Source organism: Listeria grandensis FSL F6-0971 (genome assembly GCF_000525835.1).
Taxonomy (GTDB): domain Bacteria; phylum Bacillota; class Bacilli; order Lactobacillales; family Listeriaceae; genus Listeria_A; species Listeria_A grandensis.
This window is the reverse complement of record NZ_AODD01000019.1, coordinates 1-57,671: the sequence shown is the minus strand read 5'-3', so window position 1 is coordinate 57,671 and position 57,671 is coordinate 1. Positions and strand designations below refer to the sequence as shown.

48 protein-coding genes and 6 pseudogenes (1 of these 54 running past the window's edge) are annotated in these 57,671 nt (G+C 41.1%); 10 read left to right on the top strand and 44 right to left on the bottom strand.

Annotated elements, in window-relative coordinates:
- The 5 genes from PGRAN_RS11405 to PGRAN_RS11385 form a co-directional block, all read right to left on the bottom strand.
- Positions 1-299 carry the beginning of a glucosaminidase domain-containing protein gene (locus PGRAN_RS11405; RefSeq protein ID WP_036067227.1) on the bottom strand. Its footprint begins 769 nt before the window's first position, so only the first 299 of its 1,068 coding nucleotides appear in the window; it begins with the start codon at positions 297-299; its stop codon lies off the left edge, out of view.
- Positions 300-520: 221 nt separating this feature from the next.
- Entirely contained in the window at positions 521-1,372 is an 852-nt protein-coding gene (locus tag PGRAN_RS11400; RefSeq protein ID WP_036067226.1) for a glucosaminidase domain-containing protein, read from the bottom strand.
- A gap of 114 nt (positions 1,373-1,486) precedes the next feature.
- Entirely contained in the window at positions 1,487-1,975 is a 489-nt protein-coding gene (locus PGRAN_RS11395) for a DUF3267 domain-containing protein (RefSeq protein ID WP_206537368.1), read from the bottom strand.
- A gap of 253 nt (positions 1,976-2,228) precedes the next feature.
- Entirely contained in the window at positions 2,229-2,843 is a 615-nt protein-coding gene (locus PGRAN_RS11390) for a GyrI-like domain-containing protein (RefSeq protein WP_036067224.1), read from the bottom strand.
- Positions 2,844-3,089: 246 nt separating this feature from the next.
- Positions 3,090-3,284 (bottom strand): hypothetical protein, encoded by a 195-nt coding sequence (locus tag PGRAN_RS11385; protein ID WP_036067222.1) that lies wholly within the window; start codon positions 3,282-3,284, stop codon positions 3,090-3,092.
- Between the two features lie 70 nt (positions 3,285-3,354).
- Between PGRAN_RS11385 and PGRAN_RS11380 the strand changes: the two genes are divergently transcribed.
- The 3 genes from PGRAN_RS11380 to PGRAN_RS11370 are packed head-to-tail and all read left to right on the top strand — an operon-like array spanning position 3,355 to position 4,986.
- A complete protein-coding gene (locus tag PGRAN_RS11380; RefSeq protein WP_036067220.1) occupies positions 3,355-3,996 on the top strand; it encodes a uracil-DNA glycosylase in 642 nt (213 codons plus the stop codon).
- A gap of 60 nt (positions 3,997-4,056) precedes the next feature.
- Entirely contained in the window at positions 4,057-4,506 is a 450-nt protein-coding gene (locus PGRAN_RS11375) for a DMT family transporter (protein ID WP_036067218.1), read from the top strand.
- Positions 4,507-4,518: 12 nt separating this feature from the next.
- A complete protein-coding gene (locus tag PGRAN_RS11370; RefSeq protein ID WP_036067216.1) occupies positions 4,519-4,986 on the top strand; it encodes a DMT family transporter in 468 nt (155 codons plus the stop codon).
- A gap of 119 nt (positions 4,987-5,105) precedes the next feature.
- Here the strand turns inward: PGRAN_RS11370 and PGRAN_RS11365 are convergent.
- A pseudogene (locus PGRAN_RS11365) lies at positions 5,106-5,706 on the bottom strand (YdeI/OmpD-associated family protein).
- Positions 5,707-5,907: 201 nt separating this feature from the next.
- Here PGRAN_RS11365 and PGRAN_RS11360 point away from each other — a divergent pair.
- Positions 5,908-6,816 (top strand): magnesium transporter CorA family protein, encoded by a 909-nt coding sequence (locus PGRAN_RS11360; protein ID WP_036067215.1) that lies wholly within the window; start codon positions 5,908-5,910, stop codon positions 6,814-6,816.
- A gap of 51 nt (positions 6,817-6,867) precedes the next feature.
- Here the strand turns inward: PGRAN_RS11360 and PGRAN_RS11355 are convergent, their stop codons facing one another.
- From PGRAN_RS11355 to PGRAN_RS11285, 16 genes and pseudogenes are all read right to left on the bottom strand, one after another.
- The gene (locus PGRAN_RS11355) at positions 6,868-8,196 is read right to left on the bottom strand and encodes a TerB N-terminal domain-containing protein (RefSeq protein WP_036067213.1); all 1,329 of its coding nucleotides are present in this window, start codon (positions 8,194-8,196) and stop codon (positions 6,868-6,870) included.
- A gap of 46 nt (positions 8,197-8,242) precedes the next feature.
- Positions 8,243-8,797, bottom strand: a complete 555-nt coding sequence (locus PGRAN_RS17040; protein ID WP_206537367.1) for a hypothetical protein — start codon at positions 8,795-8,797, stop codon at positions 8,243-8,245.
- Between the two features lie 34 nt (positions 8,798-8,831).
- Positions 8,832-9,173, bottom strand: coding sequence for a hypothetical protein (locus PGRAN_RS17035; protein ID WP_206537366.1), 342 nt, complete (start codon positions 9,171-9,173; stop codon positions 8,832-8,834).
- A gap of 387 nt (positions 9,174-9,560) precedes the next feature.
- Positions 9,561-11,105 (bottom strand): glutamine-hydrolyzing GMP synthase, encoded by a 1,545-nt coding sequence (guaA, locus tag PGRAN_RS11345; RefSeq protein ID WP_036067212.1) that lies wholly within the window; start codon positions 11,103-11,105, stop codon positions 9,561-9,563.
- A 402-nt stretch (positions 11,106-11,507) separates the two neighbouring features.
- Positions 11,508-11,816, bottom strand: a complete 309-nt coding sequence (locus tag PGRAN_RS11340; RefSeq protein ID WP_036067210.1) for a putative quinol monooxygenase — start codon at positions 11,814-11,816, stop codon at positions 11,508-11,510.
- Between the two features lie 18 nt (positions 11,817-11,834).
- The gene (gene nadE, locus PGRAN_RS11335) at positions 11,835-12,662 is read right to left on the bottom strand and encodes an ammonia-dependent NAD(+) synthetase (RefSeq protein ID WP_036067209.1); all 828 of its coding nucleotides are present in this window, start codon (positions 12,660-12,662) and stop codon (positions 11,835-11,837) included.
- 21 nt (positions 12,663-12,683) lie between these two features.
- Positions 12,684-14,170: pseudogene (locus tag PGRAN_RS11330) on the bottom strand (nicotinate phosphoribosyltransferase).
- 193 nt (positions 14,171-14,363) lie between these two features.
- Positions 14,364-15,056: a response regulator transcription factor gene (locus PGRAN_RS11325; protein WP_036067208.1), complete on the bottom strand. Its 693-nt coding sequence runs from the start codon at positions 15,054-15,056 to the stop codon at positions 14,364-14,366.
- The gene (locus tag PGRAN_RS11320; RefSeq protein WP_036067207.1) at positions 15,053-16,504 is read right to left on the bottom strand and encodes a sensor histidine kinase; all 1,452 of its coding nucleotides are present in this window, start codon (positions 16,502-16,504) and stop codon (positions 15,053-15,055) included. The genes PGRAN_RS11325 and PGRAN_RS11320 overlap by 4 nt, the downstream gene beginning before the upstream one ends.
- A gap of 164 nt (positions 16,505-16,668) precedes the next feature.
- Complete coding sequence (gene tagD, locus PGRAN_RS11315; protein WP_036067206.1) at positions 16,669-17,052, bottom strand: glycerol-3-phosphate cytidylyltransferase; 384 nt, start codon at positions 17,050-17,052, stop codon at positions 16,669-16,671.
- Between the two features lie 56 nt (positions 17,053-17,108).
- Positions 17,109-18,263: a CDP-glycerol glycerophosphotransferase family protein gene (locus tag PGRAN_RS11310; protein ID WP_036067205.1), complete on the bottom strand. Its 1,155-nt coding sequence runs from the start codon at positions 18,261-18,263 to the stop codon at positions 17,109-17,111.
- 8 nt (positions 18,264-18,271) lie between these two features.
- Positions 18,272-19,427: pseudogene (locus PGRAN_RS11305) on the bottom strand (CDP-glycerol glycerophosphotransferase family protein).
- Between the two features lie 18 nt (positions 19,428-19,445).
- Positions 19,446-20,825, bottom strand: coding sequence for a glycosyltransferase family A protein (locus tag PGRAN_RS11300; RefSeq protein ID WP_036067204.1), 1,380 nt, complete (start codon positions 20,823-20,825; stop codon positions 19,446-19,448).
- A gap of 351 nt (positions 20,826-21,176) precedes the next feature.
- Positions 21,177-22,202, bottom strand: a complete 1,026-nt coding sequence (locus PGRAN_RS11295; protein ID WP_036067203.1) for a ribitol-5-phosphate dehydrogenase — start codon at positions 22,200-22,202, stop codon at positions 21,177-21,179.
- Entirely contained in the window at positions 22,195-22,908 is a 714-nt protein-coding gene (locus tag PGRAN_RS11290; RefSeq protein ID WP_036067202.1) for an IspD/TarI family cytidylyltransferase, read from the bottom strand. The genes PGRAN_RS11295 and PGRAN_RS11290 overlap by 8 nt, the downstream gene beginning before the upstream one ends.
- A 126-nt stretch (positions 22,909-23,034) precedes the next feature.
- The gene (locus PGRAN_RS11285) at positions 23,035-25,386 is read right to left on the bottom strand and encodes a bifunctional glycosyltransferase/CDP-glycerol:glycerophosphate glycerophosphotransferase (RefSeq protein WP_036067200.1); all 2,352 of its coding nucleotides are present in this window, start codon (positions 25,384-25,386) and stop codon (positions 23,035-23,037) included.
- A 208-nt stretch (positions 25,387-25,594) separates the two neighbouring features.
- Here PGRAN_RS11285 and galU point away from each other — a divergent pair, with 208 nt between their 5' ends.
- Entirely contained in the window at positions 25,595-26,551 is a 957-nt protein-coding gene (galU, locus tag PGRAN_RS11280) for a UTP--glucose-1-phosphate uridylyltransferase GalU (RefSeq protein ID WP_077914672.1), read from the top strand.
- Here galU and PGRAN_RS15795 read toward each other — a convergent pair.
- The 16 genes and pseudogenes from PGRAN_RS15795 to PGRAN_RS11205 form a co-directional block, all read right to left on the bottom strand.
- Positions 26,545-29,754 carry a PA14 domain-containing protein gene (locus PGRAN_RS15795; RefSeq protein WP_051998606.1) on the bottom strand — a complete coding sequence of 1,070 codons (3,210 nt, stop codon included), beginning with the start codon at positions 29,752-29,754 and terminating at the stop codon, positions 26,545-26,547. The two genes, galU and PGRAN_RS15795, sit on opposite strands and share 7 nt — an antisense overlap.
- 140 nt (positions 29,755-29,894) lie before the next feature.
- On the bottom strand, positions 29,895-31,385 hold the full coding sequence (locus PGRAN_RS11270) for a DUF6056 family protein (RefSeq protein WP_036067198.1): 1,491 nt from the start codon (positions 31,383-31,385) through the stop codon (positions 29,895-29,897).
- A 16-nt stretch (positions 31,386-31,401) separates the two neighbouring features.
- Positions 31,402-31,839 (bottom strand): GtrA family protein, encoded by a 438-nt coding sequence (locus PGRAN_RS11265; RefSeq protein WP_036067197.1) that lies wholly within the window; start codon positions 31,837-31,839, stop codon positions 31,402-31,404.
- Positions 31,836-32,783, bottom strand: a complete 948-nt coding sequence (locus tag PGRAN_RS11260) for a glycosyltransferase family 2 protein (RefSeq protein WP_036067195.1) — start codon at positions 32,781-32,783, stop codon at positions 31,836-31,838. The genes PGRAN_RS11265 and PGRAN_RS11260 overlap by 4 nt, the downstream gene beginning before the upstream one ends.
- Before the next feature lie 191 nt (positions 32,784-32,974).
- Positions 32,975-33,130, bottom strand: a complete 156-nt coding sequence (locus PGRAN_RS16840) for a hypothetical protein (RefSeq protein WP_159101142.1) — start codon at positions 33,128-33,130, stop codon at positions 32,975-32,977.
- 435 nt (positions 33,131-33,565) lie between these two features.
- Positions 33,566-34,228, bottom strand: a complete 663-nt coding sequence (locus PGRAN_RS11255) for a DUF6270 domain-containing protein (protein ID WP_051998605.1) — start codon at positions 34,226-34,228, stop codon at positions 33,566-33,568.
- Positions 34,229-34,484: 256 nt separating this feature from the next.
- Positions 34,485-35,504 (bottom strand): teichoic acids export ABC transporter ATP-binding subunit TagH, encoded by a 1,020-nt coding sequence (gene tagH / locus PGRAN_RS11250; RefSeq protein ID WP_036067194.1) that lies wholly within the window; start codon positions 35,502-35,504, stop codon positions 34,485-34,487.
- A gap of 13 nt (positions 35,505-35,517) precedes the next feature.
- Positions 35,518-36,324: an ABC transporter permease gene (locus PGRAN_RS11245; protein WP_036067193.1), complete on the bottom strand. Its 807-nt coding sequence runs from the start codon at positions 36,322-36,324 to the stop codon at positions 35,518-35,520.
- A gap of 294 nt (positions 36,325-36,618) precedes the next feature.
- Positions 36,619-37,492, bottom strand: a pseudogene (locus tag PGRAN_RS11240) (ABC transporter substrate-binding protein).
- Between the two features lie 90 nt (positions 37,493-37,582).
- Positions 37,583-41,025 (bottom strand): annotated as a pseudogene (pyc, locus tag PGRAN_RS11235) (pyruvate carboxylase).
- A gap of 295 nt (positions 41,026-41,320) precedes the next feature.
- Entirely contained in the window at positions 41,321-42,532 is a 1,212-nt protein-coding gene (locus tag PGRAN_RS11230; RefSeq protein ID WP_149024049.1) for an FtsW/RodA/SpoVE family cell cycle protein, read from the bottom strand.
- Positions 42,533-42,663: 131 nt separating this feature from the next.
- On the bottom strand, positions 42,664-44,397 hold the full coding sequence (locus PGRAN_RS11225) for a glycoside hydrolase family 2 protein (protein ID WP_036067192.1): 1,734 nt from the start codon (positions 44,395-44,397) through the stop codon (positions 42,664-42,666).
- Positions 44,394-44,822: a hypothetical protein gene (locus PGRAN_RS11220; RefSeq protein ID WP_036067190.1), complete on the bottom strand. Its 429-nt coding sequence runs from the start codon at positions 44,820-44,822 to the stop codon at positions 44,394-44,396. Before PGRAN_RS11220 ends, PGRAN_RS11225 begins: the two co-directional genes overlap by 4 nt.
- Positions 44,823-44,834: 12 nt before the next feature.
- Complete coding sequence (locus PGRAN_RS11215; protein ID WP_036067189.1) at positions 44,835-45,677, bottom strand: carbohydrate ABC transporter permease; 843 nt, start codon at positions 45,675-45,677, stop codon at positions 44,835-44,837.
- A gap of 22 nt (positions 45,678-45,699) precedes the next feature.
- Positions 45,700-46,602, bottom strand: coding sequence for a carbohydrate ABC transporter permease (locus PGRAN_RS11210; protein ID WP_036067186.1), 903 nt, complete (start codon positions 46,600-46,602; stop codon positions 45,700-45,702).
- 68 nt (positions 46,603-46,670) lie between these two features.
- Positions 46,671-47,933, bottom strand: coding sequence for an extracellular solute-binding protein (locus tag PGRAN_RS11205; protein ID WP_036067185.1), 1,263 nt, complete (start codon positions 47,931-47,933; stop codon positions 46,671-46,673).
- 314 nt (positions 47,934-48,247) lie between these two features.
- On the opposite strand from PGRAN_RS11205, the gene PGRAN_RS11200 reads away from it, so the two are divergent.
- Positions 48,248-49,159: an ArsR/SmtB family transcription factor gene (locus PGRAN_RS11200; RefSeq protein ID WP_036067183.1), complete on the top strand. Its 912-nt coding sequence runs from the start codon at positions 48,248-48,250 to the stop codon at positions 49,157-49,159.
- 194 nt (positions 49,160-49,353) lie between these two features.
- On the opposite strand, the gene PGRAN_RS11195 is transcribed toward PGRAN_RS11200, so the two are convergent.
- A complete protein-coding gene (locus tag PGRAN_RS11195; protein ID WP_036067182.1) occupies positions 49,354-49,632 on the bottom strand; it encodes an Fpa/YlaN family protein in 279 nt (92 codons plus the stop codon).
- A gap of 271 nt (positions 49,633-49,903) precedes the next feature.
- Between PGRAN_RS11195 and PGRAN_RS11190 the strand changes: the two genes are divergently transcribed.
- On the top strand, positions 49,904-50,119 hold the full coding sequence (locus PGRAN_RS11190; protein WP_036067180.1) for a YlaI family protein: 216 nt from the start codon (positions 49,904-49,906) through the stop codon (positions 50,117-50,119).
- A 25-nt stretch (positions 50,120-50,144) separates the two neighbouring features.
- Here the strand turns inward: PGRAN_RS11190 and PGRAN_RS11185 are convergent, their stop codons facing one another.
- The 3 genes from PGRAN_RS11185 to PGRAN_RS11175 form a co-directional block, all read right to left on the bottom strand.
- On the bottom strand, positions 50,145-51,041 hold the full coding sequence (locus tag PGRAN_RS11185; RefSeq protein ID WP_051998603.1) for a DUF5068 domain-containing protein: 897 nt from the start codon (positions 51,039-51,041) through the stop codon (positions 50,145-50,147).
- Positions 51,042-51,192: 151 nt separating this feature from the next.
- Positions 51,193-53,031: a translational GTPase TypA gene (typA, locus tag PGRAN_RS11180; protein ID WP_036067179.1), complete on the bottom strand. Its 1,839-nt coding sequence runs from the start codon at positions 53,029-53,031 to the stop codon at positions 51,193-51,195.
- A 286-nt stretch (positions 53,032-53,317) separates the two neighbouring features.
- Positions 53,318-54,094 carry an inositol monophosphatase family protein gene (locus tag PGRAN_RS11175; protein ID WP_036067178.1) on the bottom strand — a complete coding sequence of 259 codons (777 nt, stop codon included), beginning with the start codon at positions 54,092-54,094 and terminating at the stop codon, positions 53,318-53,320.
- 133 nt (positions 54,095-54,227) lie between these two features.
- Between PGRAN_RS11175 and PGRAN_RS11170 the strand changes: the two genes are divergently transcribed.
- The 3 genes from PGRAN_RS11170 (at position 54,228) to PGRAN_RS15785 (ending at position 56,897) form a co-directional block, all read left to right on the top strand.
- Positions 54,228-54,845: a YktB family protein gene (locus PGRAN_RS11170; protein ID WP_036067177.1), complete on the top strand. Its 618-nt coding sequence runs from the start codon at positions 54,228-54,230 to the stop codon at positions 54,843-54,845.
- A gap of 199 nt (positions 54,846-55,044) precedes the next feature.
- The gene (locus PGRAN_RS11165; protein WP_036067176.1) at positions 55,045-55,989 is read left to right on the top strand and encodes a magnesium transporter CorA family protein; all 945 of its coding nucleotides are present in this window, start codon (positions 55,045-55,047) and stop codon (positions 55,987-55,989) included.
- Between the two features lie 80 nt (positions 55,990-56,069).
- On the top strand, positions 56,070-56,897 hold the full coding sequence (locus PGRAN_RS15785; RefSeq protein WP_051998602.1) for a hypothetical protein: 828 nt from the start codon (positions 56,070-56,072) through the stop codon (positions 56,895-56,897).
- Positions 56,898-56,943: 46 nt separating this feature from the next.
- Here the strand turns inward: PGRAN_RS15785 and PGRAN_RS11155 are convergent, their stop codons facing one another.
- On the bottom strand, positions 56,944-57,477 hold the full coding sequence (locus tag PGRAN_RS11155) for a DsbA family protein (RefSeq protein ID WP_036067174.1): 534 nt from the start codon (positions 57,475-57,477) through the stop codon (positions 56,944-56,946).
- 13 nt (positions 57,478-57,490) lie between these two features.
- Positions 57,491-57,671: pseudogene (locus tag PGRAN_RS16620) on the bottom strand (UPF0223 family protein); the annotation flags it as partial.

Genomic DNA, 57,671 nt, shown 5'->3' with positions numbered 1-57,671 from the left:
TCGTAGCTACCTTTAATTCCAAATAAATTATTGGCTTGCTGCGTTAAACCACTGTTTCCCCATCCTGATTCTAGAATAGCTTGAGCAATAGTAACACTTGTTAAAATCCCCTGCTCGCGTTGTAGTTTCTGGGCATCTGGAACTATTTTATCAAGGAAATTTTGTTGGGAATTTGTGTAGCTTATTTGTGAATTATTTTCTCGTTCTGCCGCATATGTGCTAACAGGAATACCAACTGTGCCCATCATCATTCCAATGGTTCCTAGAATAGCTAAGTTGCGTTTGACTGATTTTTTCATTCGATTTATTCTACACTTCTTTCTGAAATTTTTTATAGTATTTTTGTTTTCATGTATCTTTTCAAATCAACAGGGTTCATTCTAGCAAAATTAGTGTTTCATTTAGGTTACAGGAACGTTTCATTTCTGTTTATAATATTACAACGGCTGTATAGACCGCTTTATAAAGCCAATGCGAACATATGTGTTTTTCTTGAACACATCAAAAAAACGCTCTAATTTCAGAGCGTTTTAATGCGAATCACATCTTTATTTACCCAACCTAGTGTTTTTTGATCCACTTTCAGCTGATACCATATCCTATTTCCAAGCTTCATTTCTTGAACAATTTCTAGCTTTTCATTTCCATATTTAGCTAAATTATTTATTTTTTTTGCGTTTTTTGTTCTCTGTGGGCTAGACCAAATTGCAGTGTCTTTTGTAATGATAGGCACCCCTATTAGATTGACTGCTTTCGTGTACACAATTGGATCATAAATTTTGTCGTATGCTTGCAAATCCTGTTGTTCGATAAGATCAATTAGCTTCGTAGCATATTCTGGATCAGTTGCATATCCTGATTTTTGCAAAGCCTGCGCAGCTGTTTTGTAGTCTTTAGCTTGGATAACTTCACGATATTTATTTTTGTCCCACGAGGTTCCTTTCAGAAAAAGTGCGGCGTGATCGTCAAGTGATTCGAACCAAGTTGGATACTTTCGGAATGCTGCATCAACCGTAACCCACTGATTATTTTCGTACTCCTGGGTTTGCATTGTCACAGAGTCTTGCTGGTACTCGCCCTTGATACCAAATAAATTCCGACCTTTCGTTGCCAGCCCACTGTCCCCCCAGTTAGACTCCAAAATCGCTTGGGCTAGAGTGATACTTGTCAAAATTCCTTCTTGATCTTGTATTTGTTGTGCATGTCCGGCAAGCAGTTCAATAAATTCTTGTTTTGGGTCGACATATGTTATTTCTACGGGGTCATCATCTTTTAAAAACAGCTTGTCAACTGCGATAAAAGCCATTCCGCCGACTAAAACGACTGCAAGTAAAATTCCAATAAGAAGTGGCGCTTTTTTTCGACGTCTCATTCTGTTTAAAAACCTACTTTCTATACCTTGATGCCCTTTTTATCCTATCCTCTCATTGTATACGAAAAGCTACCCCAATAGCAACCAACTTAAGACTGAGAAGCGTAATTTTAGTTATTTTTCTGACACAATCTGGATACCTTCTCTCGTATCTTTTATTTGTGCTTTTTTTGGTGCAGATGATATTAGTTTCATCGTGTATATATCTGCCATACAAAAACCTGAATGTGCAGTGATCAGCAAATAAATAGCCACAAGATCTACCGGAAATTCTAATGCTAAAATGACTAGAATTAGGGTTAAAAGAACACATGGGCCAATCGTAATAATCTGATACTGCCATTTTGAAAAAGATTGATTGGGACAGTTGAAATATAAAAACCCTTTTCGATGGCTCAACTTGATTTTATCATTACTGAATATCCAGAAAAGAAGTCCGTGGATAAGCTCATGGATAGTAAAAATAATATACAGTGCAATGCAAAATAGGATAATACCCCATACTGTAAAATTAATTGGCACTGATTCGCGTAAAGCTAGCACTGCGCCGACAATTAACATTATCACGATGAGAGCAGTGGCCATTAATTTAATGGTTTGCATTCTTTTTTTTGTCGTTAACAATGTTGTATTCTTTAGACAATGCTTGTGTTCTCATAACAAATCTTGACCTCATTTCTCACAATTCTTACTAACATACATGGCATTCCCTATGTCTATTATAGTATGAAAAATAGCTAGAAAACAATTATTATGTAAAAGATAAAAATAAAAAATCCGTCTTTCTTCTATATAGAAGTGGTTTCCCTATATAAAAAACTTTTTGCACCAGTCTCAATTTGGCGCAAAAAGTCGATTATTTATATTTAATCCGAAACCGTAATGTTGTTTTTAATTTTTCTGGGCTTACTTTGCTGGCGTCGGTCAAATAGATTTCTTTATGCGCTTTGCTCAAACGCTCTAAATTATTCGCCTCACAAAATGCCTCCATTTTGGCAAATGAAGCTGGTTCGTCATCGTAACTTCCGAGGTGCAACATTTGTAAGTTTAATCCTTCTGTTATTTCCTCTAATTCCAATTTGTCACGATGTTCAGCTGAAACTTTTTTTATGATGGCTTCTTTAGCAATTTCGAACAACTCTGGTGTCACAAAATCAGGTTGCCGAATCATGAGCTTGTAAATCAGCTTCTCTTTATCAAGCACCAGACTGCCCTTTTCTAAACTCCAAAAACCCTCCAGTGGAAATGCAGTATAATCATAGTATCCATCGGGTGTTATCCCTTTTTTAGGCAGCATTTTAATCGCGTAAGCAGTAGCGTATAGGGCTGTTACTAACTCCGAAAAAGCAGGTGCATTCGGATTTCCTTTGCCACAAATCGTGATGTATTTTACCGGACCTAGTTCGATGATTTCAGGATTTTCTTTTGGTAAATATATTTTCTTGTCATGTTTTCGCCATTCATATTTCATTAGTAGACTCCTTTATCGGGAAACAAGCTTCTGTTACCCAGTTTTCTGGATTTGGTTCGGTTGCAATAGATACGTGATAAATATTAAACATCTTGTTGCCTCCTCTTTACTTTTATACTCTTATCTTAGACCATGACATATGTGGAGAGTCAAGCGTCTTCTTCGTAACGGATGTTCACGCTAGGAAAGCGATTGGTTATTAGCCTAGCAAAAGTGGCCTGCTGAAAATAATAGCAGACCCTTTTTTTATTTGCGTTTTTCGATGATCCAGCTGCCCAACGCCCCTACTAAAAGAATCGCAAGTGACGGTACAGAATGATCTATGAAAAATGTCGTGAATGGGATTCCTGCGAATTGTAGTGCAAGACTCACTAACCTCCCAACTAGCAAAATAAGCCCGATAACCACTAATACATTGAAAAAAATCTTTAAAAAATGCATAGATAATGTCCTCCTTATTCTCCCATGGTATAATTTTATAGAAGAAAGTTCAAGTTTAGGAGTGATTGGCATGACTTATCCAAGAGAATTAATTGATCCTATTATCGCGAAAAATGCTGATTTCGATTTAGAAGGCTTTGTATTTGGGAATGGCGACTTCACGCCTGATATTATGCTTATCGGAGAGGCACCAGGTGAGGTAGAGATTCGAACAGGGATTCCATTTACTGGACGATCTGGGAAAGAGCTGGACAAAACATTGGCAATAGCGGGACTCACGCGGGATCAAATCTATATTACAAGCATTGTTCGTAGCCGCCCTTTTGGCAGAAAAATGATGATCGATAAAACCGGGAAGAAAATCGTCAAGCGTCCGAATCGCATGCCGAAAACGCAAGAAATTTTGCTACATGCTCCATTATTAGACTACGAAATCTCACAAGTAAAACCGAAACTGATCGTGGCACTCGGGGGATGCGCGCTAAAAAGACTAATCGATAATAAGATGACCATTTCAGAATCCCACGGGCGTGTTTGGCATGGCAAGATTAAACAGATTGGGTCTAATTCTAAATATGTAGCTTCTGAGCAAGAATATCATGTATTCCCAACGTTTCACCCTGCCGCTATTTTTTACAATCGAAAAATAGCGACCGATTTAATGACAGATTGGGAGAAGTTAAAAGAAATTTTGGCTAAAAAGACTTTTTAAACGACAGATCCGCACGTTTGTTCTATAATGAGACTACTATGAAAAAGGGGGATTCTTTGAATGACGCTACTTTTGATGCTAGCTGGTCTGATGGCTGGAATGACGATTCCGGTACAAACGGCCGTGAACTCGCGACTTCGCGGTTACACAAAATCACCTTTTATCGCCTCTTGGGTGTCTTTTTTAATTGGAAGCTTGATTTTGATTCTATTAGCACTTACTGTTGAACATGGTTGGACACTCGATTTGCATATGTTTGCGGTGAATCCGTGGTGGATTTGGTTTGGTGGCGGAGCGCTTGGTGTATTCTTCCTAACATCAAATATTTTATTGATGCCAAGACTTGGATCAGCCTTAACTGTTGTCATTACACTTTGCGGGCAAATGGTGATGGCGCTTTTGATCGATCATTTTGGATGGTTTAGTGTGCCGGTGCATGAGCTCAATTTGCCAAGATTAATTGGGATTGCAATGATGTTTTTCGGTGTTATTTTGATGCAACGATATTAAGGAGGGGTTTTAATGACAGCAAAAAGATCCAAATCGATGATCGCGTTTATGTGTATGGGGCTCGTCGCTGGGATGATGTCCCCCATTCAAACCTCGATTAACAGCCGCCTTCGCATTGCGGTAGATTCGCCCATCATTGCCTCGCTGATTTCTTTTTTAGTCGGGATGACTTTATTGCTAATCTTGTCGCTTCTTGTGGAGCGCAGATTAACATTCCAATTACACGGAGTTGGACGAATTCCTTGGTGGATATTTACCGGCGGCGCATTAGGTGTTATTTTTGTGACGTCGAATATATTGCTTTTACCACTCCTCGGATCGGCACTTACCGTGGTTTTAGCACTCTGTGGACAAATGATTATCGCACTGACTATCGATCATTTCGGTTGGTTCGGGATTATTCCACATCCAATTAATCGCTATCGTCTACTTGGCGTACTTTCCATGATTGGCGGCGTCTTATTAATTCAATGGTTTTAAAGCAAACGCTTCGCCCTTCCCAAGACTGGGTTGGGCGTTTTTGTTCTATTTTATTCTTCCGCTAAACGAGCGACAAAAAAAGGATTCCCTCGGCATGCTAGGAAATCCATTTTCTTCATTTAGTATCTGTCGTTCAACCCAATACCATCAAAAATCCGGTCCATATACTTGTCAATTCTTGAATCGCGGGTTTTCGATTGCTTCGGTGCTGAGAAGAATAGTAAATAGGCTCGTTGACGCCCTGGCGTTAGTTTCTCAAAGGCTTCTTTAAAAGCTGGTTGTTCTTCAAAACGATTTTGTAATTCTTCGGGAACCGTGAATTCCGTTTCCTTCTTCATTTCTACTTCCACGCCTGATTTCTCTACTTCGATGGCTTCATGAATATAAGCTTTGATAATCGGTTCCATTTCTGTGATCTCTTCCAAGTTTTTTAAAACGAATTTGGCGCGCTGCTTGCACATTCTCTGTTTGTTGAATTAGAATACCACTCGGATCCTTGAGCAAAACACCTTTCATAAATAAAAGCGCACAATACTCCTTGAAACCGTGGATCAGAACAATATTTCTGCCTTCATGCATAAAACAAATATTTTTCCACTTTATGTCCTCAGATAAGCCGCAATCAAGCGCAATTGCTCTTAATGTTTCGAATTCCGTCTTCCATCTCTTTGCTTTGCCTAAGTATTCATCCACTTTTGGGTTCGTTTCATTTTTTGCCATCAGGAGACACCTCACTTTAATTTGGTGGATTCGTTCGTCATTATGTCAATCCTAGAACTTATTTTCCACTTTCCCTGTTATTTTAACGCAGTTCGCGGGGTCTTGCAACATTTGCCGTAATAAGCTTCGACTTAGACTTTCTTTATTTAAATTTACTGCTATAATAATAGAGGGTTACGTGCGAAAGAGGGAGCTGATTTCATGATTACTACAATACCTTTTAATAATAATACGTGTGATTGGATTAATATAAATGTCGATAGTAGTGTTGAGTTAGAGCAGTTTTATAAGGATTATGATATTGATGATGAAGTGGTCGCTTATTCTTTGGATAGAAATGAACGTGCTCACTTGGAATATGATGCCGCGACGAATACCTTTGTTTTATTTTTCAATGTGCCTAATCCTGGGAAAATTGACAATCATTACGAGACGATTCCGATGACATTTTTAATAAAAGGGCAGCAATTGATTACGGTGACGAATAGCAAAAATCATTACGTAACGGAGAAGTTGAAAAATTATTTGGCTAACAATGATGCGATGAGCACGTTTAAATGCCTGTTTAGTTGCCTATTTTTAATTACTGATTCTTTTTTTCCATATGTAGAGGAAATGGATATTGATCGAAAAATCATCAATGACAAGTTAAAAGAAAAAACAACGAAGCAAAACTTGCTTTCATTATCTGATTTAGAGACAGGCATTGTTTATTTTGTTTCCGCTTCGAAGCAAAATCTTGTTTTACTAGAGCAAGTGAAGACGCATGTGGTTTATCGGACGCTCGATGCGAGTGAGAAGGAGCAGTTTGACGATGCGGTGATTGAGGCGAAGCAGCTAGTTGAGATGATGCAATTATCATCGCAAATTTTGCAACAGCTCTCTGGGACGTATAATAATATTTTGAATAATAATCTGAATGATACAATTAAAATTTTGACTGTATTATCGATTTTGTTAACTGTACCCACGATTGTTACCGGATTTTTCGGGATGAATATGCCTTTGCCGCTGGAGCATAATGCACTCGGTTGGGTGACGACGATCGCGATAAGCTTAGTTTTATGGTTTGTGCTTTCATATATATTGCGCAGATTGTTGAGAAGATGACGTGTGAAAACCTCTGGCGAATTTGTTGGAGGTTTTTATTATGAGATAAAGCTATTTATGGTTCTTATTTTTAAATTTTTGTTTTTCATTTAATTCAATAGCTTTGGCTAAACGTTCATTTAATCTTGGATTGAAAATAACATTTTTTATTCCTATTTTCAAAATTTCTACTTCATCACTAAAACGTTTTTGCTTCCGATACAGGACACCAAGTTTTTCATACAAAGCAGGTGCATCAAAATTGCCTTTTACCGAGCGCAATAGCCACTCTTCCGCCGCTTCATAATCTCTTTGCTTATAGTATTCAAAACCTTTCATTTCCTCTTCAAAACCATCCTTTATAGGCTCCTTGGACAATAAAATTCGTTCTCTTATCGATAAACCATCTTTTGGAATAAATATTGGTGGACTTTGTTTTTTTATTTGTTCAAAAGAAGAACTAGTTTTAATTTTTGCAACTCTACTTTTAGCAATTTCCTTTTTGGTCATATTATGAGCTTCTTTTAGGAGCAAATATATATCAGATTGAATTTTAGAATTCAAAAGAGTATTGGGATATTCAAACTCTCTATTGCTTATCGATACATTAGCCAGTACTAATCTGATTTTGGCCTTCGTATCTAGCGTTAGGGATTTATCCAAAACATAGTACTCTGAACCAAATTTATTTGTCAGTTGATCAGTTAAATTTCGCTGAAAAAGATCTTTATTAGATTTTATATATCTGTCATTAGTATAGCCAACTCCCTTAGCAAATACAATTAAATCTTCTGTGTTAAATTTCCCTATAAAGGATCCTTTCACCAAAAATAATAATTCTGGCCTTAGTGTATCCAAGTTCATTTTCAATAGAATATTAGGATCTTTTTTCTTCATCGCTGCATAAATTAGTGCATTATTAGAGTAAGTTAGGAAAGAAGAATTTTTGTGATGCCTTTGTAATCTCACAATCATTTCTACAGCCTCATACAAATCGTCATCTGAATATATTTTTCTTTCCAATCCATAATAAAAAACAAATACATAGCCAATATCTATATTCCTTTGAATATTAGTTAGAAAGAGTAAGTAGTGATATCTCTGCTCCGAGCTCATTTCATAATATGATGGATAGTAGCCCAAAGGTTCAGCAGAGCTGTTCATTATTGGAAGAGAGGTAATAATTTCAGATGGTTCAAAATTACTACTTGTTTCAATCGAAATGATAAGGTCCTTATGTTGAATTGGATTTTTTCTTATCATACTTCTCTGCTCAGAAATATACAGTAAACGTCGTACATTTAACGGAATAGCATTAACGTAGATATCTAACTTATTTTTATTTACAATTTTTTCTATTTTCATATTATCCTTATTTTTCAAGAAATCAAAAATGCCCATTTGCGTCCTCCTTCTAAAGCTGGTAATAATATTATTCTGATATTAATTATTTCGTAAAAATAACATTGTACACACCAAAACTTGAATCACTATCTGCTAATAGAAATTTCAAAGTTTTTGCATCCGTAATATCGTATTCAAAGTGGTGCGTAGTTATATCAGCACGAATATTTTCTTGATATTTTTTCTCTCCATTCAACTCAATTTTCAGCTTGCCGTCTTCCAGAGAACTGGTAGATTCATCTACCTTTCCAATATCAAATTCTATTTTAGTAAATTGATTATCTGTATTTAAAAGTGCCATGTTATTTAAAAAGCTATAGCCTTTAAAAACAAAACCATCATTTATAAGCTCTCCACCTACATGGTAATCTTCATCTGCATCCTCAAGAGAAGTATAATTCTCACCTCCGTATAGGATACCATATTGTTCCGCTAATGTTTGTTTCGTAATTTTTTGATTACCTCCAGATCCTATGTAGAGCGTTTTAGTATCTTCATTGTAACTTAATTCTTGCTTAATCAGATTTTTCAGTATATCTTCGTTATAGTATAGTGAATCATTGACATTTGCAACTGCAGTATTCCCATCTTCTTTCAATAAACCATTGACAACCAAAGATACTTTATTCACATCAGCGTAGTTTTTTTTGCGCTAAATCTTCATTCTTTTTGGCTAAATTATTTTGTTCTTGTACTTGCCCAGCTACGGTTGATTTCAATTCATTGTTTTCCTTTTTTAACCTTTCAATTTCTGATATTTTATTTTCATATTCAGGGAAGAAAACAGGAACCTTTTCTTGAGGTACCACTAACGGTATCGCAGTGAAGACAATGGCCGCATATGCAATAATAAGAGGAGATGCCTCTTTCGCCAAACCTTGCCCCTGTTTATAGTTAAATCTTAAGAACAAAAATACTGAAACAAATACTGCTAGTAAAATAATCAATATAAAAATAATTACAAATATACTCATTATAAATTTCCCCTTTTCATTGTAAGTAGTATTTCACTGAATCACTCAGACTAGGATTATAGTTACACTAAGCATATTTTCACCCCTTCTTCGCCATAATTATGCAATGCATTCTACAATATGGTAACATGTCCCTAGTTTTTTGTAAATAAGTTTATGATAAAACATCCCTTAGTCACTGTATTCACAAAATAAGTAGCTAAATTATTTATGGTTGAGAAATTACACCATTTTGGAATAGAGTGGCATCTAGGAAAAACTAGATCTTGAAATTTAAAAATCGAGTAGGGTTTGAGCCCTCCTATAAAATGTATTTTCCATTTGAATAATCCAAATAAAAAAGAGCCGAAAACCCTTGATACTAAAGGATTTTCGACTCACCTCTCTCTATTCCCACTCCACCGTCGCTGGTGGCTTACTTGTAATATCATACACGACACGATTCACATGTGCCACTTCGTTCACGATCCGCGTCGAGATCAACTCCAATACTTCCCACGGAATGCGTGCCCAGTCGGCTGTCATGCCATCAATCGAAGTTACCGCGCGGATAACAACGGTGTGATCGTACGTACGACCATCGCCCATCACGCCTACGCTGCGGATGTTTGGTAAGGCTGTGAAGTACTGCCAAATTTCGCGGTCAAGGCCTGCGTTTTTGATTTCTTCACGCAAAATATAATCGGAATCGCGGACGATTTCTAGTTTTTCTTCGGTAATCTCGCCTAATACCCGGATTCCTAGGCCTGGACCTGGGAACGGTTGGCGCCATACGATTGCTTCTGGCATGCCTAGTTCTAGTCCTAATGCGCGAACTTCGTCTTTAAATAGTGTATTTAATGGTTCTATTAGTTGGAACTGCATGTCTTCTGGCAAACCGCCAACGTTATGGTGGGACTTGATCGTTTGTGCTGTCGCTGTTCCGCTTTCAATTATGTCGGTATACAGTGTTCCTTGTGCTAGGAATTCCACGCCGTCAAGCTTCGTTGCTTCGTCATCGAACACGTAAATGAACTCGTTACCGATCGTTTTACGCTTTTGCTCGGGGTCGGAAACGCCAGCAAGCTTCGTCATGAAGCGTTCTTTGGCATCGACTTTAATAATGTTCATATTGAAATCGCCGTATAGTGTTTCCATCACTTGCTCTGCTTCGCCTTTACGCAATAAACCGTGATCAACGAAGATACACGTTAATTGGTCGCCGATCGCTTTGTGAATCAGAACACCAACAACAGAGGAGTCTACGCCACCGGAAAGGGCTAGCAATACTTTTTTGTCGCCAACTTGTTCGCGGATTTTAGCTACTTCCACATCGATGAAATTCTCCATTGTCCAATCGCCTTTGCAACCACAGATGTTTAGCGCAAAGTTCTTCAGCAACTCGTTGCCGTGAACAGAATGCTGTACTTCTGGATGGAACTGCACACCGTACATTTTACGGTCTTCGTTTGTGATTGCTGCAATCGGGCATGATGCGCTAGTAGCGGTGACTTCAAATCCTGCTGGCTCAGCAACAACGAGGTCTCCGTGACTCATCCAGACGATTTGATCGGTTGGTAGCGCTGCGAAAAGACGCGATGGCTTCTCAACGTTGATCGTCGCTTTGCCATACTCACGGTCTTTGGCGGGCTCTACTTTTCCAGCGAAATGATTCGTCATCAGTTGCATACCGTAGCAAATACCAAGAATTGGAACACCCATCTCAAATAGGTCTTCGTCGCAACGGAAAGCTCCTTCATCGTAGACACTATTCGGGCCACCAGAGAAAATAATTCCTGTTGGATTCAGTGCTTTCATCTCTTCCACTGTAATCGTGTGTGGGTGCAACTCGCTGTATACGCCGAATTCGCGGATACGACGCGTAATCAATTGGTTGTACTGGCTACCAAAATCAAGAACGATAATTTTCTCTTGCTCTGTAAAATCTTTCATATTCCTTCACAAAACCCCTTTAAAATTTATTTATGTATGTTGCGCGTGTTTCAAGTCCTTCTCTTTATTGTAACGTTTGCCCTGCATTCTTGCAACCGTAAAACGAGGGTTTCATCAATGTGAGCGTTTGCTTTAAGATAACGTCTCCTCGCATCCTTCCGAACGATAAAGAGTCGATATTGGCACACGGAATTTCGAGTTCTTGTAAAACTGCTTCGGCATTTTTAAACTTGGGGGGAAATAAGGATAGCATCTACTTTTGTATAGGCTTGGAGTCGTATCGTTGTGATCGTGCCGGTTTTTTTCATTTTGGAAGCCTCCTTGGACACAACTTAAATAAATCGAGCGAATGCGAATGCTTTCGCTCGATTTCTGTATATCCGGGATATACGCCCTAAAAATTTATAATCCTTTTCCGCCGATGACATCCATGTTGATGCTTTTCTCAACGGATGCGATAAGTGGTTTAGCACGCTCGATGATAGCTTTTACTTCTTCGTTATCAAGCGATGCTTTGTGATGCCCTGAATCAGTCCAAACTTCGGTCACAATCACGGTTTCTGGATCGTCCTCGTTCACGCTGACCACGTATTGGATGCATGCGTTATATTGTTCAAGCCCCACCGCAACCTCTAGCAAAATATTGACGAGCGCTTTGCGATTTCCTGGATGGGCTTTGAATTTTGTGATTAAACCAAATGCGATTTTCATTGTCCTCTCCTCCTCCAACTATTTCTTCCAAAAGTCATCAAAGATTGTAATTGCCATATGGCGCTTATGTTGTGTTTTTAAATACCAATTCTCGATTTGAATCGCGGTCTCTGTTGGGATTTTTTTGCCTTCTAGGTAGTCATCGATATCCTCGTATGTGACACCAAGCGCGACTTCATCGGGTAGTGCTGGTTTGTTTTCTTCTAGGTCTGCGGTTGGTTTTTTCAAGTAGAGGTGTTCTGGGCAGCCAAGTGTTTTTAAAAGTGCCTTACCCTGGCGTTTGTTCAAGCGAAACAGCGGGTTGATATCCGTGCCGCCATCGCCATATTTGGTGTAAAAACCCGTGACGGCTTCGGCGGAATGATCGGTACCGACGACAGCGCCATGATGCATCGCGGCAATGCTATATTGCGCCTTCATCCGCTCGCGTGCTTTTTCATTGCCTTTTGCAAAATCGGAAAGCTCGATATCTGCAGCGTGTAATGTGGCGACGCTAGCATCAACGGCTTCCTTAATATTAATCGTCACCACGCGGTCAGCCTCAATAAAATGAAGCGCATCTTGGCAATCGGCTTCATCGAATTGTGTCCCGTACGGTAAACGCACAGCAATAAACTGGTAAGACTCATCTCCCGTCGCCTCGCGTAACTCGCTAATCGCCATTTGTGATAATTTCCCGGCAAGCGTCGAATCTTGACCTCCAGAAATGCCCAACACCAATGTTTTAAGGAATGGATACTTCGTCAAGTACGCCTTTAAAAACTCGATACTTTGGCGAATCTCGGCGGTTTCATCGATTTTTGGTAACACGTGCATTTCCGCGATAATTTGCTTTTGTAAACTCATTTTTCTGCCCCCTTCACTTGCTTAAAATGGAATATCAAAATTGACCGGTGAATGTTTTTGCACTGTTTTACGAACATTTTCGATATTTTGCATTTTGTTTTTCCAACATTTCACGCTTAAATCGACCGGGTATTGTTCTGGACGCACCGTTCGTTGATATTCATCCCAAAGCAAGGCTAAATTTTCTTCTTTGTATTTGCGAGTCTGTTCTAAAGATGGTCTTTGATATACTAGTTCCCCTTTTTCGTAAATTGGAACCAATAATTCTTTCGCGGTGAAATTTGTCACTTCTTTTGTAATATAGGTGTGGATTGGATGGAACATGGTTAAGGTCTCCACGCCTTCTAATGACTCTTTTTCCAAGCAGATGTAATCGCCTTCTGCTTTTGGTCCACCTTCGTTTGTAATAATGCGGTACACGTTCTTTTTCGCAGGTGTGGTGACTTTTTCGGTATTGCTGGAGAGTTTGATGGAGTCTTGCAAAACATCCTTCTCATCGGCAATCGCAACGAGTTTGTAAACGGCACCTAGGCTGGTTGGTCGTATGCTGTGATCAGTTTCGTACCAACGCCCCACGCGTCGATTTTTGCTTTTTGTGCTTTCAAATGTAGAATTGTTGTCTCATCCAAATCGCTCGACGCAAAAATTTTCGCATGAGGGAATCCTGCTTCATCCAACATTTGACGGGCTTTTTTCGATAGAAATGCCATATCTCCACTATCCAAACGAATCCCGATAAAGTTGATTGCGTCGCCCATTTCTTGTGCCACTTTGATCGCATTTGGAATCCCGGATTTGAGTGTGTCATACGTATCCACTAGGAAAATAGAATCCTTGTGTGTTTCGGCGTAGCGTTTGAAAGCCTTGTATTCATCACGATATGCTTGCACCATCGAATGCGCCATCGTGCCCGAAATTGGAATGCCGAAAATTTTGCCAGCACGAATATTACTCGTAGAATCGCAGCCGCCAATGTAAGCGGCACGTGTGCCCCAAAGCGCTGCATCCATTTCTTGCGCGCGCCTTGTGCCGAATTCAGCAAGCGGTTCACCTTCTACGACGTTTTTGATTCGTGCTGCTTTTGTCGCGATCAGCGTTTGGAAATTCACAATATTGAGGAGTGCTGTTTCGATTAGCTGAGCCTCTGCCAAATTCGCCTCCACTTGAATAATCGGCTCCGTCTTGAAAACAAACTCACCTTCTACAACCGAGCGAATCGTTCCAGTGAACCGTAAATTTTTGAGATAGTCTAGGAATTCCTCTTCAAAAGCCGTTTCTTCACGCAAATACGCAATGTCTGTATCTGTAAAATGCAGGTTCTCCATATAATCGATAATCCGCTCAAGTCCTGCAAAAACACAGAAACCCGTGTCAAACGGCATATCGCGAAAAAATACTTCAAAAACAGCGCGGCGCTCATGGATATTATCATCCCAATACGCCTTCATCATATTAATTTGGTATAAATCTGTGTGTAGCGTTTTACTATCATCTGGAAATAAAGTCATACTCCATACTCCTGTCTATGTTTTCTTATAAAACATCATAGCGTAAATCGAACAGAAAAGCTAACTTTATAAGCTGTATTTAATTTTCTAGTCTTTGTTTGGAGTATGCTTCACATCTTTAGCAAAAACACACAGCCAGCATTAAAAAGAACCGGTACGAAGTTTTCGTTCACACCGGCCAATCATTATTTATCTATAAATTAAACCGATATCCCGCGCCCCAAATCGTCTCGATGGATTCGGAAAAGTCGCCGTGGTTCTCTAATTTTTCACGAATTTTACGGATATGAACGACGACCGTTGACACATCGCCCGCCGCTTGCATGCCCCAGATCTGCTCGAAAAGTTGCTCCTTATTCCACACCCGGTTCGGCCGCTTCGCTAAAAATACAAGTAAATCGAATTCCTTCGTTGTGAAAATAATCTCCTGATCTGCTACAAATGCTTTACGACCATCTAAATCCAGCGTCAAATCATGCACCTGTAAAATCTCGTTTTGCACCGCGATAGTACTTTTTGCGAGTCGTTCGTAACGTGCTAAATGAGCCTTAACACGCGCCACGAGCTCACTCGGACTAAATGGTTTCGTGATATAATCATCCGCTCCAAGGCCGAGTCCACGAATTTTATCAATATCTTCTTTTCGAGCAGAAACGAGCAAAATCGGCACTTCTTTCTTCGCTCGAATTTCGCGGCAAATATCAAAACCATTCATATCTGGCAACATAACATCGAGAATGATCAAATCAAACGCATCATGTAACGCCCGCTCCAGCCCCTTCAAACCGTTGTGCTCCATCGTAACTTCCATTTCACTAATCTCCAAATAATCGCGCTCTAATTCCGCAATTTCAAGTTCATCTTCTATTAATAAAATCCGTTTCATTGCTCTTTGTCCTCCTTGAACTTTAGTGGTAGCCTAATCCAAATACTCGTGCCGATCTCAAGCTCACTCGTCGCTCCGATCTCACCTCGATGCTCTTCCACAATCTGTTTGGCAATCGAGAGCCCCAGTCCACTACCACCTGTATTCGAATTTCGTGACACTTCTTCTCGATAAAACCGATCAAAAATAGAAAGCAGACCCACTTCTGAAATACCTTTACCATTATCGCTAATCGTTATTATCGCATCATTCTGCTGTTTTTCGAGCTGAATCATGATTTTTGCTTGCTCTTTATCCATGTACTTCATACTATTTTGGATCAAATTCTCAAATACGCGCTTTAATTTTTCGCGGTCAGCTTCTGCTATCATTTTTTCATTAGGGATAACCAATTCAAATTCCGCCTTTTCAAAGCTTAACTCCGATTCTTCCGCAATTTGCGCTAGTAATGCATTCATATCCACTCTTCTAAAACAGAACGGTTCTTTATGCAAATCAAGCTTGGAGAACAGGAATAATTCATCAATCAACGCATTCATATCCTTCGCTTTTGTATGTGCAATCTCTAAATATTTCGCTTGCTTCTCTGGTGTATTGGCGACACCGTCTTGAATCCCCTCGATATAGCCGACAATCGAAGTAATCGGTGTTTTAAGATCATGCGAGATGTTCGATAATAGCTCTTTTCGGTTGGTTTCGTACAGTTCTTGCATCTCTAACGATTTTTTAAGGCGAATTCTCATTTTTTCAAACGTGGAGATCAAAGTGGCAATTTCATTTTTTCCCTTCGCTTCTTCCATCTCAAAATCTAGATTTCCTGCCTCAATTTTCTCCGCGCCTTCTTTTAGATGTACAATCGGTTGCACGACACTTTTAGCCACGAAATAACTCAACAATCCGATCACTAAAAAACCAAATAGCAGGACGGCACCTACAATATATATCCCCCATTTTTGGATGATTTCGGTATAGGAGTTCTCTGGCTGAAGCACCATCACACTACCCATCGACCCATCAGAATACGTGTAATCAAACTTGATATAGCGGAACAAATCACCTTGGTTATCTAGCGTTCCACGCATATTAAGATTGTTCAATTCATAGTCAGGCATGTGTACCAATAGCGATTTCTTAGATAAATCCGCAGAAGAATATACAATCGCATCATTTTTTCGAACTACCACTTGAACATCACTCTTTTCAAGACCTTTAAAATTCTGATATTCCAGTAGGTTATCTGGCATATTTTTAGCTAACATCTTTAGCTCTAAAAACGCATTTTCTTCATCTGTGGAAAGCGGGCGTTGCAGAGTCGCTGATTTGTAAAGTTGTCCTGGTGAAACCCCCGTCAGCGCGTAAAATCCTAGCAATAAGGTTGACATCAAAAACGTTCCCGTCAAAATAATAACCGCAATATAAGACAGCATAAATCGCATTTTAATAGACATATTACTTCCTCATTTCGTTGTTCTATAGCAAGCATATAGCGGAATCAACTTTTTAACAAGGGTTTTGGCGGTGATTTAATGAACTTTTAAGATTTTTGGGAGCACAAAAAAGCCACGAAAAAAGGAATCCAAGACTCGCTTTTTTCGTAGCGCTTATTCTAATTTCAGCTTAAATCATCTTTAATTTTGGAGGTAGAAATACCGTTTGTACGCGGTAAATAAACAACTTCGCAATAATCTTTCAGAAAGTCAAACTCGCCCTTCCAATCATCGCCCATCACAAAAATATCGATATCGTGATCTTGCACGTCTTGAATTTTTTGTTCCCAATCGCTTTCAGGAATCACTTCATCTACATACCGAATTGCCTCTAAAATCAGCTTGCGATGCTCAAAACTATGGTATGCTTCCTTGTGCTTCACCTGATTAAATTCATCTGTAGAAATCGCGACTACTAGGTAATCACCAAGTTCCTTCGCTCGCTCAAGCAACTTGATATGACCCCAATGCAACAAATCGAATGTGCCGTATGTAATCACTTTTTTCATGAAAACACCTACTTTCCTAGTCACCAGTATAGCAAGAATAAATACATTTCGCTAGCCTATTCTCTCGCCATTTCCGACTGCAAAAAGTCCACAAAACGCTTGCTTGATTCGCCGTCTGAATATTTATTCCATCGGGCACTAAATTCGCGTATTTCATCCACATTTATCGCTTGATTTTCGACTGCCGCAATGACTTCTGCCGTCGTCTTGCAAAGCGGTCCTGGAATTGTGTCGAGGTACCCATCAGCCAATCCGCGACTCGCATCATATGCCTTCAAATCATAGGCAAAGAAAATCATCGGTTTTTCGAAAAAGGCAAATTCAAACGGAATCGAAGAATAGTCCGTAATTAACACATCTACTATCGGCAAAATCGCTTCCAGTTCCGCCTCCTTCTCCACATACACACAAAAATCATCCGCTTGTTTTGCTAAATCAGTCATCATCGACGGATGCAATTTCAATAATAGCTTGTACTCGTTTCCTAGCGCAGCTTTCATTGCCGCAATATCAAGGTCTAACTTTGCTTCAGATAAAGCCTCATCACGGAACGTCGGCGCGTATAAAAGTACTTTTTTATCTTGAATCTTGTATTTTTCAAGCCCGATAGCCTTATTTCGCTCAATTGCCTGTTCATCAAAATAATAATCTGTTCTTGGCACGCCGAGCTTCAATAGCTGCTCATCCTTTAATAAGAACGACCGTTTGAAAATTTCGCCCATCTCATCGGAACCAGCCAATACCTTCGAAAAAGTCTTATATACCGCTTGAAAACGATTTTTATCGGATTCCGAACGCTCTTGCGCAGTCTTATCTTCCCAACCAAATTTCTTAAGCGCACCATCTGCATGCCAAATCTGCACACATTCCATGTTCTCACGCCATTTCACACCTGCTAACTCTGCAAAATAATTATCCGTCACAACCACTTTAGCCGTACTCAAGTGAAACATTAATTTGATCAAATTTCCGTTTGTTTTCGGCAAAGAACGCATAAAATTACGCGCCATCCCGTCCACATTCAAGCGTGGATCGTAAAAAACAATCGTTTCCGGGGTAAAATGCGATTTCTCCATCTCACGCAAAATGGCTGCTGGATTTTCCGGAAAACTGATCAACATCACCACTTTTTGTTGGATTGGAAAACGTCCAAATACAAAACCTAACACATGCATCATCATCATATAAAGCTTGATTGCTATATTTTTCATCCTGACACCTACTTTTCAAAGACGATTTTCACAGTTTTTTCCGCTGCGTGCCCGTCCTCCCATTCACAAAATTGCTGGAAGAATTGGCTGTTACTCTCTGCTGGTTGCTCCAATATCATTGCTATTTGCTCCATCAATTGCGCACTTGTTTCGACGAGCGGACCTGGCACATTTTTTTTCAAAATCAAAATAAAAACCTCGTAATGTATCGCGATATTCTGCCAAATCGTATGTGAAGAAAATCATCGGACGATCCAAGTTGGCATAATCAAAAAATACCGAAGAATAATCCGTGATCAGCACATCGCTGACAAGATACAAATCACGAATATCATCATAAGACGACACGTCTCGAATAAAATCGCCATACTGCGCAAAATCAAACTGTTCGGCGACCAAATAATGCATCCGCACAAGTAGCACGATATCCTCGCCAAATCGCGCTTTCATTTCCGCAACATCAAACTTCAAGTCAAACTTATACTCACCAGCTTTGTGGAAATCATTATCCCGCCACGTCGGTGCGTATAGTACAACACGTTTACCATCAGGAATCCCCATTTTTCCGCGAATTTCTGCCATCAAATGTTCCTTATCTGGACTAAAAAGCACATCATTACGAGGGTACCCCGACTCAATCATAGCGCCCTGATATCCGAACGCACTGCGGAAAATCTTACTCGAATATGCATTTGGCGAAATAAGATAATCCCATTTTGCCGCTTCTCGAACAAAATCTGCCTTATATTGCGCCGTTGTTTGCCCAGGCATATGCACTTCGTCAATATCGACGCCAAGCTTCTTCAGCGGCGTTCCATGCCAAGTCTGCACGTATACCGTCTTATTTGGCTTTGGTAACTCTAGCGGCAATCGGCTATTTGAAATCCAATATTTTGCCCGCCCCATCGTCAATAACCACTTCACTGAAAAACGCGCCACATAAGGAACTCCTTGTTCCTCGAAAAGCTTCGTATAGCGCGGGTTCACACTCCATAATAACGTATATTCCGGCTCCTGCTCTTTCATATATTCATAAATCGCACGTGGATTACAACTATACTGCTTACCAGAAAAGCTCTCAAACATCACTAATTGCTGTTTTCGTGGTAAAAATCCGACTAACCAAAATAAAAAATAGTACACTGTTTGGATTAATTTTGCCATCTGTTGACCCTCTTATCTCTATTGATTCAGCGCTCGTTTCAGTTTTAGTCGCCGTTTTACTTTCTGTTTTAACTCCGTTGTTAAATGGAAATGTTCAAGCTCCACTTTTCGTTCTGTATTTTGATAAAACCATATTCCCCGCAATTCCCATGGTCTTAGGCGAATTTTCGCGGTAGAAATCGTTCCTGCCGGTCGTACAACGACGTCCCATATTCGTAAATCTTGTTCGCGTTTTGTCAACTTCGCCCGTTTTGTCGTAAACAAGGTTTTCACCGCAAAAAAACTTTTTTCTGGCAATGCCATACGTGATTCTTCGATGTCGCTAATCAATTCGGCATGCCCATTCCGTCGCCACTTTTTATGCAGAGAAATCATTGGTATTTCCGCAAGTGGTGCGGCTTCAAACTGGATCGGCCAGCCTTTTTTACGAATCGATAACATCATTTCCTTCACGGGTTGCGCGGCGTCTAACTCCCAAATATAGCGCTCCTCCACCTCGCCAAGCACGGATTGCAATGCGCGCACAAAAGCTTCCTGCTCCACGTCCGTCAGCACCTCACGAAAATAGATATTCTCTTTATAAAAATACAATTTAGCATGGTAGCTAATCAAATACTGTACATAGGGAATAACCGTACCAAATTTCGCCTTTGATAACTGAATATAAGACAGGTACACCGCTTCTAAAAATGGCTGATAACGCGACTTATCCTGCCACGATTTACTCACAAGTGAGCGCTTCGCTTTCAAATCCCGATAATAAAAATAACCAACATCCGCGACAACTCCGTACTCCTCATCATCCAGCAACAACTTCGTAATCAGCAACTGATCCTCTCCGAAATGAAGCGACTCATCAAACGCCAACTGTTTTAACCGATCAAAACGCAAAAAAGTACCGCCAATATAAAAATGGATCGCTTCATAGTCGTGCTGAATGTTAATAACGCGGCTTCCTTGCTCGAAACGAGTATTCAGTTTATGTGCTCCGATCTTTTTCCGGCTGCCATAATCGTCTAAATAATAAAATGGCGGCACCATCATATTGATTTCTGGATGCTCCTGTGCAAACTGAGCCATTTCACGTATCATATGTAACGAATATACATCATCTGCGTCCAAAAAGCCAACGAAATCAATATCATCTCTAACATGCATCAAGCCGATATTTCTAGCACGCGCTGGACCGCCATTTTTAATATGGATTTGATAAATATTTTGTGGATATTTTCTGACTAATAAATCTGCGATACTGCCACTAGTGTCTGTACTTCCATCATTAACAAGGAGAATTTGGATATTTTCAGTAAACCCGTATGATTGTTTGATGACGCTTTCTACAGTAGTCTCTAGTCGGCTTTCCGCATTGTAAAACGGTATTATTATTGCAAACTTCATTTATTTTCACCCCATTGAAATAGGGTTATATCGTTAGTGGTACTGGATATAACCCTTTTGTTGAGGCTCTTAAGAGGCATCCCCTGCCGATTTAGAGCCTCAATATGCATGCGAACAACGTGAGCATGTAATCCATCAGTGGCTCTTATGACGCAAAACATTGGAACCCATCTACAAACTTAGGAACAGAGTGAGTAATCGTTCCTTGCTCTGCATCATGTCTCGCCATCTTCAAATCCAGCTTCAGAAGCCAGACCCTCGGAAATTTCGGTGCCTCCGCAAAAACCAAAATCGGGTTTTCACTGCGCCCCCTAACAATTTCTTTCGGGTCTAACGGGCTTCTTCAGCACTTTATATCTTCCACTCCATTACGCTCTTACCCCAAGGACTTCGCAAATCAGCTTCGAATGCTTCTATCACATCTTGTATGCACTTGACTTTATGCACTTCGCCAACTAGATTCTGCAAATATTCTACTGCTCGCTTATTTTCTGATAGAAACTCTACAGTCTTCTCAAAATCAACGCGACCGCTTCGACTGCTGCCATAAACGGTCAGCCCTTTTTCTAATACCATCCGCGAGTTGAATTCAATCGGATACTCGGAAACGCCTAACAAAGAAATCGTTCCTTCGGGTTTGATCAGATCGATAATTTGACTCACAGCATACTGACTTCCACGCCCTCCTGCGCATTCGAACGCTTGGTCGATCACTAAATCAGCCGGAATATCATCAATCGAAAAGGCTCCGTCCACAAACGAGAAGAAATCTAATTTATATGGTGTCTTTCCAAAAATGTATACTTTGCTTTCTGGATACCAATTTTTAAGTATTAGGGATGTGATGAATCCTAGGTTACCATCGCCCCAAACACCGAATGAGGCGCGGTTTTCGTTTGCTTTTTGATCAAAGCGTAAAATCGCGTGAACCGCGACAGAAATCAACTCAGAAAACGCTGCAACTTTCGGATTAACATCATCTGGTAAAACAACAATCCGGTCGCGACGCATGAACACGTAGTCCTGCATGAGACCGTCGTAGCCACTCGAACGAAACTTGCTGGAACGCAAATAATTCTCATCGATGATTGGATCGGTTTCCATTGGCGTGTTTGGTATCATAACTACTTTTGTGCCTGGTTTGAACTCTTTTGTTGCATCATATACGACTTCACCGATTCCTTCGTGAATAAGCGCCATCGGTAATTTTTTCGAGAGCATTTCTTTTCCGCGAGAACCGGTATAATAGCGTTGGTCAGCCGCACAAATCGATAAATAGGTAGGGCGAATAACGACTACTTCTTCATTCAAAGACTCATCCACATTGGCAACTTCGAATTGTCGCTCCGATACTAGTCGGTATACTTGATTAATCATTGGCTATACGCTCCTGAATGATCGCATTTGCCACTTTCAGATCATATGGCGTTGTAATCTTAATATTGAAGATTTCGCCCTTCACGAGCTTCACACGGTCTCCTGCGAGCAAGCAAATCTTACATGCGTCCGTCAAAATTTGTTTCTCATCTGCGGACAAGTCTTGATAATGGCTGTACAGCTTCTTAATATTGAAACTTTGTGGTGTTTGGCCTTGATACATGTGGTCACGAACTGGGATGTCCGTAATAAAGTCATGATTTGACGACTCTACAATTGTATCAATCGCCTCGATAACCGTATCAACCGCGCCAGTTTCTAGCGCTGCATCAATATTTTCTTCAATGATGCGATGTGTCAAGAATGGACGCACAGCATCATGAGTAATAATAACATCGTCATCCGTTAGGCCAAAATTCGACTCGATATAACGAATGCCATTCATAATTGTTTCATTTCGATCCGCACCGCCTTCAATCACAACAACACGATCATCGGATACATATTTCTTAATATTATCTTCCGCGTGATTTATCCATTCTTTCGGAGACGAAATAATAATCTTGTCAAAGCGGTTATTCAGAATAAATTTCTCCACAGTGTGTACGATAATGGGTTTGCCATTCAAGGATAGAAATTGTTTTGGCATGCTGACATTTCCCATCCGCGTACCTTTTCCTCCAGCTAAAATTTGAGCGTATATCATTCTCTAATCTCCTTTAACTGTTTTTTATTGTCTACAGTTTTATTGTAACATAAATTTTCTTTAAAAACTTCTTCATCCACCAACCACAACAGGACGACAAATGATTGCTTGCCGCCCCGCCGAACTTTACTTGATTAATTCACGAACAATCCGTTCTGCCGCCTTACCATCCAAGTCATCGAAAAAGCGATTTTTGAAAGCACGGACTTTATCTAGGTCAAAATCATTCGTCTCGATGGCACTAATAATTTCATCATTCGTCCGCACAATCGGGCCTGGAACGAACTCCTCGTAATCATAATAAAAATTGCGCTCACCAAGATAATTCTCCAAATCATACGCATAGAATAATACCGGTTTTTCCATAATTGAGAAGTCAAACACAACAGAAGAATAATCGGTAATCAAAATATCGGTATTGATGAGAACATCATTGATATCTTCGCGACTCATATTAAACGCGAACTCTTGTAAATCAAATGGTACACCCACGCCACGCGTCACCGATGGATGCATTTTCAAAATCAGCGCGTATTCATCGCCAAGCTCTTCCGCCAAACGGCGAATGTTTAGATTCATCACAAAGTTTTGACGCTCACCGGGTCCACCGCGGAATGTCGGTGCGTACGTGATTATTTTTTTTCCTTTCAAATGCGGGTATTTCCCTAAGAATGACGCTTTGATGAAGGCTTTGTAATCTTCATTGAAAAAGCGATCCGTTCTTGGTACACCTAAAGGCACTACACCGTTTTCAGGAACATCGAAGGCATCGGCATAAAATGGCACGATTTCGCTAGATGACACAACGACTTTCGTATAATTTTTATGTGCGCCTCGTTCAAAGCTTTCCGTATTGCTATCGGCGTATCCAATAGAGCTAAAGCCGAACTTCTTAAACGCTCCCGCCGCATGCCAAAGCTGAATCACTTCGGTACCACTACCAGTCGTCAAGCCGTACATTTGACGGTAATAATCATCTAAAAAAACATATTTCGCCGTTGCCACATCTTTATACAACGATAACAATTCACGAAGCGAGCGTTTCGGTTGCTTCAAGTAACCTACCACTTCGTAATCCGGCTTCTGCCTTAAAACTTCATCATAAACCGCTTTAAACGAGTCTGCCAACACATCGTGCTTATTCGTCAAAAATACGATTTTATCTTGTTTTTGTCCTAATTTATAAATTGGAAAAGCGATTCGGCGTGCGTAGAAATTACGCGATACGTCTTGCACTTTCTTCCAAGAACCGACAACGATCTTTTGAAAAGCCGATGAAATCAACGTTCCCGCTTTACGAACCGCTAGACGATTGTAGATTGGTTGTACTGAATTGCGATTTGCCGCTTTTTGCCCCGCACGCACTTCTTGCGGATAGTCAGACGATAACAATTTATTCATCGAACCTGGGTCAAGCTTGCTGTATGCCAACTTCAACACACGCAAATAGTTCGGTCGCGCTTTTTCTTTAATAAACGTATAACGATTAATCGTTTCAAAAGTAAGTAAACGCTGCAATACGCCTAAACTGTTGTAAAGATTAAGATCCATCGAATCGATCAATTCGTAAAAAGAATCGAACATCTTCACCTGCGTCCCAGCATTGCCTTCCATCATGATCCCTTTATACGCCGGCCAAATATCCGTAGACACAATCCGGTCATAGTAATCCGTCCGAATTTTCGCCAAAGCGATTGGATTGGTCACGTATTTCGAGAATAGCGGGTCGGATAATTTCGTACTTTCAATGATATCTTTAAAGCTCACGTAAGGATCTGATTTTACGATTTGTGACAGCGAAACGTCCGCTTCATCTTCGCGCGCGCGATAGTTGTAAATAATCTCATCAACCGTATACAGATCTCCAGACTTCAAATAAGCCTCTAAAACAAACGGATGATCCTCAGCAACCTTAATAGATGTAGGGAAACTGATATCTTTCACCACGTCTGCGCGATACAATTTATTACAAGGTCCAAGTGTGTAAAGCATTTCCGGGTTTTTCACAAGGGTTTTACGGCCCTTCTTGAAAACGCCTTTCGTGAAATGTCCGCCAATAAACCACGAACGATTACTGTTGAAACTTACAGAAATCCCCGTCACAACGCCAACTTGTTCTGTTTCTGCAGCATGATACATGATTTCAAGCGCCTTTTCTGGCAACACATCATCGGAGTCAACAAAACTGATATACTTGCCTCGAGCAACAGCTAAACCGTTATTACGCGCCGTTCCCGGTCCCGCATTCGGTTCTTTCACAACACAAATATTGTTATGTTCATTTGCAATTTCGATAATTCTTTCTAAACTACCATCCGAAGAGCCATCGTCCACAAGCACAATTTCCACTTCTTTTAGTGTTTGGTTAAGTAAAGATTCAATGGTTTCATCAATGTAGCGAATAACATTATATACTGGAATAACGACCGAGACTTTAGGTTCTGTTATTGCAGCTGGTTTTACGATCTCATAGAGCATTCTATTTCTCCCTTAAAACTTTTATTTATCATTCTCAATCTATTACAATTAACGTGAAATGTCAAGGGTACCTCCATTCAAAAATAGTCCCTTTCGCTACCCGTTAACAATTTGTTAACTGCATTACACGCAAATACTTGTCACACCACGCATTTATACCGTATAATGAATGCATATAGACGAATATATTTTGAAGGAGAATGCCATTATGAAAGTAAGAAAAGCGGTCATTCCTGCTGCGGGTCTTGGAACTCGTTTTTTACCAGCAACGAAGGCGATGCCAAAAGAAATTTTACCGATTGTAGACAAACCAACGATTCAATATATCGTCGAGGAAGCTGTAGCATCAGGAATTGAAGATATCTTGATTGTTACCGGTAAAGGAAAGCGCGCGATTGAAGATCACTTCGATTCCGTTCCTGAATTAGAAAATAACCTACGCGAAAAAAATAAACTAGAATTGCTACATCTCATCGAAGAAACGACAAACATCAACTTACATTTCATCCGCCAATCAAAGCCAAAAGGTCTCGGCGACGCGATTTTACAAGCGAAAGGGTTTGTTGGTAACGAGCCATTTATCGTTATGCTAGGCGATGATATTGTAGAATCCAAAACACCTTGTGCGAAACAACTCATCGACCAATACCAAAAAACGCATAGTTCTGTCATCGGTGTACAACACGTGCCGCATGAAGAAACATATCGTTATGGTATCATTGATCCGCTAAACGAATACAGTAAGGGTCTATATAATGTTAAAGGATTTGTGGAAAAACCAGATCCAGCAAAAGCACCATCTGATTTAGCGATTCTTGGTCGCTACTTGTTGACACCACAAATTTTTGATTTCTTAGAAACCCAAGAACCCGGTGCCGGCGGCGAGATTCAATTAACGGATGCCATCAACCGTCTCAATGAAATCCAACGTGTTTTCGCGTATGACTTTGAAGGCGAGCGCTTCGATGTCGGTGATAAATTTGGATTCATTAAAACGACGATGCAATTCGCGCTGAAACATCCAGAGATCAAGGATGAAGTTTCTGCATTGATTGATGAATTATACAAGGATATTCATAAAAACGACGCGAAAAAAGAAAAAAATAACAAAAATGCTTGGTGCCTCAGGTCAAACCTGAAACGCCAAGCATTTTTTTGTTATTGATATTTTGGGATCTCGTAATCTTGAATATAACTTGTGAGCAAGCTATACATATTATACATATTTGTCGTCTGACTTGTCGCCCATTTAATATCCGTTGCATATTGATGAACACCAGGGTTTGCAGGATTCCATCTCATTTTATAGAGTGTATCTTGCCCTTTCGCTACGTAGTTTTGTGCTACGAACTGTGCACCACCAATAATTGCTTTTTCTGGTGTATCCCAACCCTGTTTATAGGCATACTCGGAACCACCTTTTAAAGGATTACTATCTACTGCACCAATACCATACATGTTATATACCAGTTTTGGTGTTACTGGCTGTCCACCAACAGAGCTTACTAGTACGCCGTTTGCAAGCTGTGAAGAACCGTGACCAGTTTCCAGTATCGAATGTGACATCAGATAAATTTCGTTAACCTGATATGTTTTCGCAGCCGTCGCAAAGCTTGCACCTTGGCCAGTTAAGATTCCTTTATTTACGAGGATTTTACTATTCACTTCTGCCGTGTTGATCCCTGCTGGTTTCGACAGAACAAGGAATTGCAAATACTCCTTCGAATCTTTTGCGAAATTGTTTGGATTCATATAGTATTGCACATCTTTTTGATAAGCATTCACCCAAGCACGTGTGTAGTTGAATTTATACCATTTCGCGCCATCGGTTCCTGTGACAGTCCCAGTAATGGTGATCGTTACATCTTTCGCGAGCGGTCCAACTAAGAACGCATTTGGATTTGCCGCATCACGAACACTCGTTGCAGCCGTTGTTTTACCTGTTGCCCCACCTGCATTTAACGTGACAAAATTGCTACGAACGTAATTGTTCGGCGGTTTGACACTGGTTTGCGGTGGTGTAGAGCCAGCCATTTGTTTCGCTAGCGCTGCGGCAAGGGTAGAGCTATACGATTGTGTCCGGTAGTTCTTTTCGATACCTGTAATGTAATTAATGTTAAACGATAGTGCTGCTGAACCTGTATCTTCCATATATTCAATGATAAATTTATGATTTCCTTTTGTGAGCGGAATCGTTTCTTTGTAATTGTTTAAGCCTGCCATCCAAGCTTCATAAACGACTTGACCATCTACTTTTACGCGGATACGATCATCAGCGCGACCTGCTATTTCATAGTTACCGTCTTTCGCCATGTTTAATGTTGCTTCATAGCGAGCCGTGAAGCGGTCACTTGGAATGCTTGGGTCTGGGCTGCCTGCTCCCCAGTTATCATTAATAGTGCTCATTGTTTTATAGACAGGACGTCCAGAGAAGCTATCTGTTGGGTAATATCGCGCTAACCATGTACTTGCCGGTAAAATATTAAAATCAACCGATGCTGCACCTGTACGTTCGACATACTCCACTTTCACATTATGCATTCCTTGTGTTAGCGGAATGACATAGTTTTCCTCTCGCACGTACGTTTGATTGCGGTTATCAAAAACAACCTTGCCATCAATCGTCACACGCATACCATCATCGGCGCGCCCTACAATATTGTAGTTTTGCGCTTTGGCAGCATAATACTGCTTCTCAATGACCGCAGAGAAGTTATCATTTGGAATCGCTGGATCAGGACTACCGTAGGCCCAGTTTTGATAAAACGCGGTTTGGTTGTCGTAGAGCTTCGCTACATAGTCACCCGTAAGGTTGGTGTTTTTGTAGTAGCGAGCAAACCATTTATCCAGTTTTTCGATATTCATGTTCATCGATGCTGTGCCGGTTTTATGTTTATAAACAACCGTGATTGCATGTTTTCCTTTTGGAACCCAGATCACTTGATTGTATTGACCGGAGACAGTACCCATGTTTTTACCGTCCATGTAAATGATCGCTTCGTCTTTCGCATCACCGTAGAAACGATAGTGAGCTGCTTCTGTTGCTTCGATTTGGCGGTGTATCCGCGCAGAGAAATGATCGTTTGGTACAGCGCTATTCGGTGAACCAGTTCCCCAGTTTTTCGCAAGCGTTGTTGTCCCCGTCACCTCATCAAAAGCGTAAGGGAAGCCAGATACGGTTTCATTTGGATAGTATTTTGCGTACCAGACATTTGCGTCAATCACGTTAAAATTGAGGTATGCCGTGCTCGTCGCTTCTTTAAATTTAATCCGAACATCGTGTGTTCCTTTGGATAAATAAACCACTGTATTAAACTCACCGCGTGTCGTTAAATTCGTCACGAGTTTGCCGTCTACATAAATGGCCGCCGCATCATCTACATTCCCAATGATCCGGTAATCGCGAGCCGTTGCTACCTCGACCTGTTTATCCATAATACCTGTAAAATTGTCTTTATTTACGCTTGCATTTGGCGAGCCTGTGCCCCAGTTATGCGTCAGTTTATTCGATCCTGAACCAACTGCCGTGTAGACTGAGTTCAGTCCCCAAGTCGTATTATTAAAATACTGTTCATACCATGCGCCTGCCTTCACGAGGTTCATTTGTAAATGAGCCGCTCCAGACTTCTCGCGGTACTGCACAGTGACTTGGTGTTTGCCTTTTGTGAGCGGTAGAGTAACATTCAGATTATCCTGAAAAGAATCCCAACTGTTCACAATCGCCTTTCCATCTACGTAAATTCGCATGCCATCATCTACTTTTCCAACAAAGCGATAATTACCAGCTTCAGTGATATCATATTGCTTCGAGTAGAAGGCACTAAAATTGTCGACACCAATACCACTACCCGGTGAGCCGTAGCCCCATACTTTATTTAAGTACGACTTATTCCCAATCTTTTCGGTTAGTTTCACACTTCCCGTCATGTTGTTATTTGGAAAATAAACACCGTGCCATTCATCCGCGCGAACCAAATCCGCGGTGATATAAGCTGCGCCCCCCGCTTCCAGATAGTCGATGCGGATTTCGTGTGTCCCAGCTGTGAGCGGGATTGTCATATTCAGATTGGCCATACTTGGCTTAAAATCGTCATATACCAATTTGTTATCCACATACACACGAATACCATCATCGGCACGACCAATAATCCGATAATCTGCAGCAGTGGTGACTATAATATTTTTACGGAATGTCGCAGAAAACCCGTCCACTGGAAGCTGTGCATGTGGTGAGCCATAGCCCCAATCAAGATGAAGTTCCTTCTCCGTTTGTTTCAGGACTGGGGTACCAGATAGCGTCTTATTGCCGTAATAACTGGCCTCCCACGAAGATGTGGTGGCAGCTTCTGCTTTTAACGGTTCCTTCATAATGAAAACCGCGCACGTTGCAACAACTCCCAACGCTACTATTGCTATTTTTTTTCTGATTGACCTTTACCTCCTTGAAATAATTTGCGTACATCTCTATTATTTCACATCTGGAGGCTGAAAACAACATTACATTTGCGTCATTTTGTGGTTTTTGCTGGAACTATTTTTAGCGTTGTGCCTTTAGGTAAATTGTAATAAATCACGAAATTCTCTGCTTGATAGCTAGGAACAATCGGTGTACTCATCCATAAATACTGCTGATATGGCAGACGCTTCAATGTAACCACTTTTGCACCTGACTCGGCTTGCGCCTTAACACTCGCAATACGTGCATCATCGGAACGCCCGATTTGCGTAAACATGTACATAAAGGCAATCATGAATACAAGCACAAGCGAACATAGCGGTACATAAGCCGCTCGAAGATCCAAGTAGTTCTCATCATACATAAAATGCACAATTCTTACTGCAAACAGAACGAAGAACATGTAACAAATAATAAAATTACGCGGACCGACTGGTGTCACAAAGAAAAGCGGTGCTGCCAACGTAACCACAGATAATAAGTAAAATGATAATTCGGTTTTTAAATTACTTCCTGGGATAAACATAATCACCGTAGCGACTAATACCAGATAAAAGACTAGTGAGAAATAGGCTTCAAATGTTTGTGTATCCGCCGATGCAATTTGAAATACTTGATCCACAATCGGGCGATACAATGGATAAATCGTTAAAATAACGATAAATAGATTTTTGAAAATAAGTTGAACCGTTGAAATATTTTGAGCTACTTTCACCAATACAACAATTCCGATAATACCCAGAACGATATTTAATCCGACATTATTCATCACTAAGAACTGATACATCGTCGTCTTGAAAATATCATAAATTTTCTCGAAAAAGCCCATATCGCGATCGACCGTACGATAAGCGTCGTCCCCGCTAAATATTTTGGCGTAAGCTCCATTTGAAAACATCCAAACAGCACCAGCGATCGCTGACACAAGGTAAAGAATATGGAATAGGAAAAACTTGCGGAACTTCACAAATGCCAAGATGATAACAAATATCCCTGCAATAATATTAAAGAGCGTTGCGTGTTCTACAAATAACTGTGAGCACACACCCAGTGGCACAGCAAAAATCGTTAAGAAAATATTGTACTTCGGCACTTTATCGTAAAATACATTCTTCACGATTAGTAAGTATACCAAGATACAAATTGCTGCCGTATTGTAATTCGCAAATCCAGCGGCCCAACCGTAAGTCTGAGCAAACATATTCGCAGGCACAATAAGGAACAATAGGAAGCTAAGTAAATAGACGCCTATCGAATTTGTTTTGGCTATGACAGCTGGAATAACAACCATCATCGCACCAAATGCTCCCATCATCAAAATACGAAACCAATCCACACGCGTAATAAGTATTTCCACTACATTTCCAAGATACCGACCATTATAATCCGCAAAACCATTGTGGAATCGTTTCATCCCCTCTGCAATTCCCCAAGTCCAATCATCATGCGTCAAAGGTGTTCTAAAAGCAATATATAGATAAAACATAAAGGCAACAAAACTTACTAAACTTAATACTTTCCAATTTCTCTCTGTACGAATCATAATTAACCTACCTTTTTTAATTCCTAATTTTAAATATTATCCATTTACTAAATACATAGTTCAACACGAGCACAATGACATTTGTCAAAATCTTTGCTATCAGCGCATTCGTTCCTAAACCACTGATCAGTATTACCATGACTGCCAAATCGACCAAATACGTCAAAAAACGGAAACCAAAGAACGACGAGGCTTCGCGCACACGGTCTTTCCAGGTCGGTGTGTAACTTTCAAATACGTAGCGTTTATTCGTTACATAAGCAAAAATTACAGACGCGATCCAAGAAATCGTATTCGAAGTAACGTAGTCAATTCCTAGAACGGAATTACATAGCCAGAATGACACAATGTTTACAACAGTCGTAAAACCACCCATGATAATATACATGATAATGCTGTACAAATTGGCATGTTCTTTTCTGAAATTAGCGATTAAATCTTTTATTTTTGTCATTTTATCTGCTCTCTCTCATCGTTGTATTCTTCTACGAAATAAAGCGGACGACCTTTCACTTCATTAAAAATCCGACCTAAATATTCCCCGATAATCCCGATTGAAATCAACTGAATTCCACCTAAGAATAAAATAACAATCATCAGCGTTGGAAAACCTTCGACGGCATTCCCCGTTACAAGCGTTGCGATGAATATGTATATCATATAAATAAAAGCAGCAATCGACACGACAAATCCTAAGATGGAGGAGATTTTGAGTGGCGTGGTGGTGAATGATGTCATTCCTTCTAAAGCAAGATTGAACAACGAACCATAATTCCATTTTGTTTCTCCGGCAAGGCGTGGCGCTGCATCAAATTCAATTTCTACTTTCTTGAATCCCATCCAACTGTAAAGGCCTTTGGAATAACGTTGTGTTTCCCGTAACTTTTTAAGCGCGTCGATGCAACGGCGGTCAAGTAAGCGGAAATCACCAGCATCTGGAAGCACTGGCGTTTTCGACATTTTTTGTAGCAATTGATAGTATTTCTTGGAGGTGTACTTTTTCAGCCATGTTTCCCCTTCACGAATTTTCCTTTTCGCGTAAATATCCTCATAGCCCTGTTCCCATAGCAGTAACATTTCAGGGATTAACTCTGGCGGATGTTGTAAATCAGCGTCCATTGTGACCATCGCATCACCCTTTGCGTAATCAAACCCCGCAGCCATCGCGATTTCTTTCCCATAATTACGAGCAAGATCTACGTAAGAAACCCGAGAATCCTTGGCACGCAACTCTTTCATAATTTGAACCGAACTATCCGAACTACCATCATTGATGAACAAAAGCTCGTAATCATAACGATCCGAAACGGTCGCCATCACTTCCTTAATACGATCGTATAAATGTGGCAATACCTCGCTTTCATTGTAAGCAGGTACCGAAATTGTTAATAATTTCATATTTTTCTACATCCTCATTGTTTTTTTTACATACTTAATCATTATAACAGAAAAGATTTGCAGGCAAAAGGAAAGTCCTGAATAAGTGTGGTGGAAAATGGGATTGGATGCAAAAAAATGACCTAGAAGCTGAGCGATCCTAGGTCATTTCTATTTAAATTCAGCGAGTTCAATTATGAATATTTATCATTTTACGATATTGCATCGATGGACCTCCTAACCAGTTGCTGTTTGTTAGCGATTTTTCTTAGTGGAAACAAGCCATATACTACAGCAGCGATCACTAATACTTTAAACGCAATAATCAGCGGGATTCCAATTTGTAAATACAAATCTATACCTGACAAAGCAAGCACTCCTCTGCCCATTAATATAATACTACTCTCAAATACGAACTAACGATAAGCAGGTCCAGCATTATTGATTAATGCTTATTTCTATAGTTTTGTCTTACGTATTGAATTACACCTGTTAGCAAGAGCAGAAAAATTAACGGGCCAAGTATTCCCCATAGAGTATCAGTCCAATCAAATATGGGAAAAAGCACTACTAATTCCTCCTTCAAAATTTTAATGTAGTCGTACTATAACCTACATATTTTATACCAGGAAATCAATCACCCTGCCAAATAATATTGGCTTCAACCTCCCTGATTTAGTAAAATTATTTAAAATATTTATTAATTGTCACCTAAACGAAATATCCATGTAGCCAGTCCCCGTCCCTATTTTAAACATGACAAAAAAAATCTTGAGAAAAGACTTGGCTCAGATGTTTCATTGTTATTTAATTGCTGTTCTGCGATAATTCTTGCGTTTGATATGGTCCATCCAATTTTCTTTTTTCTCAATAGCAATGAGTTGGTCTAGAAACGAGACGTAATAATCCATTGTGTAGTGTACATAAAATAGACCCCATGGATGTTCATCAAAGCTTAAATACAGCTCACGACCTGCAAACAGATTGATAACTTCAATAGAACTATCGCTCGCTTCTATATAAGCATGCATTTCTTGAAGTGTTTGGTTATACAAGTCGGTATCTATTTTCATGACTTTCCCTGAATTGATCAGGTTATATTTCTTATCATCAAAGTTATAATATTCTTTTACATTCTGAATTTCATGAAGCACTATTTTGCTCTTTGGCGCTGCTTCTTTTAACTTTTTCAGTACTGTATCCCAAGATTTTTTGAATACTTCAAGATACTTCTCTTTATCTGTATCAATCGTTAGTTTCGGGGCTTTATCCTTTAATTCATTCTTATAGTAAGTGGTCCGCCAAAGTTTCCAGCGGTTATCCGTGATGTATTCGCCGGGCTCTACTTCTATAACGCCAAAATGGGCATCGGCGAATAAGTCAATGATGATTGTATCTGGTTGTACTTCGGCCAGGTCGTTAAAAAAAAGTTTTTGTGAAATCGGTCGAAACGGATTCTTCGTCATATTTATTGAACCCATCTTCTTTGATCACTGGATTTGATCGTTTTGTAGAAGCCATCGAGATAATCGAGCTTTGATTTTGCATAAGTACGCATTCAAATTTCTTTTTATAGTTTGCGTTGAAAATGGTATTGAAATTATGTCTGGTAGCAGAACTGCCTAGTATCGCAATTGTTCTCATCTCGTTTTGTTCACAATCCTTTCCTATATAAAAAGCAGACATGAGCTGCCTGCTTTCATTATACTATTTCTTCACAAACTAATAAAGTTGTTTGGTCTTTCCTAGTTCTGTGCTTTTGACGGTTTGTGTCACCGCTGGATGTCCATCATCGCTCGCCTTGAACATCCCCAGCACCGATTGCCCCGTTCCAACGCAATATCCAAAGAATATCGCCAGCGCAATGAGCACCGTCAACGCGATCTTATCGAACCAGCTGAGTTTGTATTTGTTAGCGCTTGGATTCGGATAGATCACCTTCTGTGGACGTTTCTGTTTGCGTTTGAAGTCGTCCTGGTATTCTTTTTTGTAGGATTTGGATTGGCCGTTGAACCAGCGTACGAACTCGTCGTATTTGTCGGCTACTTCTTGGGCTTCTCCCATTTCGCGGATTTGACCGTAATGCATCCAGATAATCCGATCACACAAACTCTTCATTTGTCCGAGTGAATGGCTGACGAACACGATCGTACGGCCGGCTTCTTTGAATTCAGTAATCTTGTCCACGCATTTCTTGTAAAATGTTTGGTCACCTACGGATAGTGCTTCGTCAATAACCAGAATATCGGGGTCGGTGTGAACTGAAATCGCAAAACCTAGACGGGAACGCATCCCGCTAGAGTAATTTTTGATCGGTTGGTTCATGAAGTCGCCAATGTCTGCAAAATCGATAATACTTGGCATCAAGGCATCAATTTCGGACGTTTTTAAGCCGTGCATAAGCAGTTTTAAGCGGACGTTCTCGTAACCGGTGAGCGGGCCTTTTAAGCCGACTGCGATCGCGATTAGCGAGGTTTCACCGTTGATGACAACCTCGCCTTGGGTTGGTGGGATAACGCCGGACATGATGTTCGAAATGGTTGATTTTCCAGAACCGTTAATCCCAATTAGCCCAACTGTTTCGCCGTCGTGAATGTTGAAATTGACGTCGCGCAGTGCCCAGAAAGATTGTCGTTGCTTGTTTTTAGGCAAGAATAGGCCTTTGATTTTGTCGGATTTATTTTGGTAGAGGTCATATTCTTTGGACACATGTTTGAACGCTACTTTGATATTTTTTGCCATTTGTCCTTACCTCCTATAAATAATCCACGAAACGTTCGCGGAATTTCATGTGTAATACGGATCCTACGTACAGACAGACGAGCGTGATCAGCCAGAAGTAGACCGTGTAGGACGGTTCTTGCCAAAAGCCTTTATGCCCGACAAAACTATCTCGAAAACCGTTCAAAATATAAACGATTGGGTTTAGCTTCAAAAGGTCTACAACCCAAACTGGAAGCATTGTGTTTAAATTCCAAACAACGCCGGAAACGTAGAAAAGGACGCGCATGACGGACTGTAGCATCACGTAATAATCACGAACGAGTACGCTGATCGTTGCATTTAGTAACGTGACGCTGAAAAGAAACGCAATCATCGCCACGAAATAATAGAAAAATTGAGCCCAATACATCGAAACGGGTGCTCCTTTTACGAAAAGCAAGGCAAAAAAGATGATCATCATGGTGACATAGCTAGTAAGATTGGATACGATTGTGATACTTGGCATGACGCTCATCGGGAACTTCATTTTGGAAACCAAGTGTATTTTATTGAAAATGCTATTTGCTCCCTGCAGGATAATCGCGCTGATAAAGAACCATGGAATGATACCGGCTAGCATCCATTCGATATAGCTTGCACCTTCCACGCCTGATTTACCGCGCATCGCGAATCCAAATACAAAGTAGTAAATCGCAACTTGAATTAATGGATTTAATATTTGCCACGCAAGGCCTAAATAATGGCTTTGGTAAGTGGCTTTATCTTCATAACGCGCAATTCGAAAAATCATTGGCGCGTACTTAAATTGTTCTTTTAGGACTTCTAATACTTGTTTCACAAAAACACTTCTTTCCGGAATAATAATGCGGTTATCTACTTTCCGTAACCGAAAATCACTTGCTCTATATCGTATAGGCTCCACCCTTTCGCTCTAGAAAAAGTCACATAATGATGTCGTTTACGCATTTCTATGTTGCATATCTGTCGTTGCTGTTTAGTCGATTCTTCCGTAAATGTAAGTCAGTTTCTTCGTATTTCTAGTGAGTCTTCTTAAAAAATAAAAACCCACCTTATGTTAAATTACCTCAAAAGTAGGCGTTTGTAAAGTAAGATCTTTATTTTTGCTCGAATTTTACGGATAAATTGCTTTGAAAAGTGCTTCTTGTCCTTCTATCAAACGCGGTCCTGGTCGACTCACGATAGATGGATCGATGTCGTAGATGCGATTATTTTTGACAGCAGGGATGTTTTTCCAAGCCGATCGTTTCGCAATTTCTTGTTTGGCATTGGGATAGATCGTAATAATAACATCGGGGGCAGCTTTAATGACTTGTTCCTCGCTATATTGTGGGTAGCCTTTTTCAGTGACGATGTTTTTAGCCTGAATATTGGTCAACATTTCGTTAATGAAGGTATCTTGGCCTGCTGTGTATAGATCTGGACTGATTTCTAGCCAGACTTTCGCTTTCACTTTCCTCGCGCGTTCCTCTACCTTGTTAGCCGCTTGCATCGACGCGACCAGTTCGTCTGCTTCTTTCCTCGTTCCTGTGAGGTCACCAATTTGCGTGAACGTTTTATAGGCCGCGTCGAAAGTTTGTGCATCCGATACAACGAATACTGGAATGTTTGCTTTTTTGATTTGATCATAGGCGTCTTTGTTATAGCTCATCATCGAGGCATGGCCAAGAACTAGGTCGGGTTTCATGCTGATGATTTTCTCCACATTAATCTCTGTTGTCGCAACGACAGGTAGTTTTTTGACAGCGGACGGATAATCATCGCTCGACGTAACGCCAATAACTTTATCTCCGAGCCCAAGACGGTACAGAATTTCGGTGTTGCTTGGGATAAGCGAAACAATTTTTTTTCGGTTTCACGCTGAGCTCCATTTTAGCCCCAGTCGCGTCCGTTGCTATGTATTCTGGTTTTTGCGCCGCTTTCTCAGACGTAGTTTGCGCACCACAACCGGCTAAGACAAGAAGGAAAGCTAAGCTTAGACCAGCCATTATTTTTTTTAAAATTCATTTTTGGTTCCCCTTTTCAAAATGGAAAAAGTCGGGCGTTTGGATATCCCGACTCTTCCTCCGTTCTATGTGTTAGACACGCCCAACTTCCATAAGAAGGTCCGCTGACTCGATCACATCGCCATCTGTGACAAAAATCGCATTGACTTTGCCGTCGAATGGGGCTTGGATCGTTGTCTCCATCTTCATTGCTTCTGTAATTAGGAGTGGATCGCCTTTTTTCACTTCTTGGCCTTTTTCAGCAACAATCTTGATTACCGAACCGGTCATTGTTGCACCTACATGTTCTGGATTTGTTGTATCAATCTTGCGACGCGTCACAACAGTCGATTGAACGTTAAAGTCTTGCACGGAGATTTCGCGTGGCTGACCATTCAATTCGAAGTAAATAACACGCGTGCCGTCTGCAATTGGCTCACCGATCGAGTTTAACTTGATGATTAGCGTTTTACCTTTTTCAAGCTCTACTTCAACCGTCTCGCCTAAGCGCATGCCTTTAAAGAAAGTCGGCGTATCAAGTACCGTCACGTCACCATATTTCTCAATCATCGTCAAGTAGTCAAGGAACACTTTCGGATACAGAATATAAGACATAACATCGTGATCTGTCGGCTCTCCCGTCGTCATTTTCTCAGCAAGCTCGGCGCGAACTGCTTCAAAATCAACTGGCTCCATCAAAGCTCCGGGACGCTCTGTCAAAGGCGTACGACCTTTCAAGACGATTTTTTGTAGCTTCTCTGGGAATCCACCATACGGTTGACCAATCTCGCCCATAAAGAATTCAATGATCGAATCTGGGAAGTCGAGCGTCTCTCCTTTATCATACACATCTTGCTCCGAAAGGTCATTTTGCACCATGAAGAGCGCCATGTCACCAACCACTTTCGAGGATGGGGTTACTTTCACGATATCGCCAAACATTTCGTTCACGACCGCGTAAGTTCCTTTCACTTCATCCCAACGATCACCTAAGCCACTGCCTTGGCTTGCTGTTGTAAGTTCGTATATTGACCACCCGGCATTTCGTGCGTGTAAACCTCCGTTTGTGGGGAATTCAGCGCATTATCAAAATCTTTGTAGTATTTACGAACATCTTCCCAATAATGATTGATGATTTGCGAATCATGCGCATTAAGAATCGCTTGACGTTTCCCGTTTTCAAGACCGTAGTAAAGGCCTGTCATGCTCGGTTGAGACGTCGCGCCACTCATCGCGCTGGAAGATACATCGACGATATCCACGCCCGCACTAACCGCCGCGGCATACGTATAAATCCCGTTACCACTCGTGTCATGCGTGTGCAAGTGAATCGGCACATCGACAGTGTCTTTTAGTTCGCTCACAAGACGGTACGCCGCTTGCGGTTTTAAAAGTCCGGCCATATCTTTAATCGCCAAGATATCCGTACCTTGCGCGACAAGCTCTTTCGCCATATCTTTATAGTAATCTACATTATATTTCGTACGTGTTGCATCCTCGATATCGCCCGTGTAACAAATTGCTGCTTCCACGACTTTACCAGCATCACGAACGGCTTCAATCGACACTTCCATGCCTTTCAACCAGTTCAAGCTATCGAAAATACGGAACACATCGACACCGCTTTGTGCAGATTGCTTCACGAACTCGCGAATCACATTATCCGGATAGTTCTTGTAGCCAACAGCATTCGCGCCGCGTAACAACATTTGGAACATCACGTTCGGAATTTGTTTACGCAACGTTTCCAGACGCACCCACGGATCTTCATTCAAGAACCGGTAAGCCGTATCAAACGTTGCACCGCCCCACATTTCAAACGAGAACATGTTCGGCAATAAATGCGCCATCGGATCAGCGATTTGGAAAATGTCTTTCGAACGAACTCGCGTCGCAAGTAACGATTGATGCGCATCACGCAATGTCGTATCGGTTAGCAATACCTCTTGTTGCGCTTTGACCCATTCCACAATTCCCGCAGGACCTTTTGCGTCCAAAATTTGTTTTGTTCCTGGTTCGATTTTTGCGTCGAAAGGAATCTTTGGAATACGCAGATCATCATAGACCAACTTCTCGCGGTGTTTAATGCCTGGGAAGCCATTCACCGTCACGTTACTGATGTAGCGAAGCGTCTTCGTACCACGGTCACGCACTTTCGGGAAATCAAATAATTCGGGCGTCGAATCGATAAACGATGTATTATAGTTTCCACTAATGAAATCAGGATGTTGTACCACGTTTAGCAAGAACGGAATATTCGTTTTCACGCCACGAATCCGGAACTCAATCAAGTTACGAATCATTTTGCGACACGCTTGTTCAAATGTCATGCCCCACGTACATAATTTTACAAGTAAGGAATCGTAAAACGGCGTCACGACCGTACCTTGGAAACCATTCCCAGCATCAAGACGCACCCCAAAACCACCCGTTGAGCGGTATGTATTAATACGACCAGTATCTGGCATAAAGTTGTTCAAAGGATCTTCCGTCGTAATCCGGCACTGAATCGCCGAACCATTAATCCGGATATCTTCTTGTTGCGGAATTCCCACGAGTTGATCATGCATCGAAGAACCATCAGCGATAAACAGCTGCGATTGCACAATATCAATCCCTGTAATCATCTCTGTAATGGTATGCTCCACTTGAACACGCGGATTTACTTCGATGAAATAAAACTCTTCGCCAGCAACTAAAAACTCGACCGTTCCAGCGTTCAAATAATCCACGTTCTTCATCAATTTCACAGCAGCATCACAAATACGTTCGCGCAAATCCGATGTAATCGCGTTACATGGCGCTACTTCCACAACTTTCTGGTGACGGCGTTGCACGGAGCAATCACGTTCAAATAAATGCACGATATTGCCGTGTGAATCGCCCAGAATTTGTACTTCGATATGTTTTGGATTAACGACACATTTCTCAACGTACACCTCATCATTACCAAAAGCCGCTTTAGCTTCTGATCCAGCGCGCTCAAATGCGTCCTTCACGTCTGCCGGGCCTTGAACGACACGCATCCCACGTCCACCACCGCCGAGTGAAGCCTTAACCATTAACGGATAACCATGTTTTTCTCCGAATGCAGCTACTTCTTCCGCGTTTGCTACAGGTCCATTACTCCCTGGAATAACCGGGATATCGGCGAGTAAAGCTTGTTCTTTTGCTTTAATTTTGTCACCGAACATATCTAGGTGTTTCGATTTAGGTCCTACAAAAATGATGCCTTCTTTTTCACAGCGTTTGGCAAAGTCAATATTTTCCGACAAAAAGCCATAACCCGGGTGAATAGCGTCAACATTGGCGATCTTGGCAATCTCGATAATATTATCGATATCCAGATACGCGTCGATCGGTTTTTTCCCTTCCCCTACGAGGTAAGCCTCATCCGCCTTATAACGGTGAAACGCCGCCGTGTCCTCTTGCGAATAAATCGCCACTGTCTTAATGTTTAGTTCCGTACACGCCCGAAGTACGCGAATCGCGATCTCGCCACGATTGGCAACTAATACCTTTTTAATGTTGTTCATTTTTTTTCCTCCTAACCTACACTACCTAATTTTTCTATCTACATAGCTGCTAACATCATTACCGTCATGGAGAAAAACGGTATATCAGTCAATTATAGTATTAAAGTGCCCCGAATGTAAATTCTTTTCGCTGATTTTTATGAAAAATGTTCTTTTTTGTTGGATAAATCGCATATAATAGCGGATCTAAAGCATGTTATACACCGGGTATCCAATAGACGACAAACCATAGAAAATGTAGTATATCCCTTCTAAAAATAAGAAAAACGAGCCATCTTGCCTCGGCTCGTTTCCTCTATGTTCGCCTCTGCACCTGTTGTTTCGGCTTCGGTTTTGCTAAATCTTTATCCGCACCGTAATTCTTTTGAAATTTATTCATCATCGATACGTTGAGTACAATCCCGACCAAAATCGACATCGACATCAACGAAGACCCGCCAAAACTCGTAAATGGCAAGGTGACCCCAGTCAGCGGAATCATCCCTGTCGCCCCACCTAGATTAATAAACGCCTGAATTCCAATCAGCGTCGCGGTCCCGTAACAGAGCAACGAGCCGAACGTATCGTTCGAACGCATGCCGTTAGTAATAGAGCGTAGTACGATGAAGAAAATTCCACCAACAGTAATCAAAATCCCGAAAAAACCAAGTTCTTCCGCAATAATCGCGCTAATAAAATCGGTGTGCGCTTCCGGCAAATACCCGAGCTTCTGCACACTTCCACCTAGCCCCTGCCCAAAGAAACCTCCAGAACCAATCGCGTAAAATGAGTTCACCAACTGATACCCACTCGCGCCGTGATCAGTAAACGGATTTTGAAAGCTCGTAATCCGCCCAATCCGTTTCGTCGTAATCAGTTTCGACCGAATATCTTCTGGTAGTAAAAAGACAACAATACATAAAACCGCCAAAATCAGCAATCCTAATCCGACCAATTTTAAAATCGTTTTCAGTCGCATACCAGATGCCATAATAATTCCGCAACCCGTCATGAAGATAATCGCGGCCGTCCCAATATCCGGTTGCAGTAAAATCAAGAAGCAGACCACGACTAAAAATAAAACTGGCGGCAAAACTCCACGGTTAAAATCATCAATATAGCGCTGTTTTTTAGAGTAAATCGCCGCCATGTAAACAATCATCGATACTTTAATAAATTCAGAAGGCTGGATTCGAATCGGACCAAACGCCAACCAACTTTGCGCATTGTTCGCCGAATCACCAAACACCAAAACAAGTAAAAGCATCCCGGCTGAACCAAACATAATCAACATTAACATTTTATTATTTTGAAAAATCTTGTACGGAAATACTGCGAAAAAAATCAGTAAGACAAGCGAAATAATCCAATTTTTTAATTGGCTGTTGTAGAACGTCGCCGGATCCCATCCTTTATTGATCGCGACAAACACACTGGAACTATATACCATGATCAACCCGAACAGACATACAATGATGTATACCGCTAAAAGAGGATAGTCATAGGATTTCAACATTTTTTTAAACATACACATCTTCCAATCATTTCGAGCCTCACCAAAACACAAGGTCCTACTTTATTATATCTCTCCATTATAAAGGAAATCTGGATGAAAAGAAATAATAAAAGCGCCTTATTAAAAAACGTATACGAAATGTATTATTTTTTACGTCGTTCGTTGATATCACGTATTGCAGCTAAATCGACCTTCGCTTGGCGGTCAATCGTGAGTAGTCCATTCACCTCTTGCTGCACATCGCTCACTTGTGTATAGCAAAAACCGCAGACATAGTCCAAATCCTGAATCGCTCCTGTGATGCTTTCAAAACGTTCTAAGAAAGTAGCCTCGTCCTGCACTTGATTACCGTAACCCCAACCCGATTCCGATTGGAAAGCAATCCCGCCGAATTCTGAAATAATCACTGGTTGCCCGTTATCCCGATACCCATCTGCAAACGGATAGCGAAACTGATTATGTTGGAAGGCGTTCGATAGCAGCTTTTCACGATCAGCGTAGCGCTTTGCAAAAATTTTTCCAGTTTCCTCATAATCATGCAGCGTAATAATATCCGAAATCGTGTGATCCCAACCGTCGTTCGTCACCACCGGGCGCATCGGGTCCATCGCTTTCGTCAAATAATAAATGCCTTCAGTAAATTGTTGTTGCTTCACATTTTCATGTATATCCGCGATTCCCCACGATTCATTGAAAGGTACCCAGGTGATAATCGACGGGTGGTTGTAGTTTTGCTTCACGATTTCAAGCCATTCGGTCGTAAAATTCGCCACCGCCTTATCGCTAAAACTGTATGTGGAGCCTACTTCCGACCAAACAAGCAGTCCCTTCTTATCACACAAATATAAGAAGCGGTTATCCTCCACTTTTTGATGTTTGCGGACGCCATTGTAGCCCATTTCGATGATCTTTTCGATATCGAGTTCGAGCGCACTAACTGATGGTGGGGTCAGGTCGCTTTCTTCCCAATAACCTTGATCGAGAATGAGACGCTGGTATAATTCTTCGTTATTAAGCAAAATCTTGTCGCCTTCGATCGCGATTTTCCGCATTCCAAAATAGGATGCTACGCGATCCACAACCGTATTTTCTTGCACTAGTGTGAAGGTAATATCATACAGATTCGGCGTCTGTGTATTCCACACTTTCATGCTCCATGGATCACCTTTTGCGAGGACGGACGCGGATAAACGGGCGACACCATCTTTAAGTAGCGCGCTAACTTCTTCGATGACTTCCCCGTCAAACTTGATGGTTGCGCGTGCAGAAACATCCGCATGCCAAGCATTTGCCTCTACTTCTAATTCAATTTTCTGAGCATCGAAATCCGGCGTCATTTTCACATAATCGATATGAATGGGCGATACATATTCAAGCCATACTGATTTCCAAATACCGGTCGTCTGCACATACCAACAGCCAAAATTATCCTTGAGCCAGCGCTGCTTTCCGCGCGGTTGCGCCGTATCCACGCTATCTTGAACACGAACTGTTATCCGATTTTCCCCATCGGCAATATAAGCTGTGATATCGAATACAAACGCTGTATAGCCGCCCTGGTGCTCACCAACTACTTTGCCATTCACCCAAACTGTCGTTATATAATCCGAACCTTCAAAATGCAACAAAACATTTTTCCCAGTCTTGAGCTCCACCTCTTTTTCATACCAAACAACCGCGTGATGCGACTCATCATGAATACCGCTCGCCTTCGTTTCATATGTGAACGGCACTTCGATGGCTACCGGCGCAGGCAACGTCACGCTCCAACCGTCCACTAATCCAACTTCCTCATCATCAAACGCAAAACGCCATTTCCCATCTAATGACTCCCAATTTTCCCGTACGAACTGCGGTCTTGGATGTAATTTTGTCATCCCAATTCCTCCCCAATCATTTCATTTCGCTGCACTTTCATGCTTTTATTTTTAGCCATGCCAATAATTCCCGCGCTCATAAACAAGAAAATGTTCGGCATATCCATCATAAAGTAAGAAAATACGCCGCATACTAGGAACCAAACCGGCAGTTTCCAGCCCACGCTTCCATTTTTCCAATGTTTACGCGCCAAATAAATATTCAACAAGCCGAGTAAAATCAACAACACCCCAAAGATCACCACAAAATTAAAAATACTCCCAAACAAGGCCTTCATCGCTCTCATTTGTGCCACCGAAAGCCCGGCAACATCTAATCCTTGCCGCTTTATAAATAACCCATATACAAAAATCGTCAGCAAGCCATCCAACAACTGCCAAGCTGCCGCGATATAAATAAAAATCCGTTCCAATCGTCTGCTCATCGAAAGTCCCCCTTAACCTTTTACACCGGATGACAAAGCCATCGACTGTAAGAAGTACTTTTGCGCGAATAAGTATAGTATGAACGTCGGAACAATCGCAACGAGTGCTCCTGCCATTAAATGTGCCGGTTGTGCTTGGTACATCCCTTGTAGCAACTGTAATCCTGGCGTGATCGGCATCATTTCAATATCATTAAACACGATCGAAGGCCAGAGGAAATCGTTCCACGCCGCCGTAAAGGTAAACAACGCCACCACCATCAAAACCGGTCGCAAAAGTGGCAAAATAACTTTGTAGAAAATTTTGAAGTCACCAGCACCATCCATGCGTGCCGCTTCATCAAATTCAATCGGAATATTCACCATGAATTGTCGCACTAAAAAGATATTAAAAACAGCTGCAGCACCCGGCACAATCGCCGCTAAATAATTATTCACCCATCCAAACGTGTCGATAATTTTGTAAAGTGGAATCAAATTCACAACACTCGGAAACATCATCGTCGCCATGAGAAATACAAACATCGCATTGCGTCCACGGAATTTCAAGCGACTATAGGCAAACGCGGCGAGCGAAACAACGACAAGTACGAGCACCGTCTGCGATACTGCGATAATCATCGAATTCATAAACCAGCGCATGAGTGGTGTTGCCGCATTATCAAATAGCAACTCGGTGTAGTTTGTCGTCACCCATTGTACCGGCAAGAATTTAAAGCCCGCCGTCGCGACTTCCACCTCTGATTTGAACGATGTCACAAATCCCCAAGCGAGCGGAACGACCCAAATGATCGCCATGACGAGCAAGAAGATAAATGCCATTAATTTTGAAATAACACGCGAATCTTTTTTCATCAGAAATTCCTCCCCTCGTCCGTTAGTTTTTGTTGCGTAAAAAGAAAAATTGGATGGCAGAAACAATCATGATACACAATCCTAGAATAACAGCCATCGCCGACGCAATACCCGCAATCGATTGCCCTGTTCCAAATGCATTCTGCTGGATATACATCAACAGTACCGACGTCGAGCCCGATGGTCCACCTTTTGTTAGCATCAGCGGTTGCCCGTAAACGTTAAATTGCGCGATGGTTGTCATCACGACTGTATACAGCAACTGCGCCCGAATACTCGGTAACGTGATCCGGAAAAATTTTTGCATCGAGGTAGCTCCATCCATTTCTGCTGCCTCATAAAAATCCTTGGAAATCCCGTTTAGCGCGGCCTGATAAATGATCATGTTGCCCCCGATACACCACCAAACCGTTACAATCACAAGCGTTATCCAGGCATAAGGCTGTGTTCCAACCCAGTTCACCGTCGTTCCTAAAAACTGGTTAATCGGCCCAAAACTCACATTAAACATCAATCCCCAAATAATGATAACCGCTGAAATCGCAAATAATGACGGCAAATAAAACAGCGATTGAAAAACCTTGTTTAGCTTCGGCTTCGCGTTCAGCGCACTAGCCAATAATAGCGGTACGATAATACAAAATGGCACAGTCAACACAACAAAAATAAATGTATTCCGCAACCCATTATGTAACTGCTCATAAAACGTAGAATCTTTTTGGAATAAAATTTCGCGATAATTATCAAAACCTACAAAATCAGGCGTACCAACCAAGTCCCAGTCCGTAAAAGAAATATAAATCCCGTATACTACTGGAACGAGAAAAAAGATCAAGAAAATAATCAAATGCGGACCTGCGAACAACCACGGTGTAAATCGCCATTTTCGTGTTTTATACGTTATTGTTTTAGCGTTTGCTTCCATTTTCACCACTCCATCCTTCCATCCAAAGACTCAGGAGAAGCGCATGCATCCCCCAAGCCATCCTTACTTTATTTGTTGGATTTATCCTTGGAAATCTTATCCTCGACCGCTTGTTGCATATCTGCCAAGCCTTTATTCACAGGTGTTTTACCAAAAATAATATCGTTCCCATTCGCATCCAATTGCTCCGATACATAGCCATTATATTTATAATCGAAAATTTTCAATGATTTTTGTTCGGTTGGATCAAGTAATAAGAAAGATTGTGGCATCTTTTTGTAAGCAGGATCATCGATGATTTTTAGAGAAGCTGGGTTTTGGCCTGATTTCGCCCACTCAAGGGAGTTATCTTGCACCCAATCTAGAAATGCAAGCACGCCTTTTGTTTTTTCTTTCGAGCGCCCTTTGCTATGAAACATCGTGAATTGATGCGAACTAGACCAGTTCACCATGTTTTCTTTGTCCCCGCTTAATTGCGGCGCATTCGTAATCCCCCAGTCAAAATTGGCATCTTTTGCTGTATTTTGCATCCAAATGCCTTCTGGTGCAAAAATCACTTTTCCAGCAATGAATTTTTGGAAGTAATCTTCGCCGTCTTTTGTGGTGATACCATCTTTATACATGCCTTTCCATAAGTTAAACGTGTCTTTCGCTTGCTGATTATCAAGTGTTGGATCTACGCCATTTTCCGTTAATTTACCACCATTTTGCGCGTAAAGTGATAGGAAAGTCGGCTTCACCCAGCTTACAGAAACCGCGTCAATTTTATCTTTTTTGGCAAGTTTCCCGGCCGCTTTTATTTCATCAAATGTCACGACATTATCGTCGAGCGCTGTCGGAGCATACTTTTCCACTAAATCTTTGTTGTAATACATAATAAAAGAATGGATATCCAGCGGAATACTATAGCGTTTATTTTCTAACTGTCCAATATTCCAAGCCTCTGGTACGTAATTCTCCGCCTTAAAATCCGGAAAATCTGCTAAATAATCATCATAGGCCATCAACATATCATTATCGACATATTGCTTAATTCGTTCTGCATGGACAATCGTTAAATCAGGAATGTTCTTGCCCGAATTCACAACCGTTGGGATTTTCGTATACATATCGCCTTCTTTTAACGACATGTTCTTCACTTTAAACTCTGGATTTGTTTTATTGTAAGCGTCCACCATTTTCTGCATATTGGCGCCATCCGGACCAGTAAATGGATTCCAGAAAATGATCTCCTTACTCTTAGCCGTATCCTTCGCGTCGCTAGAACCTCCACATGCTGCCAATCCCGCAACTAACAACAACATACAAACAAGACCTACTACCTTCTTCATTTTAAATTCCTCCCCTAATAGCCGAAGCTTTGTGAATATGTATCCGACATGCCACACCTTCAGACCAGTTTAATGTAAACGCCTACAAAATAATTTTAAAAAAGAAGACATTTAGTTAACCATCAAGTAAATTAATAACTAAACTTCTTTTATATTTTTACTATAATTCACTAAAAAAATAATGTCAACTCTTTTAGTTCGTTTAGTATTTATTTTATGTTATGATGAACTAATAAGTTTAGCAAACTTTTCAGAACACACCATTTTGACTATTTACATCTATAAAACCATTAACTAAAGGAGGATTTTTTTACATGCAATTAGATATTTCTAAAGATTCTCTTCATGTGTATGAAGCGCTCGCTAGCGAGACAAGAATCCAAATTTTGAATCTACTTTCACAAAGTTCCATGAACATTAAAGAACTCGCACACGCTTTACATATGAGTAGCGCCATTATTACGCGACACATCAATCAATTAGAGAATGCCAAATTAATTCGCACCGAAAAAATACCTGGAAAATCTGGCATCCAGAAAATTTCCAAGCTCGTGGTGGATAAAATCGAGATCACTTTCCCAACAACGATTTATCCTAATTTTAAAATGAGGTCTTTAGAGTTACCAGTGGGGCATTATACAGATTATAACGTCACACCAACGTGCGGGCTCGCTTCTAGCAAAGATTTCATCGGCCATGTCGATGAGCCGAAGTATTTCATGGATGCCAGACGAATGGATGCACAAATCATCTGGTTCACACAAGGCTATTTGGAATATAAGGTTCCTAATCCATTGCAAAAAGGAGAACAAATGGAGTTACTTGAGATCAATTTCGAAATAGCCTCCGAGTTTCCTTACTCCAACAACGTTTGGCCTTCTGATATCACTTTCTACTTAAACGGCCATACACTCGGAACATGGACCTGCCCTGGTAATTTTTCTGACATTCGCGGGAAATATACACCAAGCTGGTGGGAAGACGCTAACAGTCAGTACGGCCTCTTCAAAACCATTCGCATTTCCAAGCACGGAACTCATTTTGATGGAGAAATTTTATCCGCATTAGCCTTGGACGATTTAGATATAACGGCAGAGCTCCTTACATTCCGTATCGCTGTTGAAAAAGATGCTAAAAACATCGGTGGAACCACAATATTTGGAAAAGGATTTGGGAATCATCAGAAGGATATGGAGTTTAAGTTTTATTATTCAGAGAAGTGCTGAAAAGAGTTCGTTTGGATAGGTTATATTGCACTGGAAATTCTAATAGACAACATTGCTCACCGCCAAAGCACCTTGGTTTAGCCAGTCCTTATCTGTTCGCTATTTATTCTGAGATTGCCGCATAAGAGCCCCCTCAACAAACAAACACCCCTCTTGGCGTAAGCTCGATACGTCAAGAGGGGTTGTTCTATCTATTATTTACTCGTCGATAACTCGTGCAGCACCGAGAGCTCTTTCTCAAGCGTGCTCAGTAGACTTTTTCCTTCCGCTCTATCAATAAGTCCTAATCGCACTGCAAAATTAATTTCACGTGATAAGCCGTACATTTGAGTATCCAAAACTTCTTCGTAAGCTGGACATTGAGGTAAAGTTAAGTTATCCATCTGCACTTTAATTAACTGCAAAATTCTTTTCGCATCTTCTTTAAGAAGAGTAATAGCCTCTTCTCTGTGATCGATTTGTTTATTTGTCATCACAGAACCCCCATTCAACAAACACTTGTATGCGCTTGATTAATCTATTTTTTAATGCAAACATAATTCAGACAAATTTTATCCTCTTTAGTATAGCACATCTTGACGTCATTGTAACCTGATATACCAAGAAAAATTTTTACCCAACCGACCTCACCATTAATAAAAAAATGGCTGTTACAAAAATCAGACTCACGAGTATCATCTGGACAACTTCCCATGCTTGTTTTTCGGTATGTTCATGCTATAATAAAACCACGAGGTGAACAAAATGAAAGCACAATGTATTTTATGTGAAACAATTGATGAACTAGATGATAAGAAATTCAAAACGAAGCAACTCCGGAATAAGCCCATTCGGATGTATCTTTGCCCTGAATGTGAAGACCGTATTGCCGAGAAAACGGTAGCTCGAATTAATTCCGGCAAATTCGAATTTCATAAACCAAAAACAAAGAATTTTATTGAAAAACCCGCTAATCATTAGAACTAGCGGGTTTTTATTAGCTTTTTTATTCGGTAATCCGGAAATCTAAATCAATCGCTTTTGGTGTTTTTGTTGCTAGTGGTTTCTCTGCAAAATCGTTTGGATTAGGAACAATGAGCTTGGTTAAATGTACGAGTGTATAATAGTTATCTTTATTCAACATGTAAGTGATCGCGCCTTCACGTTTTGATTTTGCTGGGAAAATATTATGTGCCGCTGTATTGCCGGAAAGCTGATAGGCTGTTGGCACAAAATTCTCTAAACTAGCGCCTTTTGAAATACCCCCACCGTTAATTTGAATTCGCTCAGCCAGGTAATTAATACTGCTGGCGCTCGTGTTTTCAACAATGACATCTGCTGTCACCACAAAACCATCTTGATTGGCCAAATAGGATTCCGGGCTATATGGATCCATTTTTTTATTGGCGCCTGTCACGCTCTCGAGCTTGTATTGCTTCACCGTTACTTTCAGCGGACCGAAATCTGCTGTCTGCGGCGTTGTATTCAAGTAAACAAGCGATACAGTTCCGCCAGTTTTTGACGCCACTGCGGATTGTTTAAAGCCGTCTGCACTTAATGAAAATGTGGTTGCTGTTCTTTTCTGTTCTGTCGCTACTTTATTTTCCGTTTTTGAATTATCAGCTGGTGTATCTGACGTCGTTGCTTCTTTATCTGTGGTTGTCGGCGTATCTTCTTTTGTTGTCACTTCTTCTTTATCTTGTTTTGCATCGGTTTGATCTTTTGCGTCGCTATCGGAACCCACATCTTGTTTTGTCGACGCCTCCTCTTTCTTCGCTGCTTTTTCTTCTGTTTTCGGTGTTGCCTCATCTGATTTCGAATTGTCCGAATCCGCACCTGAACCGCAAGCTGCGAGACCTAAAAGCATAATACTCGCCACACCTAGCATTGCTATCCTTCTCATGTAAATCCCCTCCTCATTTCACGTTATCCCGTACCTTAACTATACCAAAAAAAACACCATATTACAATCATGTTACAAAAAAAAATAATCTTCCGAACTTTCTAGATATTAAAAAACCGTCCCAATTTCTGGACGGTTTCGGTATTTATAATCAATCAGATACTTTTGTGCGTTTCGCCGCTTTTTCACGTTCGTTTTTGTTCAAGATTTTCTTACGTAAACGAATGCTTTCTGGCGTTACTTCACAATACTCGTCATCATTTAGAAACTCTAATGATTCTTCGAGCGTTAATGTACGAGGTTTTTTGATAACGTTGGTTTGGTCTTTATTCGCAGAACGAATATTTGTCATTTGTTTCGCTTTTACGATATTTACAGCGATATCACCGTCACGGTTGTTTTCTCCGACGATCATGCCTTCGTAAATATCCGTACCTGGTTCCACAAAGATAGTACCGCGATCTTCTACTTGCATTGTTCCGTAAGTAGTTGATTTACCAGTTTCCATCGATACGAGAACACCACGGCTACGTCCACCGACACGACCTTTTTGCATTGGTTGGTAAGAATCGAATGTGTGATTTAGGATACCATAACCACGAGTCATCGATAGGAATTCGGTTGTGTAACCGATAAGCCCACGTGATGGTACTAGGAAAATCAAGCGAACTTGACCTGAACCGTCATTGACCATATCAGCCATTTCACCTTTACGTAAACCGATAGATTCCATAATGCTACCAACATATTCTTCCGGAGTATCAATTTGTACGCGTTCCATTGGCTCACATTTCACGCCATCGATTTCGCGGATGATAACTTCTGGTTTCGATACTTGTAATTCGTAACCTTGACGACGCATGTTTTCGATCAAAATCGATAGATGCAACTCACCACGGCCAGATACAACCCAAGCGTCTGGTGAAGAAGTTGGGTCAATACGTAAACTTACATCTGTTTGTAACTCAGAAAGTAAACGTTCTTCGATTTTACGGCTTGTTACGTGTTTACCTTCACGACCAGCGAACGGACTGTTGTTCGTTACGAAAGTCATTTGTAAAGTAGGCTCGTCAATACGTAAAATTGGCAACGCTTCTTGATGATCATCCGGCGTTACAGTCTCCCCAACGAAGATATCTTCCATTCCGGAAACGGCAACTAGATCACCGGCTTTTGCTTGTGTAATCTCCACGCGTTTAAGTCCTAAGAAACCGAACATTTTAGTAACACGGAATTTCTTCACGGTACCGTCTAATTTCATTAAGGCAACGGATTGACCAACTTCCATTGTTCCACGGAAGATACGGCCGATACCGATACGACCAACATAGTCATTATAATCAAGTAAAGATACTTGGAATTGTAATGGCTCGTCGCTGTTATCCACAGGCGCTGGTACATTATTGATGATCAGATCAAAAATCGGATCCATTGTTTCTTCTTGGTCTTCTATTTTATCGCTTAATGAGCTTGTTCCGTTAACTGCCGCAGCATATACAACTGGGAATTCCAATTGATCTTCGTCCGCTCCAAGTTCGATGAATAATTCTAAAACTTCATCTACAACTTCTGCTGGACGCGCAGATGGGCGGTCAATTTTGTTAACAACAACAAGTGGTGTTAAATGTTGCTCTAGCGCTTTTTTGAGTACGAAACGCGTTTGTGGCATTGTACCTTCATACGCATCAACGACTAAGACAACACCGTCAACCATTTTCATAATACGTTCTACTTCCCCACCGAAATCGGCATGTCCAGGAGTATCTAAAATATTGATATGCACACCATTATGGTTGATGGCAGTATTTTTTGCTAAAATGGTAATACCACGTTCTTTTTCAATGGCATTGCTATCCATCGCACGTTCAGCTACTTGCTCATGATCGTTGAATGTTCCTGACTTACGTAAAAGTTGGTCCACCAATGTAGTTTTACCATGGTCAACGTGGGCAATAATGGCGACGTTACGAATATCTTCTCTTAATTTCAAAATTTTTCCTCCTAATATTAAATTACCTTCCGGAAGCTGGCGCAAAATCCCGCTCAGCTACTCAAAAATGGCCTAACTAAAGTCAAGCGCTCTTCATATATGGTAATACGACTTAGCTACCAGAGCCAAAAGAAAGAGGAAAATTGGCTTATTTTCCCCGTTTCTGGATCGTTTAGTTTTAATCAACTTTCCAATTATAGCACATTTCCTTGCGGTTAGCACGATTTTTATTCCATAAAATGAAACTTTATTGGAGCGTGGAATCAGATGAGCGGTTAGTCATAGCTCACCTGAAGTAATCTCGAAGGAGCTCCGCGTGCACGCCAGGACTCGCGACAAATGAATCGCCTTTTTCTGTGATCACCATTTCCGAACCATCTACGCGCGTCACAATCGCGCCAACTTCTTCAGCGATAATTTTACCGGCACCGATGTCCCAAGGCGATAAATTAGCGCTGATATAAGCATCTGCGCGACCTGTTGCAACAGCCATATACTCAAGCGTTGCTGCGCCATACAAACGCAGTCCACGTGCCGCTTTTATCGCAGCGAGTGTCTGCGGGAATTTGTGCATCGCAGCTGTATTAATGATAACAAGCGCGTTTTCCAATTTGTTCTCTTTGGCAAGCATCGGAATGGGTTCGTCGTTCACAAAAGCGCCTTCTCCGCGCTTCGCAAAGTAAAATTCACCGCCAACGACATCATAAATGTACCCAAGCTCTCCGATACCTTCTTGATAAATGCCCAGTGAAATCGCAAAATTCCGTTTTTGTTCAACAAAATTCACGGTTCCATCAATCGGATCAAGCACCCAGACGACTCCTTCCAGACTCGTGATTTCTTCGCCATAGCCCTCTTCTCCGAGCAACCGATGTTCTGGAAAATGTGTCGCAATTTTTTCAGCAAAATACCGCTCGGTTGCTCTATCCATATTAGTCACTAAATCATTGCGATCCGCCTTTGCTTCGACCTCAATATTTACCTGCTCAAGTGCCATAAAAATTCTATTTCCTGCCTCTTCTAACCATTCTCGCGCTAGTTGATCGATTTTCTCAAGTACCATCTTCGCATCACTCCTCGTCTTGTTTCTCATTTTTCCTAGCTTATCATAATATCCAAGCTAAATACAGCCTCCAAGATTAGTTTTTACGTTATAATAGAAGTGACGGCTATTTTTACGAAAGTGAGGAATCATAATGACTTTTACAAAAAAAGATTTTAAAGCAATGCAAGCGCCCGGTCTCGAAAAACGAATGGCGGCCATCCAGACACAAATCCAACCAAAATTCCGCGAAATCGGTGATGGTTTAGCCACATATTTGAGTGCAAAAACAGGAGACGAGATGTTTTTACATGTCGCCCGTCACGCCCGCCGTTCCGTAAATCCGCCGGAGAGCACTTGGCTCGCCGTTGCAGGTAATAAACGCGGCTACAAAAAGCATCCGCATTTTCAAGTCGGGATTTGGGATGAGTATGTCTTTATCTGGCTTGCCTTCATATATGAAACGGAAAATCGCGCGATCGTCGTGCATAATTTCCTAGAAAACTTGGACCAACTCGAAAAGCTACCGGCTGATTTCTCAATTTCTCTTGACCACACCGAAAAACCGACAAGCCTCGTTCAAAATACGGATTTAACCAAAGCGCTGGAACGTTTTCGCGATGTAAAAAAAGGAGAATTCATGGTTGGTCGTATTTTCAAACCAGGTGATGATACCTTGAAAAATGATGCACAGTTTACAAAAGCGCTAGAAGAAACGATCGATTTGTTGTTGCCACTTTACAATATGAGTTTTGAAATGCAAAAAATTTAGTAGATGGCATGTACAAACACGCCAAATCTCTGTATAATGGTGAAGTTGTGATTATTTGAGAAAAGGAGTTGAGCACCATGAACACGAGTATCGCGCCGAGTGAACCAGATCCGCATCAGAGAATAATCAGGGATTCTATTCATGGCTTGCAACAGCACTCCATGCGCCGCTAGAATCCTTAGAAAAGGAGGAAAAGCCCATGCATCAAATTTTCAAATCGAATCAGGCTGGTAAATTAGAAGAATTAGAAAAACCAGAACGCAATTGCTGGATCAACATCGTGGCACCGTCATCCGAAGAGATCAACCAGATTGCCGATCAATACGGGATCCCACTAGAGTTCCTCGAAGATCCACTGGATAAAGATGAGAGTGCGCGGATTGAGCGGGATGACGATACGGAAGCTGTCCTCATTATTTGTGACTTTCCGATCGTAGATGAGGATGATATTCATTACGCGTCTTTTGAAACGATTCCACTTGGGATGGTTATGACGAAAGATTACTTTATCACGATTTGCACGATTGATTCATCGATTATTCAATCTTTTATTAAAAACCGGATAAAAGGCTTTTTTACACACATGAAAACACGTTTTGCCTTGCAAATATTATATATGATTTCCACACAATTTCTCCGTCATTTGAAACGGATGAGTCGCCAAACCGATGAAATCGAGAAAGAACTGCACGAATCCATGCGGAATAAACAGCTCTACGATTTGATGGGGATTGAGAAAAGTCTGGTCTACTTCCTGACCGCCCTGAAATCAAACAAGCTCGTGCTGGATAAAATGATGCGTCAGCACATCGTGAAGATGTATGAAGAGGACCAAGATTTACTCGAAGACGTTATCATTGAAAATCGCCAAGGTATTGAGATGGCAGAAGTTCATTCGAATATTTTGAGTGGCATGATGGATGCCTATGCGTCGATTATTTCAAACAACATGAATATCGTCATGAAATTCCTGACATCCTTTACGATCATTTTAACCATTCCAACGATGGTGTTCAGTTTTTACGGGATGAACGTGGATTTACCGCTTTCCCAAGCGCCACTAGCCTGGATTTTAGTCATCTGTATTTCCTTTGGCATTGCGGGTCTACTCGGCTTCGTCTTTTGGAAACGGAAATTTTTCTAACCCCGAAACCACTTTCTTATCCGAAAAGTGGTTTTCTTATGTCAAAATCGGGAAAACCTGTAGCAAAGAGGTGAAAAGTAATGAAAACTAAATTTCTGATAGTTCCTGTCGTTTTTAGTGCGCTACTGCTGGCTAGTTGTGGCGGTTCTTACTCCTCAGATAGCTCGGGTACATCGAATTCCTATGGTAGTAGCAATAATAACTACGGTAAGACTACCGACGATACGATGAAAAAGGACACAAACAGCAACTCTCAAGTCAGTACGCTGAGCGAAAAAGATGTTTTGGCAACGGTAAAATCCAAGCTTGATTCGGATGTAGTGGTGATGCTTCCAAAATCAATTCCACTATCCTCGAACAAGTATTACCTCAGCGCCATGACAACGTCTTCGCCTGACGAGTACAACGTTATCTTTTACGAAACAAAGTCACCGATTTCTGTGAATAGCTCCGACTTGAGGGATACAGCTAAAGCAACGCCACTCGCCACTGTTTCTGGTAAGAATTACGCGACAGAGCAAGAAGCCGCTGATGCTACAGGTCATATGGACAATGTCAATACTGGCATGAATGGTGTCGATCTTGGCTCAGGCATTACCGGCTATTCCGACGCTGGCGCTGGCTCGACCTTCCTTAACTGGGCAGAAGGACGTTGGAGCATGGGCGTTCGCAACACGACAAGCGCCGATCCACAAGATTCCATTGACCTAGCTAAAAAAATCGTCGCAAAACTCGAACAAGAAACCCTACCTGCACCGCATCAAGTTGGCGGAATGAAGCTTGAAGCTGCTCCAAACAGAGCGGATGGCAATATCATTAGCTGGCAAGAAGGCAAAACCGACTATATAGTAAGCGGTTTCGCAGATCCCTTGGACGGCATCACAATAACAACAAGTTTCACTGAATAAAAATAAGCGGCGACCCCATCCATATAGAGGTCCCCGCTTATTTTTATTATTCTTTTCCTGCTTCTTCTAAGATCAGTTTTTCCAACTCTTCCGGTGAAATATGCTCGTCGAAAATATGTTCACCGATAATAACAGTCGGCACTAAGCGGATATTCGCAGCATTTGCCTCTGCAATAATTTTTTGCGCTTGTTCCTTGTTATCTTGCTCAGAAAGCCCAATTTCATCTTGTGCAAAATTGCCAACTTCCTCAAGCGTCAGCGATCCCCAAAGATCTTGGCGTGCATAAATCTCATCCAAAATCTCAAGTGTTTGCTCTGGAGCTGCATAATCCAAATAATGATGGAAGACATTTCCTCGTTGTAGTGACTCTTTTTCTTTATCAAATGGCTTCACAATTAATTCAATACGACCAGCGTCAATATAACGGCCAATCACATCACGCGATTTTTCATGCCATTCACGGCAAAACGGACAGCGCACATTCACGAATGAAATCACCTTTACCGGCGCGTCACTTTTCCCAATATGAATCCCTGCTTCTGTTCCTACATTACCCGCAATAATTTCACTAATATCCATTTTAAAATTCCTCCTATGGTTGCATTTTAATTTTACTTGTCGTTGCGTTTTTCACGAGTTGCATGACGCGATAAGCTGAATAGCCACTGGCCTTCTCAAATTCGTTACCCAGCTCTTCTCTTCGCCGATCGAACGAACGACTTCTTTGAATGCACTATACTTTGCTTTTATTTCAGACGCTTCGATGCCAGTCT

Excerpts from the sequence above, each read along its gene's own strand:
- PGRAN_RS11400 (WP_036067226.1), bottom strand. The coding sequence starts at position 1,372 with ATGAGACGTCGAAAAAAAGCGCCACTTCTTATTGGAATTTTACTTGCA.
- PGRAN_RS11395 (WP_206537368.1), bottom strand. The coding sequence starts at position 1,975 with ATGCAAACCATTAAATTAATGGCCACTGCTCTCATCGTGATAATGTTA.
- PGRAN_RS11390 (WP_036067224.1), bottom strand. The coding sequence starts at position 2,843 with ATGAAATATGAATGGCGAAAACATGACAAGAAAATATATTTACCAAAA.
- PGRAN_RS11385 (WP_036067222.1), bottom strand. The coding sequence starts at position 3,284 with ATGCATTTTTTAAAGATTTTTTTCAATGTATTAGTGGTTATCGGGCTT.
- PGRAN_RS11380 (WP_036067220.1), top strand. The coding sequence starts at position 3,355 with ATGACTTATCCAAGAGAATTAATTGATCCTATTATCGCGAAAAATGCT.
- PGRAN_RS11375 (WP_036067218.1), top strand. The coding sequence starts at position 4,057 with ATGACGCTACTTTTGATGCTAGCTGGTCTGATGGCTGGAATGACGATT.
- PGRAN_RS11370 (WP_036067216.1), top strand. The coding sequence starts at position 4,519 with ATGACAGCAAAAAGATCCAAATCGATGATCGCGTTTATGTGTATGGGG.
- PGRAN_RS11360 (WP_036067215.1), top strand. The coding sequence starts at position 5,908 with ATGATTACTACAATACCTTTTAATAATAATACGTGTGATTGGATTAAT.
- PGRAN_RS11355 (WP_036067213.1), bottom strand. The coding sequence starts at position 8,196 with ATGGGCATTTTTGATTTCTTGAAAAATAAGGATAATATGAAAATAGAA.
- PGRAN_RS17035 (WP_206537366.1), bottom strand. The coding sequence starts at position 9,173 with ATGAGTATATTTGTAATTATTTTTATATTGATTATTTTACTAGCAGTA.
- guaA (WP_036067212.1), bottom strand. The coding sequence starts at position 11,105 with ATGAAAGATTTTACAGAGCAAGAGAAAATTATCGTTCTTGATTTTGGT.
- PGRAN_RS11340 (WP_036067210.1), bottom strand. The coding sequence starts at position 11,816 with ATGAAAATCGCATTTGGTTTAATCACAAAATTCAAAGCCCATCCAGGA.
- nadE (WP_036067209.1), bottom strand. The coding sequence starts at position 12,662 with ATGAGTTTACAAAAGCAAATTATCGCGGAAATGCACGTGTTACCAAAA.
- PGRAN_RS11325 (WP_036067208.1), bottom strand. The coding sequence starts at position 15,056 with ATGAAACGGATTTTATTAATAGAAGATGAACTTGAAATTGCGGAATTA.
- PGRAN_RS11320 (WP_036067207.1), bottom strand. The coding sequence starts at position 16,504 with ATGTCTATTAAAATGCGATTTATGCTGTCTTATATTGCGGTTATTATT.
- tagD (WP_036067206.1), bottom strand. The coding sequence starts at position 17,052 with ATGAAAAAAGTGATTACATACGGCACATTCGATTTGTTGCATTGGGGT.
- PGRAN_RS11310 (WP_036067205.1), bottom strand. The coding sequence starts at position 18,263 with ATGAAAAATATAGCAATCAAGCTTTATATGATGATGATGCATGTGTTA.
- PGRAN_RS11300 (WP_036067204.1), bottom strand. The coding sequence starts at position 20,825 with ATGAAGTTTGCAATAATAATACCGTTTTACAATGCGGAAAGCCGACTA.
- PGRAN_RS11295 (WP_036067203.1), bottom strand. The coding sequence starts at position 22,202 with ATGATTAATCAAGTATACCGACTAGTATCGGAGCGACAATTCGAAGTT.
- PGRAN_RS11290 (WP_036067202.1), bottom strand. The coding sequence starts at position 22,908 with ATGATATACGCTCAAATTTTAGCTGGAGGAAAAGGTACGCGGATGGGA.
- PGRAN_RS11285 (WP_036067200.1), bottom strand. The coding sequence starts at position 25,386 with ATGCTCTATGAGATCGTAAAACCAGCTGCAATAACAGAACCTAAAGTC.
- galU (WP_077914672.1), top strand. The coding sequence starts at position 25,595 with ATGAAAGTAAGAAAAGCGGTCATTCCTGCTGCGGGTCTTGGAACTCGT.
- PGRAN_RS15795 (WP_051998606.1), bottom strand. The coding sequence starts at position 29,754 with ATGAAGGAACCGTTAAAAGCAGAAGCTGCCACCACATCTTCGTGGGAG.
- PGRAN_RS11270 (WP_036067198.1), bottom strand. The coding sequence starts at position 31,385 with ATGATTCGTACAGAGAGAAATTGGAAAGTATTAAGTTTAGTAAGTTTT.
- PGRAN_RS11265 (WP_036067197.1), bottom strand. The coding sequence starts at position 31,839 with ATGACAAAAATAAAAGATTTAATCGCTAATTTCAGAAAAGAACATGCC.
- PGRAN_RS11260 (WP_036067195.1), bottom strand. The coding sequence starts at position 32,783 with ATGAAATTATTAACAATTTCGGTACCTGCTTACAATGAAAGCGAGGTA.
- PGRAN_RS11255 (WP_051998605.1), bottom strand. The coding sequence starts at position 34,228 with ATGACGAAGAATCCGTTTCGACCGATTTCACAAAAACTTTTTTTTAAC.
- tagH (WP_036067194.1), bottom strand. The coding sequence starts at position 35,504 with ATGGCAAAAAATATCAAAGTAGCGTTCAAACATGTGTCCAAAGAATAT.
- PGRAN_RS11230 (WP_149024049.1), bottom strand. The coding sequence starts at position 42,532 with ATGTTTAAAAAAATGTTGAAATCCTATGACTATCCTCTTTTAGCGGTA.
- PGRAN_RS11225 (WP_036067192.1), bottom strand. The coding sequence starts at position 44,397 with ATGACAAAATTACATCCAAGACCGCAGTTCGTACGGGAAAATTGGGAG.
- PGRAN_RS11220 (WP_036067190.1), bottom strand. The coding sequence starts at position 44,822 with ATGAGCAGACGATTGGAACGGATTTTTATTTATATCGCGGCAGCTTGG.
- PGRAN_RS11215 (WP_036067189.1), bottom strand. The coding sequence starts at position 45,677 with ATGAAAAAAGATTCGCGTGTTATTTCAAAATTAATGGCATTTATCTTC.
- PGRAN_RS11210 (WP_036067186.1), bottom strand. The coding sequence starts at position 46,602 with ATGGAAGCAAACGCTAAAACAATAACGTATAAAACACGAAAATGGCGA.
- PGRAN_RS11205 (WP_036067185.1), bottom strand. The coding sequence starts at position 47,933 with ATGAAGAAGGTAGTAGGTCTTGTTTGTATGTTGTTGTTAGTTGCGGGA.
- PGRAN_RS11200 (WP_036067183.1), top strand. The coding sequence starts at position 48,248 with ATGCAATTAGATATTTCTAAAGATTCTCTTCATGTGTATGAAGCGCTC.
- PGRAN_RS11195 (WP_036067182.1), bottom strand. The coding sequence starts at position 49,632 with ATGACAAATAAACAAATCGATCACAGAGAAGAGGCTATTACTCTTCTT.
- PGRAN_RS11190 (WP_036067180.1), top strand. The coding sequence starts at position 49,904 with ATGAAAGCACAATGTATTTTATGTGAAACAATTGATGAACTAGATGAT.
- PGRAN_RS11185 (WP_051998603.1), bottom strand. The coding sequence starts at position 51,041 with ATGAGAAGGATAGCAATGCTAGGTGTGGCGAGTATTATGCTTTTAGGT.
- PGRAN_RS11175 (WP_036067178.1), bottom strand. The coding sequence starts at position 54,094 with ATGGTACTTGAGAAAATCGATCAACTAGCGCGAGAATGGTTAGAAGAG.
- PGRAN_RS11170 (WP_036067177.1), top strand. The coding sequence starts at position 54,228 with ATGACTTTTACAAAAAAAGATTTTAAAGCAATGCAAGCGCCCGGTCTC.
- PGRAN_RS11165 (WP_036067176.1), top strand. The coding sequence starts at position 55,045 with ATGCATCAAATTTTCAAATCGAATCAGGCTGGTAAATTAGAAGAATTA.
- PGRAN_RS15785 (WP_051998602.1), top strand. The coding sequence starts at position 56,070 with ATGAAAACTAAATTTCTGATAGTTCCTGTCGTTTTTAGTGCGCTACTG.
- PGRAN_RS11155 (WP_036067174.1), bottom strand. The coding sequence starts at position 57,477 with ATGGATATTAGTGAAATTATTGCGGGTAATGTAGGAACAGAAGCAGGG.